Here is a 45,984-nt window from a genome sequence, read left to right as displayed (position 1 = left end):
CCCGCGCCGGCCAGCGCCCAGCCCAGCGCCGCCCGGCGGCCGCGGCTCGCGGGCACGGCGGGGGGCTCGCCGGCCAATGCGCGCAGGCGTTCGTGTCCCGCCTGGCCGGTGCTTTCCCAGACGCGTTCCAGCAGCGCGTATTCCTTGCGGTGCGCCGGGTCCGCCTCCAGCCAGGCGTCGAAGGCCTGGCGATCCGCGCCGTTCATGCGTCCCGACCGCGCGCGGGCAAACCACGCCGCCGCGGCGTCGCGCGGGTCGGAATATTGGCGGGGATCCAGAGGATGGTTCATGGGGGCGAGGGCCGGGTTCAGCCTGCGGCGTCGTTTTGCAGTGCATCGCGCAGGTGGCGCATGGCACGCATGATATAGCGTTCGACGGTATTGAGAGACAGCCCCAGCCGGGCGGCAACCTCGACTTGGGTCAGGCCGTCGAGCCGGTGCCAGATGTAGGCCTGGCGGCATTTCTCGGGCAGTTGCCGCAATGCGGCGTCGATCGAATGCGCCAGTTGGATCCCATCGAGTTCCAGGATGGCGTCGGCCGAGCGCGGGTGTTCGTATTCGGGCAGGTCGTGCAGCGGCACGCCGGCGCGTTGGCCGAGCTTGCGCAGGCCGCTCGCCAGGTTGTTGCGGCTGGATTGGTAGAGGTAGGCGCAGGGATCGGCCAGCGTGGCGCCTTGCCGCTTCAGCATGCCCAGCGCGGCATCCTGCAGCGCATCTTCCGCTTCCTGCGGATGCTCGCTGCGGCGCGTCCAGTCGCGGAACATCATCGCGTACTTGGCGAGCCAGCTACTGGGTTGAGGAGGGATCGGCACTGGCGGCAAGAGCTGTCGGACTGTCGAAAGAGGCTGCATCATAAATGATAACAACTCTCATTTCAAAGTTGACTGCATCAAGGCCGCCCGCGCGCCGCGCCGCGTGTCATGGCCGACCTCCCGTTCTCTCCGGGAAACTCGCCCCGAGGGCCAGGGACATGCCGGTCGTTCCGGCGGGCACACTGACCGGCATGGACAGGAGGATCTGGGCCATCCCCTTGCCCAGCGCATCGTTGCGCAGCGAGGCCATGCCGCCCCCGTCCAGGGCGTTTTCGCACACGAAGTTGAAGGCATGGATGCCCGGTAGTTCGTAGCGCGCAACCGGCCCCCGCACCAGGTGGGCGAGGTACTGCGCCACTCGATCCGGCGTCAATTGAGAGCGCAGCAGTTCCAGCCATTCGGGCTTGCGCGCGATGACGCCGATGTTGGAGGTGTTTCCCTTGTCGCCCGAGCGCGCCCAGGCCAGCCGAATCAGCGGCACGGTAACGGCGTTCGCGGGTTCCCGCCAGGTGCTGGGCGCAGCTTCGGCCATCGTGGCGTCCGGGGCCGGGCGGGGCGGCGGCGGGGGCGAATCCGCGTCCACCAGGTCCAAGGCGCGGCCATCCAGATAGACCTTTGGCCTGACTTGAGACTTGCCGAGCAGGAAGGAGTACTGGCGGATCAGTGGCGAAGCGCCGGCCCGTCCGCCTGCCCCGGTGGTTCCGGGGGCAAAGGAAGTGCCTGCCGACGCGATCTCGCGCGCCAGCAGTTCCAGCGCCGCCTTGTCGGTATGGCATGCGTTCGAGGCGCCCAGCGAACTACCTGCTGCGCGCTGGTCAGGTCGGGCCTGGGTGTTTCGGCCCTGCCGCGGATGGGGCTGGGCCTGACCGACATGGAGGGGCTGGTTTGTATTCCCCTCGTCGCGCCGTCGGTGTTCCGGTCCGTGGGGCTCGTCACGCGTATCGGCCGGTCGCTGTCGCCCGCCAGTCTGGCCTTCCTCGGGATGCTGGGTGGATGAGCGCTTCGGTTTGATCAAGTTCGCCATGGCGGCGGGCCGCGCGGACTCCCATTGCCCATCCTCAGAATTGATAGCCCGCCTGCGCCCAAACGCGCGGCTTGCGGTCTACGTCCGACGTCGGCTGCCCGGTGCCGGCCTTCCAGGCCGCATAGACGCTCAAGCTGAACGACGCGGAGACATAGCTCGCGCCGATGCCGTAGCCGGCCAGCGTGCGCTGGTTATCGGCCGCGCCGATCCACGGCGAATGATTGATGCGCACCTGGCCCCGGTCGTAAAAGCCCACTGCTTCCCAGCCGTACCCCAAGGGGTAACGCAATTCCACGTTGAGCAGATACCCGCTGTCGCCGCTGGCCTCGCCCTGCGGATAAGCGCGCACGCCGGCCGCGCCGCCCAGGAACATCTTTTCGGATGAATCCAGATTCCGGTCGGACCATTGGCCGTTGGCGTTCAGGAACAGCGTCAGGTTGGCCGGCAAGCGTTGCAGGCGCTGGAAGGCGCCCGCCCATTTGCCGAACGATCCTTCGCTGCGCGCGCTCAGTGCGTCGATCCCGGCGCTGACGGAATCCAGGTCCAGTCTGCCGGCGGTATAGGTCAGGCTGGCGTTATTGGCCCCGCCGCCGCCCAGGCCATCGATGAAATTGCCGGCGATGCCGACACTCAACTCGTGTACGCGCTTGTCGGATTCGATCGAGGCCGCGTCCATCCGGTCCTCCAGGCGCTTGTCGTCGTATTGCAGCGTGGCGTACCAGTTGCTGTCGCGGCTGCGGAGCAGGGGATGCAACAGGTACAGGCTGGCGACGGTCGCATCGCCGCCCGCGTCCAGGGGCGCGAATTCCTTGCCCAGCTTGTAATGCATCCGCGACAAGGCAACGCCGATGCGCGTGGCGGACTGGCCCACCGGAAGCTGGTAGCCGATGCGGCCATAGTTGAACTTGCTGCCGCCGGTCTGCGCGCGCAGGCTCAACTGGTCGCCGATACCGGCCGGGTTGTTCCAGTAGAGGCTGCTGCCCAGCAGGGTGGCCGCGGTGTAGCGGTTGCCGAAGTTGCTGAGGTCGACAGAGCCGGTCAATACCCGTCCCGGCGCCACGTCCACCAGAAAGTCGGACGTCCCCACGGTCGCGCCAGGGCGCAAGGTGGACGTCACCGCGACGCCGGGAAGGTCAGCCAGGCGCAAGAGCGCGCCTTCCAGTTCCTCGTTGTGTATCGGGTCCCCCGCCTGGATGCGCTGCGCGGGAGCAAGCGCGCTGCTGGCGACGCCCGCCGGATTGTTCAGGACGACCTCGCCGATCCGGCCTTCCAGCACGGCGATGGTGACTGTGCCGTCCTGGATCTCCTGCGGGGGCAGATAGGCGCGCGCAACGAGATAGCCATGGCTGCGGTAGTAGTCGGTGATGCGCCGGGTCAGCGCATCGAGTTCGCCCAGGCTCAAGGTCTTCCCGATCCCATCCTGGATGAGGGGAAGCAACTGCTGCTCGGTGAACGCCTGGTTGCCCGTCAAGCGGACGCGCTTGAGTTGGAAGCGCGAGCCATTGCCTGCCGGCATGCCCATGCGCTCTTCGATGGAGGTGGGCGGCGCTTCGGCGGAAGGCAGGCGTTTCGGCGGCTCGGCCTGCTGCAATAGTTGGCCCGCCGTGGGCGCCCGCTGGGCCAGGGAGGCCGTTGTGGCCAGGCAGAGGACCGCAAGCAGGAAAGAGGCTTCTTTACGCATACGCATTGACAGGCGGCTTGGAAATTTCCGATCGATGCGCATTTATTTGCAGTTATCCGTCAACAGGTAGACGGGCAGATTCATCTGGCACTCCGGGCGGTCGACGCGCAGCGCGGCGGTCGCGGTCGATGCGATCCTGGGCTTGTCGTCAGCGGCGGTGGCGGAGACGTTGGCGGCGACGTAACGGGGCAGCGAGGGCATGCGGGGGATGGGGGCGCCACCGGTGCCGCCGCCGCTTTCGGCGGGATCGATGGTCAGCGCGCCGTCGACAAAGGTCAGCGCATAGTTGCCATCCGTGCCGCTGACGGCATGGACATAGCGGCCAGCGTCAATGCCGACGCCGCCGCTCTCGGTCAGGCCCGCCAGCACGCTGGCGGTTTCGTTGTTCATCAGGCCCGTGACGGTGAAGCCCGCCACCCTCTGGGTCTGGCCGTTATAGGTCACCGTGCCGCTGCTGGCCGTGACCGTGGCGTTCGCCTTGTCGATGGTGCTGTTGGTGTTGTCGACGTAGCTGATGTCGTAGTTGCCGCCGCCGTTGCCGTCGCTCACCACGACGCCGCTCACGGTGACCACTTTTCCCATGCCGGCATTTTTGTCGGCGTAGGCAAAGCTGCCGCCCGACAGCGTGTCGCCGCCGTAGAGTGTGCCGCTGCTTATCGCCGCCGTGCCGTTGGCGCTGGTAGTGCCGTCGTAGGTCTTGGTAATGTCGCCGACAGTCACCGACAAGGGGGCCTTGTCGATGGTGAGCACACCATTGGCGGCGACGATGTCGTAGCCCCGCTGAGTCGAATAGAGGCCGGACAGGGTCAGGGCATAGCCGCCCGCGTTGGTGCCGCCGCCCGCCACGCTCCCCGTGCCCAGCAGCAGGCTGCCGTCATGCGCGCCGACGGTATAGCCGGCCGCGCTGCCTTGCGCCGAGCCGTTATAGACGGTGGAATCATTGTTGACGGTGGCATCCAGCCGCTTGAGAAAGGCCTTCAGCAGCGGCGTCGTCGCGCCATCGTAAATGCGCCAGACATTGGCGCCGCCGCCCGCGGTATCCAGGTTCCAGCCCGCGAAGGTATCGGCGTCGGTCAGCGCCGCGTAGGTGCGGGCGGAGCCGTAGGCATTGCCGCCGAAGGCGCCGCCCGCCATGCCGCCGTTGTTGATCGCGCCGCCGCCGGCGGCGGTGCTGGCGTAGTAGCTGTTGGCGACCGCGGTCGCCACGCCGGATCCAAGCAGGCCGCCTGCATTGCTGTTCCCCGTCACGCTGCCTGTGGCATAGGTGTTGCTGATCGAAGACATGTCGGCGACGCCGGCCAGTCCGCCGACCCCGTCGTTGCCGGTTACGCTGGCGGCGGAATAGGCGTTGTCGACGGTAATGCGCGCGCCGTATCCGATCAGACCGCCCGTCTGATCGTTCCCCGCCACGCTGCCGGTGACATAGGCATTGCTGATTGAAGAATCGCTGGCGTAGCCCGCCACGCCGCCGACATAGTCGTAGCCGCTCACGCTGGCATTCTGCAGGCCGACATTGCGGATCGTGCTGTCGGAAATCACGCCGAACAGGCCGGCGTTATTGCTATACCCGGCGTCGATGCGCAGGTCGTCGATAGTATGGCCCAGCCCATCGAGGCTGCCCCTGAACTCCGTGCCGGTTCCCCACGTGCCGACCGACGCGAAACTGCCGCCCAGCCATACATCCTTGCCGTTGGTGGCGCTGGCATCGATATCGTTGAGCAGGGTGTAGCTGGCGCGCTTGTCCAGCGCCATGAGCTGCAACTGGTGGGCATTGCGGATAGCGGTCGACCATTCCGAGGCCAGCATCGGCAACACGCCGTCCACCATCGCCCAGCCTGAACTGCCCGGCGCGGTGGCGAAGTCGAAGCCCGCCCAGTTGGCGGCGTCGCGCATCTGCGCGGTGGTCAGCCCGTTGACATTGGTTAGGGTTGCGCCGGTGGACACGCTGACGGCGGGCACGGAGGCGCCCACGGTGTCGACGTTCCAGACCAGGTTTTCGAACTGGCCCAGGACGCCCGAGCCGATCAGCGCGCCCATTTCCGCGGGCGTGGGGCTGGCATCGGAGCCGCCCACGGTGCCGGAGAAGTAGCTGTTGAGCACCTTGGCGGGGGACCCGGACTGGTAATCGGCTGTCCCCACCAGTCCCCCGACGATGCGGCCGCGCACGGCGCCGGTGGCGTAGCCGTATTCGAGCGTGCCGTAGCGCAGGGCGCCCACCAGTCCGCCGGCAAAGCCTCCCGATGCGGCCGCCGTAGCGGTGACGTCGGCGCTGGAATACACATGGCTGATGAGGCCGGAATAATAGGTATCGCCGACCAGGCCGCCGACGGCGTTGGTGCCCGTCACGCTGCCATCCACCCAGACGTTGCGAATGCTCAGCCCTCCGTCGCCGTGGCCGACCAGGGCGCCCACCGAGGTGCCGCCGTTGATGGATACGCGGGTCAGGCCGAGGTTGGCGATGGGGCCGCTGGCGTTGCCGAACAGACCGATCTTGTGTTGCGAAGGACGGTCGATGGTGAGCCTGTCGATGACATGGCCCAAGCCGTCGAAGCGGCCGGTGAAGCCGTCATACTGCAAATCCCGCTGGGCGATGGGGTTGAAGCCCGCGCCGCCGTTCCAGCCCGCCGTGGCGCTGGCGTCGATATCCGCGCCCAGCACGTAGTTGCCGCCCAGATCGCCCCACATGCCCTGCAAATCGGTGCCTGTCATGCTGCCTTCGGCGCCCAGGCTGGTGATGATGGTGTAGTGGACGGTGCCGCCGTCGCTCCCCAGTTTGGTGCTGAAGCTGCCGGTGCTGGCCAGGTTCACCGGCGCGCTGATGTTATAGAGCGCGATGTTGCCCGCGGCCACCGCGCCTTGCCCATATTCCAGCGCCAGGCCGGCGCTGCCGCTGGCGTTCATCTGCGCATTGATGTTGATGTTCCGCTGCGCGTTGAGCGTGAGCAGGTTCTCGGTCCAGCTCACCGTGTCCCTGACATTGATATCGCCATTCGTGCCGCTGGCGCCGGTGCCGCTCTGGATGGTGAAGTTGCCGTTGGCCAGCGCATTGCCGACCGCCGCGCCCGTCATGTCCCCGCCGCTGGCGGCGATGGTGAAGTCCACCGGATCGATCAGCCAGGTGCCATTGCCGCCGCTGCTAGCCTTGGTGGTGACCTTGGCGCTGTCGGCCACCTTGACGTGCGCGGCGCTGGTTTCGATGAAGCCGCCGTTGCCGCCATCGGGCGCGCTGGCGTCCAGCGTGCCGCTCACATTGACGGTGCCGCTGGCCATGTCGCCGATCAGGAGGATCCTGCCGTCGCGGTTCTCCAGTGTGCGCGCCTGGATGACGCCGGTATTGTTGACCACCGTGTCGATCAGGGCGTCCCTGGCCTTGGCGCTCATGAGCACCGCGCCGCCGTCGGCCTGGATCAGCCCCTTGTTGTCGGCCAGCGCCTTGAGCGCGCCCTGGTCGATCTGCATGCCGAGCAGCCTGTCGCCGGCGAAGTCCAGGGTGACCTGACTGCCCGCGCCCATGGCCACGGTGCCGAGCCGGGCGACGATGGCGCCTTCGTTGCGCACTTGCTCGCCCAGCAGCGCCACATAGTCGGCGCTGATCGCGCCCTGGTTGACGACGCTGCCGCCATTACCCGCGAACCGGCGCTTGCCGGCCATGAAATCGGCGTCGGAGATGCCAAGCGTGGAGGCGACCAGCCCGCCCACGTCGACCTGGGCGCCGCGCCCGAAGAGGACGCCGTTGGGATTGAGCACCCAGACCTGGCCGTTGGCGTTGAGCCGCCCGAGAATTTCCGTGCCATTGCTGCCGAGCACGCGATTGAGCGCGATGGAGCTGCCGTTGGGCTGGGCGAAGTTGACCGTGGCCTTGGCGCCGACGTTGAAATCCTGCCAGTTGATCGCCACGTTCTGCGATTGCTGATTGACCGTCAGCGTCGATCCGTTCCGGCCGATGCTGGCTTTGCCGCTGCTGACCGCGCCGCCGCTGGGCAGGGCGTTGCCGTCGAGGGCGAACGCCGGCGCCGAGATCAGGCTGACGACGAGCGCCGCGCTGGAACCGCGTCTGCCATGGCCGCGGGCGATTTCCGAAGCCACTGCCCAGGCCCGCAAGGCGTGGTTCCAGACAAGTCGGTAAATGTGATTCATGCGTCGTCGCTCGCCCCCACCCCGGAACTGCGACTGGCGCTTGAGGCCTGCGGGGAAGCCCCCGTCAGGCCCGGCGCGGCACGGTCAAAGATGGGTATGGTTGATTGGAATTTTTTGACACGGGAGAATGGCCGCGCAAGTATAGAAATCGCCGTGGATGAAGGGGCCGATTCATTTCTACCAAATGCTGTCAAAATCTACCAACATCCGGAAATTGCGCGGCATAATTCCGCAGGCCCAATCCCTCCCAGTGTCGGTTCCACTTTGCAAAATCGCCCCTTTCCTCGCGTCGCGGTCGTTGAAGACGATTCCGGATTGCTGGCCGACCTGGTGGAATTCCTTGAACTGCGCGGCTTCGCCGTAAGCGGTTTCGATAACGCCGAGGCATTTTTCTCGGTCTGGCCGTCCACGCATTTCGATCTGCTGCTGCTGGACGTGGCCTTGCCGGGCGCCAGCGGATTGGAGGCCGCGCAACGGGTGCGGGCGCGCGACGCGCGCAGCGCGCCCGGCATCGTGATGCTGACTGCGCTGGAGGCCAACGACGATCAGGTGCTGGGTTTCAATGCCGGGGCCGACGTGTATCTGTCCAAGCGCTGTTCGCTGGAAGTCATCGAGGCAGCCTGTCATGGGGTGCTGCGCCGCCTGGGGCGGCAGCCTGCCGGCAGTCCCGTCTCCCAGGCCCCGGAATCCTGGCGCCTGTGTGCCAGGGACTGGCGGCTGCACGCGCCCAATGGCATCGCGCTGGACCTGACGCATGCCGAAGTGCGGCTGCTGTGCGCGCTGTGCGAAACGCCGGGGCAGGCGGTCGCGCGCGAGGCTTTGCTCCTGCATCTGGATAAACAGGAAACGCTATTCAACCTGCGCAACCTGGACAATACGGCGAGCCGCCTGAGACGCAAAGTACAGGCCGCCTGCGGCCTGGAACTCCCGCTGCGGCCCAGCTACGGCAAGGGCTACACCTTTACCGCGCGTTGCGAGATGGAACCGTGAGCCGCGGGCGCAACCGGTTCGCTTCCACCGCCGCGCTGTGGCTCTTCCTGGTGTCCGCGCTTTGCCTGCTGGCGATGCCGGCAGGCGCATCGGCGCCGGCGCCATCGGGTGCCCCCCGAATTTCGCTGGAAGGCCGGCTGGAGCATTTCGTCGATAAGAGCAATGCGCTGCCGTTCGAGACGATCGCCCAATCCGATTTCGTCCGTTCGAATTTCGTCCGCCTGCCGGAGTTCCGCAGCCTGAGCTACGACACATACACGCATTGGTTCCATACCCAGTTGACTCAGGCCGACGGCGGACCGTCGCATCGCGTCCTGACCATCGGCTCGCCCGAGCTGGAAGAACTGGATGTCTGGCTGGAGCGCAAGGACGGCAGTTTCGAGGCTCATGTGATGGGCTACCATCGTTCCCGCGACCAGCGTCCGCTGGCGCGCCTGTTCGTGCTGCCACTCGAAACCTTTCCCGGTATGCACGTCTATTTCCGCGTGCGCACGAACAATGCCATCAATGTGTATGCCGAGCTTTTTCAAGCCGACGCTTTTACCAGCGACGAGACGCGCGGCAATTTTCTCCACGGCCTGTACTTTGGCATATTGCTGATTGCGATCGCGCTATATGCCATTCTCGGCGCGCGCCTGCGCGACGCGGTGATGGCGGCCTACGCGGGTTACGTGGCGTCGCAGCTCCTGTTCCATCTGGGCGCCACAGGCTACCTGCCGGTGCTGGCCGGCCACTCCGCCTGGCTCATGGACGCCTTGCCTCGCATCGGCTGGCTGGGAGGCGCGGTGTCCATCGTACTGATGTGGGACCGGCTGCTGGGCCTCAGGCTCACCCACCCGAACATCCACCGCCTGTACCTCTTCACGGTCGTTTTGAATTTGGCCTTGCTGGTCTTCGCGCTGCTGCCGTCCCTGGTGACGGGCGCGACGCTGCTGGTCGTGAAGCTGGCCAACTATCTCAACGTGCTGAACTTCGTCATCGCCATGTTCCTGCTGGTCCGGGCCTGGCGCCGCAGCCGGCGCGTGGAATGGATGATCTACCTGATCGCCTTCGTCATCCCCACGCTAGGCGCGCTGGTCAATACGACAGCCAATCAGGGCCTCCTGCCCTGGAACGCGGTGACGGCGAACTTCTACCAGGTCGCCGCGCTGGTGCATGTGCTGGTGATGAGCTATGGCCTGGCGCTGCGCTTGCGCCAGTTGCAGCACGACAAGGCGGCGGCGGAACAGGAGACCGCCATCGTGACCCGGCGCGCCGAGCAGCAGCGGCATTTCGTCGCCATGCTCTCGCACGAATTCGGCAATCCTCTGGCGGCGATCGACCGCGCCGCGCAAATGATCCAGTTGAGCGCGCCGGACATGCCGCCGAAAGACGCGCGGCGGCTGACGCTGATTCGCGGCAATGCCGCGACCCTGTCCGGGTTCGTCGACCGCTTCCTGATGTCGGAGGCGCTGGATAACGGGGCGTTGACGCTGGCGCGCGCGCCTTGCGGCATTCGGCGGATGCTGGAAGACACCGTCGGCCAGCAGGACCCCGCGGCCCGCGCGCGCATCCAGTTGGGGAAATGTCCCGACGGCACGTTCGCGATGGACGGCACCTTGGCCGGCGTGGCGATAGGCAATCTGCTGACCAACGCCTTGCGCTATTCTCCGCCCGAAAGCGCGGTGGAGGTCGAGGCCACGCGGGATGCCGCGGGATTGCGCATCCGCGTCGCCGATCATGGCCCGGGCCTGGACGCGGACGAGCTGGATCGACTGGGCACGCTGTACTTCCGGGGCACGACCGCCTTGGGAAAGAAAGGCAGCGGGCTGGGCTATCACTTCACCCGGCGCATCGTGGAAGCCCACGGCGGCACCTTGACCGCCCGCTCCAATGCCGGCGCAGGACTCGAAGTCGAGGTTTTCCTGCCCGGCTGAACGGCAAGAGGCCGCCCGATATGCGTCCGCCCTACATCGTGTAGCGCAAGGTCAGGATGGCGCTGCGCGGCGCGCCATAGATGTTGTAGAAGATGTCGTAGCCAGGGGTGCGCAGGTATTCCCGGTCGAAGAGGTTGTTGATCGACAGCGCGGCGTCCCACTGCTTGTTGATCTGATACCCCAGGCGGGCGGAGACGACCGCATAGCCCCCTTGGCGCATGGACGAGGTGTAGACATCGCTTTGCGCCTGCACGCCCATCCCGACGCGCCAGCCGTTCAGCGCGCCGTCGAAATCGTCCTGCTGGAACCGGTATTGCGTCCAGAGCTTGAAGAGATGCCTGGGCAGGATGTCGGCGGCGAAGCGCTGGCCCACGTTGGCCGGGTCGGAGTCGCGCAGGAATTTCGAGTGGGTGTACGTGTACCCGGCCGTGATGTCCCAGCCCGGCAGCGGACTGCCGCTGATTTCCGTTTCCCAGCCCTGGCTCTGCACCAGGCCGGCCGCGCGCGAGCACGAGCCGGTCGGCGTGCCGCCGCAACCGATGTGGTCCGGGTCGACGATGGCGCGGTTCTGGTCGCGGATGCGGAACACCGCCAGCGACGCATTGAGGCGGCCGTCGAAAAACTCGCCCTTGACGCCGGCCTCGGTCTGCCAGCCCTTGCGCGGCTTGAGCGTCTGGCCCGTGTAGTCCTGGTCGCTTTGCGGAACGAAGATATCCGTATAGCTGGCATAGACGGATACCTGCCGGCTCACATCCAGAACGATGCCGCCGAATGGCGTGAATTCATCATTGGTATTGGCTGCGCTGCGCTTCCAGGCGCCGACTTCCGGAGACACCGCGCGGCTTTTCTGCCGGTAGTCGGTCCAGCGGCCGCCCAGGATCAGGCTCAGCGGATCGGCCAGCTTGAAGCGGCCCGAGGCGTAGATGCCCGATTGCGTGGTGATGGAGTTGTTCCGATTGAGTACCGGCAGCGCGTACGCGTCGTTGAAATCGTGTTCGGTCAGCGGCGCGACACTCTCGATATAGCTGAAGCGGCTGCCCGTCGTCTGGTCCGAGCGCGCATAGTTGTAGCCGAGCGTGAGCGTGTGGTCCTGTCCAAGGAAGCGGACGGGTCCCGACACGTGGACGTCGCCCTGGTCCCATTCGAAGTCATTGGCGATGCGCCCCACCGACATGCCGGAGGCCAGGCCGGTGTCGATATCGATGCGGCTGCCGGTAAACGCGGAGTAGCCGCGATAGCGCGTGTCGCGATGCAGATAGGCGGCCTTGAACTCCCAGCCGTTGTCCCAGCGATGCGTCAGGTCGGCGCCGACGTCGTAGGTGCTCATCTGCGACATCTTGGACGGCCCGACGTAGGCGTCGCGGTCCGGCACGCTGCCGTCGGAGTACAGGGGAAGGCCGTTGAAGTTGCGGAAGCGCCGGTCGTTGTAGGTGGCGGTCAGGCCGATCGTGGTGCGCGGCGCGAGGTCGTATTCGAGCACGCCATAGAAGGTGCGCGGCTCGGACCGGCCCCAGTCATAGAACTTGTTCTCGTCTTCATAGGCGCCGACCAGGCGGCCGCGCAGCGTGCCCGATTCATTGAGCGGGCCGCCGCCGTCGGCTTCCAGCCGGTAATGATCCCAGGATCCGCCCGAGGCTGACGCGGAAAAGTGTCCTTCCGCGCGCGGGCGTTTGCGCACATAGTTGATCGCGCCGCCCGGCTCGCCGGTTCCGGTCAGCAGGCCGGTGGGGCCGCGCAGGACTTCGATGCGGTCGTAGATCGCAAGATCCATGTGGGCCAGGGTGTCCTGTTGGGGCAGGCCATCGTACTGCGCGCTGGTGGAGAAGCCGCGGGCGTTGAATTTCTCGGTGTTTTCGTAGTCGGAAGGCGTCAGGCCCGTCACGTAGCCCAGGGCGTCGGCGACCGTGGTCAGGCCCTGGTCGTCCATCTGCTGGCGCGTCATGACCGATACCGACTGCGGGATTTCGCGCAGGCTCTGCGCATCCTTGGTGATCGTGACCGCGCGCGCGGCGTAGGAGCCCGTCCCTTCGGTCGAGGCATTGCGCCAGGCATCGCCGTCCACGCGCACCGGTTCCAGCGTGACCGCGCTGGCGCGCGGTTCGGGCTCGATGACGTAACCGGCGGCGGTCCGGCTGGCGCGGTATCCGGTGCCGCGCAGCAGGATGCCGAAGCCCTCGGCCACGGAGTGGCTGCCTTGCAGGCCCTGCGTCGTCAGGCCTTGCAGGCTGCGCGTGTCCACCACGATGTCGGCGCCGGACAACTGCGCGTAACGGCTCAGCGCGGGGGCCAGCGGACCGGCGGGAATGTCGTACTGGGCCAGGGTTTGGCCGGCCCCGGCCTGGGCGCGGACGGCGTGCGGATGCAGGGCCGCGAGCGCGATGGCGACGGCCAGCGGCAGGTGGCGGACGAGGAAGGGCAGGCGGGCGGGAGCCGGCTGCGCGGCGGTGCGTGGCAAGGCCATGTCAGGAGTTCCTGTTCGTAGTGTCTTCTTGTTTGACGAACGAGAATCCCGAACTGGAACCTGCGCCGGAAAAAAACGCGCTCCCAAGGAGAAAGCCCGGCGCCGGCGTCAGCGGCCGGGGGCGACGTCCACCCGCAGGAAATACGGCGTGAAACGGCGCACTCGCAGGCTGGGCAGATTGGCGGCCAGCAGTTGCAGGGCGCGGTCGGTGTCATCGAGCGGCAGCACCGCCGAGATGCGGATCCCGGCGATCGCCTGGGCGTCGTACTGGACCAGGCCGCTGCGATGGCGCGCCAGCGTGTCGAGCACGTCGGCCAGCGGGCGGTCGTGGACGAACAGCCGGTGCTGCTTCCAGCCGTCCTCGATCTGGCTGGCGTCGACCGCCGCGATGGGATCGGTGCCATTCGGACGGATCCGCACCGCCTGGCCCGCCTCTACCACGATGGCTTCCCGCGATCCGCTGCGGCGCTGCGCGTCGGTCTGGACCGACACGCGCGACTCCAGCACGCTCAGGCGCGTCGCGCCTTCTTCGCGGCTGACGAGGAACTTCGTGCCCAGGGCGCGCATGCTGCCGTCGCGGGTTTCGACCAGGAAGGGCCGCGCGGCGTCCTTGGCGACCTCGACCAGGATTTCGCCCCGGACGAGTTCCAGGGCGCGGAGCCGGGCGTCGTAGCGCAGATTGACGGCGGTGCCGCTGTTGATGCTGATGCGCGTGCCGTCGTCCAGCACCTGCGTCTTCCATTGGCCCGCGCCGGTCCGCAGGTCGGCCATCAGCCAGGCGGGCGGATACGCCTGTAGCGCCACCCACGCGGGCGCCGCCAGGACGAAGCCCAGCAGCGCGGCGGCCGCGTACTTCTTGACGCGGCCGCGCGTGCTTCGCGCATTGAGCGCGGCGGCCAGCGCGGCGCGGCCCGGCTCGCCCGTTCCGTTGGCGCGGACCGCTTCGGCCTGGCCCAGCAGCCGCTCCATGCCGGCGGCGGCGGCCGCGTGCCGCGGATCGGCGGCCTTCCAGGCGTCGAAGGCGCGCCGCGCGGCCTGCCGTTCGGCGGCGTCGTCACAGGAAAGCTGGACGATCCATTGCGCCGCTTGCGCGGCAATCGGAGACGGGGAGGGCGCGGCCATGGCTCAGGCCAGCCGCTGGTGGCAGTGCAGCAGCACCTGGACCAGGTACTTCTGCACCATTTTGGTCGATACGCCCAATTGCCCGGCGACGTCGGCGTGGGTGCGGCCTTCGAGGTAATGCAGCAGGAAGGCCGTCCGGGCCTTGGCCGACACCCCTTCCAGCGCCTGGCAGATCTGCTCCAGCGCCTGCACCGCGATGAGCAACTGTTCAGGCGAGGGGTGCTGCGGCAGATCCAGGGACAGCCGCTCGAGTTCCGCCAGGTACGTCCGTTCGAGCACCTCGCGGCGGGCGCGGTCGATGAGCAGGCGCTTGGCGGTGGTGGTCAGGTAGGCGCGCGGCTCTTGCAGCGCCAGCGGCTGCCCCAGCAGCGCGTCGCGCGAGGCCAGCAGGCGCTCGAACGTGTCGTGCGCGAGGTCGGCGGCATGATGGGTGCAGCCCATGCGCCTGCGCAGCCAGCCAAAAAGCCAGGAATGATGGTCGCGGTACAGCAAGTGAAATTGCTGCTGTACGCCCGAATCAGTGCCCACCACGCCCTCCCGCGGCATTCAATCTAAATGAGAATGGTTTGCAAATTTAATACAAAAGCGTGGGGACGCGCAACGCGAACTTGCGCCGTGTGGCGCGGATGCGCCGGTTCGCCGGTGTTCCGCGGGCCGCGGAACACCGCCTGTTCCGCCCGCGAGGGCGAGGTTCACGAACTGCGCCGGCTCATGCCTGCGAGCCCGCCCCGGCCGCATGATTCAACGTTTTATTGAATCTTGAAACATATGGAATCATAGTGTCTTGCCGGGTACGCACGGCGTGTTTCACGGTGTAGTATTTATGCCCGACGTCAGACCGCGCCCGCGGTTTCCCCAAGCGTTTCCATGAAATTTCTGCACGTCTTACTTACCGCCTTGCCCCTGATCGGGACGGCTCTCAGTCCCAGCGCCATGGCCGGAGAGGTGCGTGTCGCCGTCGCCACTCTGCTTGCCGAGCCGCTGCGCGCCATCGCCGAGAGCTTCGAAAAAGACACGGGCAACAAGGTGGTCCTTACGGTCGGCAATACGAGCGAACTGCTGCGGCAGATCATCGGCGGCGCCAAGTACGATCTCTTGCTGCCCAACAACACTGTTGTATTGAAAGAACTGGAAGACCGCAATCTGGTCGTGGCGGGCACGCGCTATACCTATGCCACGAATTCGCTGGTGCTGTGGTCTCCGCAGGAGGGGTACGTCGATCCCCAGGGCCAGGTCCTGACCCGCAAGAAATTCGACCGGCTTTCAATCGTGAGCCCGGCGCTCGTGTATGGCCGGCCGGCAAAGCAGGTGCTGGACAACCTGGGCATCGCCAGCGAGGTCGCCGCCAAGCTCGTCGAGCGCCATGACATCGCCCAGTCCCGGCAGTTCGTGGCCGCCGGGGGGCCGGACCTGGGTATCGTGACGCTGTCGCAGGTATACGCCAACGGAAAGCTCGCCCGCGGATCGGCGTGGCTGATTCCGCAGTCGCTCTACGATCCGATCCGGCAGCAGGCCGTCATCCTCGACGACGGGCGGAACAACCCAACGGCGCGCTCGTTCCAGTTCTATCTGAAGGGCTCAAAAGCCGGTTCGATCCTGCTTGCCTATGGCTATAAGCACGAAGTGATCGCCGGATCCTTCTGAATGCCCGGCGGTGCGCCGGCCCGTGCCGCCGCGCCCCAGCCTGCGCGCTAGCTGGCGCCGCCCGGCTTGCCGATTCCGGCGCGGCCGCCGGCGCGACGCTCCTATTTCCTTCCTTCTCCAACAGGTCCATCGCCGTCGGCCGCTGCCTCGCCGCATCGACAAGATCAGTCTTTTCGATTGTTGATGAACCGTTTCATTATGTGCTAGAGTTGCCCAAAATTCTGGATGCGATCGCTAATCAAGCGGGAATCAAGCGGAAGTATGGGGAGACATAGTGCAGAAACGCATAAAAGATGAATCGGTTCAATTGGGCGGTGGCTGGCAGGAACGGGCCGGTCCAAGCCGACGAAGATTTTTCATGGCCATGGCGGGCATGGCTGCCATGGGCCTGTCCCGGCCCGGCCACGCGGCGGGCTATCCCTCGCGGCCGCTGACGCTGTATGTGCCTTTCGCCGCCGGCGGCATTGCCGACAGCAATGCCCGCCTGGTAGCCGAAAAGCTCGCCGGCCGGCTCGGGCAGCCCTTCGTCGTGGACAACCGTCCCGGCGCGGGCGGCAATATCGCGCTCGGCATCGCGACGCGCGCGGCGCCCGACGGCTACAGCCTGATGTTCGGCACCAACGGCACCCACGCGGCCAATCGCTATCTGTACAAGGATTTTCCCTATGACCCGGTGCGGGATTTCGTGCCCGTGCACGGCCTGTTCGCCGATTTCAACGTGCTGGTGACCGGCACGGCGGCTCCCTTCGCCACGTTCGACGAATTCCTGGCCCAGGCCCGCAAGCGGCCGGGCCAGTTGACGTATGCCTCGGCGGGCGTGGGCACCGCGCAGCACCTGGTGGCGGAGTTGCTGCAACAGGTCGCGGGCATACGGCTGCTGCACGTGCCGTACAAGGGCGCGGGCCTGGCGATGAACGATCTGATGGCCGGCACGGTGGATGTGATGTTCGATTACCCCATCACCAGCTTGCCCCTGATCGGCGCCGGGAAGCTGCGCCCGCTCGTTACGACCGGGCCGCAGCCATTGTCCAGCCTGCCGGGCGTGCCCACCATCGCGGCGGCCGGATACCCGGGGGCGCAGTCGTCGGTGTGGTCGGGGTTGTTCGCGCCGCGCGGCACGCCGGCCGAGGCGGTGACGGTGTTGTCCGAAGCCTGCGGCCGCGTGCTGGCGGACCCGGCCTTGCAGGCGCGCGCCAGCCAGAACGGCACCGAACTGCTGCGGGACCTGGACGCGCGGGCGTTTCCCGCCTTCGTCGTGGCCGAGGCCGGACGCTGGCAGGGCATTGTGCAATCCGCGCACGTCCAATTGTGACGTGGCGCCTAGGGACGACAGAAAATGAATCCACGCTGGAAAGTACGGCCCCCGGAATCGAACTGGGGAGACTTCGGCCCGGACGATGAACTGGGCAGCTTGAACCTGATCACGCCCGCGGCGGTGCTTCGGGGAGTGCGCGAGGTGCGGGAAGGGCGCAGCATTTGCCTGAGCCTGCCGCTGGACCTGCCCGGCGGCAATGTGCTGAACCCGCGGCGCCATCCGCCGGTGCTGGCGCCGACGCGGCGGGATGGCCGGCCGGTCTACAACCTGCCGGTGGACCCTGACGGCCATGCGCATACCGACGTCGTCTGCGACGACGCCGTGACCCTGCACACGCAGTACTCCACGCAATGGGACAGCTTCGCGCACGTGGGGCATCTGTTCGACGTGGAGGGCAACGGCTCGCCGGTGGCCGTGTATTACAACGGCTTTCGCGCCGGCGTCGACGTGGTCGGCCCGGAAGGCGGGGCGCCGACAGGCGCGCGCCGGCTGGGCATCCAGACCATGGCCGAAAAGGCCATCCAGTCGCGCGGCGTGCTGCTGAACCTGCATGCGCTGTGCGGCGATGCGCGCCAGTACGTGGGCTATGACCTGCTGATGCGCGCCGTGGATGCCGCCGGCGGCGACATCCAGGCCGGCGACATGCTGTGCCTGTACACGGGGTTCGCCGACAAGGTCCTGGCGATGGGCGGCCAGCCCGACATGGCGGTGCTGGATCGAAGCTGCGCCGTGCTGGACGGCCGCGACGAGCGCCTGCGGCGCTGGATCGTCGACAGCGGCATCGCCGCCCTTTGCGCCGACAACTACGCGGTCGAAGGCATACCGGGCCGGCCCGCCGCCGAGCCCTGCGCGCGCCTGCCCCTGCACCAGTTGTGCCTGTTCCAGTACGGGATTCCGCTGGGCGAACTGTGGTATCTGGCCGAGCTGGCGCGCGCGCTGGACGCGCAGGGGCGCTCGAAATTCCTCTTGACCGCGCCGCCCCTGCGCCTGCCTGGCGCGGTGGGGTCCCCCGTCACGCCCGTGGCCACGCTTTGAGCCGCGGCGATTTATCTATCGAGAACCCATCATGAATCCCCTGCAGAACTCCGAAGCCGCCGCGGCCAGCCTGGCGGGACGCCGCATCCTGGTGGTGGGCGCGGGACGCGCATCCGGCCCGCGCCAGCCCGCGGCCAACGGCAATGCCGCGTGCCTGGCGCTGGCGCGCGCCGGCGCCCGCGTGGCCTGCGCCGATCGCGATCCCGACGCCGCGCAGCGCACCGTGGACGATATCGCGGAGGCGGGCGGCCAGGCCCTGGCCTTGCAAGCCGATGCCGCGGACGTCGCGCAGATCGAGGGCATGGTCGAGCAGGCTGTCGCCGGGCTCGGCGGGCTGGACGGCCTGGTCTTGAACGTGGGCGTCAGCCACCGCACGCCGCTGGCCGGGCTGACCCCGGAAAACTGGGATGCGGTCATGAACGTCAACACCCGCGCGCATGTGTTCTGCGCCAAGTACGCCTTGCCCAGGATGGCGCGGGGGGGCTCCATCGTATTCGTGTCGTCCACCGCGTCGCGCCGCCCCGGCGGGCGCAACCCCGCCTACGAAACGTCGAAGGCGGCGCTGTCGGCCGTATGCCGGGCCGTGGCGCTGGAAGGCCAGCCCGCTGGCATCCGGGCCAACATCGTGATGCTGGGCCTGATCGACACCCCGATGGGCCGGGCCGCGACGCAGGCCAGGCCCGACCGGCTGACGCAGCCCATGCCGTTCGGGCGGCAGGGGACCGCCGAGGAAGTGGCGGCCGCGATCCGGTTCCTGCTGTCCGACGAAGCCAGCTACATCAATGCCGTTGAACTGCCGGTGGATGGCGGCATGTCCGCGGGCATTGTCTTGCGCAGGTAGGGGCGGCGCGCGCCGCGCCCGCATATAACAACACAAGGAGACAACGATGAACCCTCGCATTTCCGCGCGCCTGGCATTCCAGGGCATGAAGCGCGCGCTGGCATTGGCCATGGCCGCAACCGTCGTGGCCGCCGTGCCTGGCCTGGCGGCGGCCGCCTATCCGGACCGGCCCATCCGCTACGTGATTCCGTTTCCGCCGGGAGGCTCCACGGATACGACGGGCCGGATCCTGGCGGAAGCGATGTCGAAGATCCTCGGGCAGCCCGTGGTCGTGGAGAACCGTGGCGGCGCGGGGGGCAACATCGGCGCGGCGCACGTGGCGAGTTCAGCGCCAGACGGCTACACCCTGCTGCAGGGAACGATCGGCACGCATGGAATCAATCCGACGCTCTATGAGAATCCGGCCTTCGATGCGCGGAAGGATTTCGAGCCGATCGCGCGCATGACGGCGGGCACCAACGTGCTGGTGGTCAACCCCGCCGTGCCCGCGAAGACGGTGCAGGAACTGATCGATTGGGCGAAGGCGAATCCGGGCAAGCTGATGATGGGATCCTCCGGCGCGGGCAGCAGCATTCATATGTCCGGCGAACTCTTCCAGGTCCTGACGGGCACCCGGTTCACGCACGTGCCGTACCGCGGCGGCGGTCCGGCCATGAACGACCTGCTGGCAGGCCATATCCAGCTCATGTTCGACAACCTGAATGTCTCTTTGCCGCACATCCAGGCGGGCAAGCTGCGCGCGCTGGGCGTGACCAGCCGCAACCGCGCCGCGGTCCTGCCGGACGTGCCCACGCTGATGGAGGCCGGCGTGCCAGGCTATGAGGTCACCAGTTGGAGCGGCATCTTCGCGCCGGCCGGCACGCCCCGGCCGGTCGTGGAAAAGCTCAATGCCGTGATCAATCAGGCGCTGGGCAGCGAATCGGTGCGCGCGCGCTTTGACGAAGCGGGCATCCAGATCGATCTGATGGGCGTCGACCAGTTCAAGGCCTTCGTCGACAGCGAGATCGACCGTTGGGGCGACATCGTCAAGAAATCGGGTGCGAAGGCGCAATAAATGGCTTCCATGATGCGAGCGATCGTCCTGGGCGCGGACGGGCCTGTCCTGGCCGAAGCGCCGGTGCCCCGGCCAGGGCCGGCCGAGGTCCGGGTTCGGGTGCATGCCTGCGCCCTCAACCGCGCCGACCTGTACATGGCCGAAGGCCGCCGCCACGGCGAGGCCGGCGGGCCCGGCACGGTGCTGGGCCTGGAATGGGCGGGGGTGGTGGACGCAGTGGGATCCGAGGTGCCGGGCCACGTCCGTGCCGGACAGCGCGTCATGGGGTCTGGGCGCGGGGCGTTTGCCGACTATGCCGTGGCGGATTGGGGGCGCGTGCTGCCCATGCCGGACGGCATCGAGACCGCGCAGGCCGCGGCCCTGCCCATCGCCTTGCAGACCATGCATGACGCGCTGGCGACCCATGGCGGGCTGCGGGCGGGCATGTCCTTGCTGATCCATGGCGCATCGACAGCCGTGGGCTTGATGGGCCTGCAGATCGCGCGCTGCCTGAACGCCGGCTGGGTGGGCGGCAGTTCGACCAGCGCGGCCAAGCGCCAGCGCCTGCTAGAACTGGGCATGGACCTGGCGGTGGATCCTTCCGCCGCCGGCTGGTCGCGGCAGGTGCTGGCCGCGACGGCCGGCAAGGGGGCGGACGTGGTCGTGGACATGCTGTCGGGGCCGATGATCAACGAAACCCTGGCGGCCACCGCCATCGAAGGGCATATCGTGAACGTGGGCCGGCTGGCGGGGCGCACGGGCAGCTTCGACTTCGACCTGCATGCCCTGCGACGCGTGCGCTACAGCGGCGTAACGTTCCGCACCCGTACCCCCGAGGAAGTCAGGTGGATCACCGCGCGCATGCTGCACGACCTGCGCGAGCCGCTGAACGAGGGGAAGTTGCGCTTGCCGGTGGACCGCGGCTTTGCGCTGGAGCAATGCGCGCAGGCCCTGGCCTACATGCGGGCCAACGGCCATTTCGGCAAGATCATCCTGCGCGTCGTTTGACGGGGCCGCAGGACTGGCGTTCGATCAGCGAATAGGGAAAGACGTTGGTGCGGGGCTCGGGCTGCTCTTCGCCGCTGCGGGCCTGGATGCGTTCCAGCAGCATCGCGGATGCGCAGTCGGCCACGGATTCCACCGGGGTGCGCAGCACGGTCAGCGGCGGGGCGTAATCCTCGGCGAAGTCGGAGTCCCCGACGCCGACCACGGAGATGTCCTCGGGCACGCGCTTGCCCATCGTCGCGATGGCGCGCAACGTGCTGCTGAGGGTTTGGGTGCCCTGCGCGATGATGGCGGTGGGGGCATCGGGCCGGCCCAGCATTTCGGTGATGGCGTCGTAGGCCGAACTGGTGGGAGAGGGGCCCTGGATCAGCAGATCGGGAACGGGCAGTCGCGCGGCCTTGAAGGCGGCCTTGTAGCCTTCGATGCGCCTGCGCACCGGGCGGCTTCGGGCCTGCCACAGCACGAGCGCGATTCGGGTATGCCCAAGGGAAACCAGATGATCGACCGTGTCGGCGATGCCTTTGGCGTGGTCATACAGGACCGCGTCCGCCTTGACGTCCATATCCCGGTCGTAGATCACGATGGGCATGGTCAGGTTCCGCACCGCGTTCAGCACGTCGGCATCGCGTTCGTTGCCCGGCGCGATGATCACGCCGTCCATGCCGCGCAATTGAAACGTGTTCAGGATGCTGACTTCGCGCTTCGGATCGTTGAGCCCGTTCGCCAGCAGCAGCATGTAGCCCGCGTTGAAGAAACGGGCTTCAAGCGCCCGGAACGCGCGCGCATAGAGCGGATTGGTGACGTCGGAGAACATGCAGCCGATGGTCTTGCTGCTGCGCGAACGCAATGCCTGCGCCGCGTGGTTGGGGCGATAACGCAGCGCGGCGATGGCGCGTTCGACTTTGGCGCGGACTTCGGGCGTGACGTTGGCGGCGCCGTTGATGACGCGCGAGGCGCTGCCTACCGAGGTGCCAGCCAGGGCCGCGACGTCCCGGATGCTGATTTTTTTTGGCGGCATGTAGATCCCTTTTGCAGCGCCGAAGTATAACCCAGGCCCGTTTACGGGGACGCCTCGCCGGGACCCGCTCCCGGCGCCTTTTTGATGCTGTTGATGAAACGATTCATTTGAGAATATACTCCGGGTTCGTTGATCAAATAAAGAATGTGGTGAAACGATGCCAACGACTTGCGTCGGGTCACCTCACCGCCCTCAGACAAGGACAGCAATGACTACACATCGTGCCCACATCGGCGGCACCATCGGCGACCTGATCATCCAGGCGATCGCGCGCTATCCGGACCGCGTGGCGTTCATCGATGAGCAGTCGCAGCTCAGCTATCGCCAGCTTGGCCGGCGCATCGGCCAGGCCATGGCGGCGTTCTCGGCGCTGGGGCTCAAGCGCGGCGACGGCGTCGCCCAACTGTCGGGAAACCGCAGCGACGTGTTCGTGGTGATGGCGGCCGCCTATCTGATGGGGCTGCGCTCGGTCACGCTGCATGGCATGGGCGGACTGGACGACCACGCGTACATCGTCCGGGACGCCGAGGCATGTTTCTTCATCGCCGACAGCGGCTACCGGGAGCGGCTGGACGCGCTGCGCGAGCACTGCCCCGCCGTGCGCCATTGGTATTCGCACGACGGCGGCATGGCGGGCCAGGCCTCCTTCTGGGAGTACGCGCAGGAACTGGAGCCCGCGCCGCTGCGCGTGACGGCCGAGGCCGATGACGTGATCCGCCTTGCCTATACCGGCGGCACCACGGGCAAGCCGAAAGGCGTCATGCTGACCAACCGCTCGATGTGGATGCAGGCCGTGCTTCTGCTGGCGGCTCGCCAGTTGCCGGCGGAACTGCGCCTGCTGTGCCCCACGCCGATTTCGCATGGCGCCGGCGCGATGCTGGTTCCCACGCTCTGGCGCGGGGGAACCGTCATCCTGCAGCGGGGCTTCGACCCCGAGAAATACATCGCGGCGCTGCAGGAGCACCGGGCTTCATTCAGCTTCCTGGTGCCCACCATGGTCTACGCCATCCTGGATCATCCGCGCAGCAGGACGGCCGACTTTTCGTCGCTGCGCCTCCTGTCGTACGGCGCGTCGCCCATGGCCCCCGCGCGCATCGAGGAAGCCCTGCGCGTGTTCGGTCCGGTGCTGGTGCAGAGCTACGGCCAGACCGAAAGCCCCAGCAACATCCTGTTCCTGTCCCAGGAAGACCATGTCCGCACCGACGTCGACACGCTGGGCTCCGCGGGCATGCCCTATCCGGGCGTGACGGTGGAATTGCTGGACGACCAGGACCAGCCCGTGGAGGCGGGCGCGATAGGCGAACTGTGCGTGCGCAGTCCGCTGGTCATGGAGGGCTACTGGAAGCAGCCGGAACTGACGGCCGAGGTCCTGCGCAATGGCTGGCTGCACACGGGCGACATGGCTTATCGCGATCCGCATGGCTACTACTTCCTCGTCGATCGCAAGAAGGACATGATCATCTCGGGCGGCTTCAATGTCTATCCGAAGGAAATCGAAAACGTGTTGGCGGCGCACCCCGCCGTGGCCGCGGCGGCCGTGATCGGCGTGCCCGACGAGAAATGGGGCGAAGCGGTCAAGGCGGTGGTGGTGCTGCGCGCCGAGGGCTCCGCCACCGAAGAGGAACTGAAGGCGGCCGTGCGCAGCGCAAAGGGGCCCGTCAACACGCCCAAGTCGATCGACTTCGTGCAGGCGCTGCCGCTGACTACGCTGGGCAAGCACGACAAGAATCAATTGCGCGCCCGCTATTGGGGCGATCGCGCGCGCAGGATCAACTAATGCAAATGCACACCAGGGGAAGACAATGAGCAGGGACATCCAGGCCGCCGAGCGGTCGCTTGAAGGCCGCGTGGCCATCGTGACGGGCGCCGGTTCGCGCGCCGACGGCATAGGCAATGGCAGGGCCGCCGCGGTCCTGCTGGCGCGCGACGGCGCCCGAGTGGCGTTGATCGACGCGGTCGAGGAATGGGCTGACGTCACGCGGCGCATGATCGAGGACGAGGGCGGGGAGGCGCTGGTCCTGCCCTGCGACGTGAGCATCGACGCGCAGTGCGCCCAGGCCGCGCAGCAGGTCCGGCAGCGCTGGGGGCGCGTGGACATCCTGGTCAACAACGTGGGCGTGGGCGGTCCGGCCGGCAATGCGGTCGATCTGGATCTGCAGGAGTGGGACCGGGCCCTGCGCACGAATATCACGTCGATGATGCTGATGGCGCGCCATTGCATTCCGGCAATGCGCGAGCAGGGGCGCGGCGCCATCGTGAACGTGGCGTCGGTGGCGGGCCTGATGGGCGGGCATCCCAGCCTGCTGTATCCGACTTCGAAGGGAGCGGTGGTCAACATGACCCGCGCCATGGCGGCGCATCATGGGGAAGAGGGAATCCGCGTCAACTGCGTGGCGCCCGGCATGGTGCACACGCCCATGGTGTACGCGCGGGGCATGTCGGACGAAAAGCGCGAAATCCGCCGCAAGCGCTCGCTGCTGTGCACCGAGGGAAACGGCTGGGACGTCGGGCACGCCATCCGCTATCTCGCCAGCGACGAAGCGCGCTGGGTGACGGGCGCGATCCTGCCGGTGGACGCGGGCACCACCGCGGGACGCCATTCCTATCAATAAGTCCGCGCGGAATCGCGCAGGAGAAAAAAATGAAACACTGGAGCAAAACACTTCTGGCCGTGGCCGCGGCCGCCTTTCTGATCGCGCCGCAGGCCCGCGCGCAAGACTACCCCAGCCGCAGCCTCACGCTGGTCGTGCCGTTCGCGGCCGCCGGCATCTCCGACAACCAGTCGCGCCTGTTGGCGCGCAAGCTGGCCGATATCCTGGGCCAGCCGGTGGTGGTGGAGAACCGGCCGGGCGCCAGCGGCATGATCGGCGCCGAGGCGGTGGCGCACGCCAAGCCGGACGGCTACACGATGCTGTACGGAACCCACGGCACCCAGGCGGCCAACCTGGCGCTGTTCGACAATGTGCGCATCGACCCGCCCAAGGACCTGCGCGCGGTGCATTCGCTGTTTCGCCAGTCGACCGTGCTGGTGGCCAATGCCGCCACGCCGTACCGCAGCCTGGATGACCTGGTCCAGGCGGCCAGGCAACGGCCGGGTTCGGTGAACTATGCATCGGCCGGCTCCGGCACGCAGACCCATCTGGCGGCGGCCAAGCTGCAATCGGCGGCCGGCATTTCCATGACGCACGTGCCCTACAAGGGCGCGGGGCCGGCGCTGTCCGACGTGTTGGCGGGCAATGTGGAGATCATGTTCAGTTATCCCGAGTCGGTAAGCCAGCACGTCGCCGCGGGCAAGCTGCGCGCGCTGGCGGTGGCGGGCACGAGCCGCCTGGACGCCATGCCGACGGTGCCCACCATGGCCGAGGCCGGCTATCCGGACGCCGCGCTGGAAGGTTGGTCGGGGGTATTCGTGCCGGCGGGCACGCCGGATGCCGTGGTGGCCAGGCTGGCGGACGCGATCGGACAAGTCACCCGGGCGCAGGACGTCGTGGCCGCGATGGCGGCCATCAGCAGCTTCCCCATGGGCCTTTCCGACCGCGAATTCCAGCGCTTCGCGGAAGATGAGGTGCCGCGTTGGAAAGCCGTCGTGCGCCAATCGGGCGCGCGCCTGGAATGACCGGCCGATCCACATTCGAAAAAGGAAGGAATATGTTCAAGAGCGATATCGGCGGCGGCGATGCCGACCACATCAGCATCAGAGGCTATGACCTTGTCGAGGACCTGATCGACAAGCGCGACTTCATCGACGTTCTGTGCCTGACCGTGCTGGGCAGTTTTCCGGACGCCAACCAACGCCGCATGATCAATATGTTCCTGGTGACCGCGGCGGACCACGGCCTGACGCCCAGCGCCCTGGCGACGCGCCTGACCCTGCATGGCGCTCCCGAATCCATGCAGGGGGCGGTGGCGGCCGGGCTGCTGGGCGCGGGCAGCCGCTACCTGGGCGTGGTGGAATACGCGGCGCGGTTCCTGCAGCAGGCCGCCGCGGATTTCGACGGTTCGGACGAGGACGCCGAGGCGATGGCCGCGCACGCCGAGCGCGTGGTGGCGCGCGAGCGCGAGGCGCGCAGGCGCATCCCCGGCATAGGGCATCCCATCCATGTAGATGCCGACCCCCGCTCCAACAAAATACTGGCGGTGGCCACGGACTGCGGCTACTACGGCAGGCACTGCCGCTATGTGCTGGCCCTGGCCGGCGCCGCCAGCCGCGTGTTCGGCAAACCGGTGCCGCTGAACGCCACGGGCGCCAAGGCGGCCGTGTTGCTCGACATGCATCTCACCCCCGAATTCGGCAAGGGCATGACGCTGATCGGCCGGGTGGCGGGGCTGATCGCCCACGTCATCGAGGAACGCGAGCAGCCGATTTCCCAGGCGCTCTGGGACGTGGCCAGCGGGAAGCGGAACGCTGGCTGACGGGCGGCGGCCGTTAGCGCGGCCGCCTGATCGCCCGCCAATACTGCCGGACCGCGGACCCGGGCCGGTGCCGGATCCGGGCATGCCGGACCATCGGCGGCGCGGCTTCTTTGCGGATTCGCAAAGAATAGTCACAAAAATCTTGCCAAATATTACATTGAATCTAAACTAGGGTTTTCCCGTGGTGTGATGTTCTGTGAAGTGCGCGTGTGGTAGTAGCCCGATTGCATGGCGACGGCTGGAGATCGACACCTCTGACCCTGGAAACCCATGACAATCCTCCGCATCAATTTCCGCAATTTTTCCATTGGCGCCCGGCTGGCGTCGGGCTTTGGCGCCGTGCTCGTCCTGTTGCTGGTCCTGGCCGGCCTGGCGCAGTACGAGCTTGCGCACATCGGCGGCATCAACCAGGCGATCACCCAGCAAACCTGGACCAAGGCCAGCGCCATATCGATCATCGACGTCACGACGCGCGCCAATGCGCGCGCCAATCTGGAATTGATCGTCAATGCCGACCCGGCTGCCGCCGATAAGCTCTTTCTTCAGATCGACGCGAACCGCAAGGTGATCGACCAGGCGCTGGCGACGCTGCGGCCGCTGTTCACGGCGGCAGATGAGAGCGCGAGGCTGCGGACGCTGGAAGAGATGCGCGGCCGCTACGTCAAATCCTTCCAGTCCGTGGGCGCGCTGGTGAAAAGCGGCGACCGGGAGGCGGCGCGCCAGCGTCTGCTGAAGGAGACGCTGCCTTTTCTCGACAGCCTGCAGGGCCGCATCGTCGAGTTTTCCAGGCTGCTGTCCGCCGAAATGAACGAAGCCGGCATCGCCAGCGAGGAGGTCGCGCGCAAGGCCGAGCGGCTGAATCTGGCCCTGTCGAGTATCGCCCTGATCCTGGGCGCGCTCTTCGCCTGGCGGGTCACCCGGTCCATTACCGTGCCGCTCGCGCGGGCCGTCAAGGCGGCTGAAAGCGTGGCGGCCGGCGACCTGGGCCAGCGCATCGCAGCGGACTCCAAGGATGAAACCGGGCGCCTGCTGCATGCCCTGCACGATATGCAGGAAAAGCTGGCCAGCGCCGTGCGCGCCATCCGGCATGGATCGGAGACGATCTCCAGCGCCTCGGGCCAGATCGCCGCGGGCAACGCCGACCTGTCCAGCCGCACCGAAGAGCAGGCGGCGTCATTGGAAGAGACCGCCGCGTCGATGGAGGAACTTGCATCGACCGTGAAGCAGAACGCCGACAACGCCGCCCGGGCCGATCAGCTCGCGGCCAGCGCTTCCACCATTGCCCAACGCGGCGGTGCCGCCGTATCCGCCGTGGTCGGCACCATGGAAGACATCTCCGCCAGTTCGCGCAAGATATCCGAGATCGTGTCGGTCATCGACGCCATCGCGTTCCAGACCAACATCCTGGCGCTCAACGCGGCGGTCGAGGCGGCGCGCGCGGGCGAACAGGGCAAGGGTTTCGCGGTCGTCGCGGGCGAAGTGCGGTCGTTGGCGCAGCGCAGCGCGCAGGCCGCCAGGGAGGTCAAGGCCTTGATCGAGGACTCCGCCGGCAAGGTCGCCGATGGATCGCGCCAAGTGGAAGAGGCCGGCGCCACGATGCGGGAGGTGGTGGGTGCCGTGAAGCGCGTGACCGACATCATGGGCGAGATCGCGGCGGCTTCGCAGGAACAGGCCGGCGGCATCGACCAAGTGAACCGCGCCGTATCGCAGATGGACGAGGTGACGCAGCAGAACGCCGCCCTGGTCGAGGAAGCCGCCGCCGCGGCGGGCTCCCTGCAGGACCAGGCGCGCGAGCTGGTCCTCGCAGTGGGCGTTTTCCGGCTGGCGGAAGACGTTCAGCGCCGGGATCCGGGCGACGCCACGCTGCAAGGGCGGGGCAGGCTGATGCTGGCGTAAGGGGCGGGGGCCTACCAGAACAGCGCCGCCGTCATGGCCAGGCCGACCGCGATCACGCCGCGCCGTACCGCCGCCACCGGCAGGCGATGGGCCAGGCGGCCGCCCGCCCAGCCGCCCAGCGCGCCGGCGATCATCATGGGCATGGCGCGAGGCCAGTCTATGGCGCCGCCGGCCGCGTACACGCAGGCGGCCATCAGCGTGAGCACGGCCGAGGCCCAGTTCTTGGCCTGGTTCATGGCATGCAGATCGCGGTGCCCGGCCAGCGCGAACAGCGCCAGCAGCAGGATGCCCATGCCGCCGTTGAAATAGCCGCCGTACACGCTGGCGGCGAACAGCCCGGCCCGCAATCCGGCGGCCGACGCCGTGGCTTCGGGCGCAGCCCCGCGGGCCCGGCGCGCGATCCAGGCAGGCCCGCCCATGAACAGCAGGGTCGCCAGCAGCATCATCCAGGGCACGATGCCGCGCAGGGCCGCGTCGCCGGTACGTGTCAGCAGATAAGCGCCCAGCGCTCCCCCCGCGCAGGACAGAATAGCCAGTTCGCCCAGCGGCATCAGTCCCTGCCCGCCGGCGCGGCCGCGGCCCAGCGACAAGGCGCCCGCCAGATAGCCCGGCAGCAGCGCGACCGCTCCCGTGGCATTGGCCGAGACGGCCGGCACGCCGGCGAACATCAGCGCGGGCAGGGTCAGGAAACTGCCCCCGCCCGCGATCGTATTGAGCCCGCCGCCGACGAAGGCGGCGGCGCACAGCAACAGGGTTTCCATCATGCCGTTCCCGCGCCGTCCTCCTCAATCGACCTGCAGGCCGATGCGCTTGACGACGTCGCCCCACTTGGCCACGTCCTCGCGGATCAACTGGCGCAAGGCCTCGGGGGTGCCGGGATCCGGCTCGGCGCCCTGGGCCGACAGCGTTTCATGCGCCGCCGGATCCTTGAGCGCCAGGCCGACTTCCAGATTCAGCTTCTCGATGACGGCCGAAGGCGTGCCGGCCGGCGCGAACAGCGCGAACCACGATCCCGACTCGAAGCCGGGCACGCCCTGCTCGGCGATGGTGGGCACGTCGGGCAGGGCCTGGGAGCGGTGCGCGGACGTCACCGCGATCGCCCTGGCCTTGCCCGCCTTGATCTGCGGCAGCGCCGAACTGATGTTGTCGGCCAGCAGTTGGACCTGTCCGCCCGTCAGCGCCACCAGCGCCGGATTGCCGCCCTGGAAAGGCACGTGCATCATGTCCACGCCCGTCCTCATCTTGAACAGCTCCATGCCCAGGTGGCCGGGCGTGCCGTTGCCGGCCGAGCTGAAATTCAGCTTCCCGGGATTGCGCTTGGCGTATGCGATCAGCTCGGGGATGTCCTTGACCGGCACCGAGGGATGCACCATCACGACCTGCGGCACCCGCGCCACCAGCGATATGGCCTCGAAGTCCTTCAGCGGGTCGTAGTTCAGGTTGCGGTGCGTGGTCGCGGCGATGGCGTGCGAGGCGTTCGTGCCCATGACCAGCGTGTAGCCGTCGGGCGCGGCGCGCGCCGCCAGCCTCGCGCCCACGGTGCCTCCCGCGCCCGCGCGGTTCTCGATGACGAAGGCCTGTCCCAGCTTGCCCGACAACTGCTTGCCGAGCTGGCGGGCCAGCAGGTCGCTCGCCCCGCCCGCGGCAAAAGGCACGATGGTGGTGACCGCCCGCGACGGATAGTCCTGCGCCTGCGCGCCGCCGGCCATGCCGGCAGCCAGCGCCACGGACGCGGCCAGGTGGTGCAATACTCGAGTCGTCTTCATTTGTCTCTCTCCATTATTGTTGCCGCCGGATCGGCCGGGGGCCGGGACGGCCCTTCCGGCGGCGGTCCGGCGCGGGGAATTGCCCCTGGCCCGCGGTTCGCGGCTAGCGCGCCGCCACGATGGACACATCCAGCTCCGGCAGCCCGGCGACGCGCCCGAGCAGGCGGTCGCCGACCCGCACCGCGCCCACGCCCGCCGGCGTGCCGGTGTAGATCAGGTCGCCCGGCATCAGGCGGTATTGGCGCGAGAGCTGCACGATGATCTCCGGCACGTTCCAGATCATCTTTTCCAGTTCGGACTGCTGCGCGATCCGGCCGTTTAGCTCCAGCGTCAACGGCCCGCTCAGCACGTGTCCGCCGGTTTCCACCGGCAGGATCGTGCCGCAGGGCGCGGAGGCGTCGAAGGATTTGCCGACTTCCCACGGACGCCCTTCGCGGAAGGCCTCGCGCTGGCGGTCGCGCCGCGTCATGTCCAGGCCCACGGCGTAGCCGAGCACGGCGGACAGCGCCTGGGCGGGATCGGGATCGGGCGTGCGCCCGATGGCGATGACCAGTTCGAGTTCGAACTGGAAGTCCTCGGTCAGGACGGGATAGGGAACCTTGCCGTCCGTGACGATCGCGTCGGCGGGCTTCTGGAAAAAGAAGGGTGGGTCGCGCTCGTCGCCTTCCTTCATTTCGCGGATGTGCTCGATGTAGTTGCGGCCGACGCAGTATATGCGCCGCACCGTGAAGGGCTGGCCGCGTCCGGCCACGGGCACGGTAACGGGCGAGACGACGGGCAGGGGCAGCGCAACGGCGTCCCTGGCTGTGGCGGGGTGGTTCATGAAGCTCCTTTCGGCTTGCCCCGCGCCATGGCGGCGCGGGCGATGCACGAATGTTGCGCGAAAGGAGGGCGGGGCCGTTAGACGGCGGACTGTCCTAAAACCGGACAAACTTGCGCAGTCGCCGCCGCATGCTCAGCACGGCCCGTGCTGGCGCAACTGGCGGCGGAAGGCGGTGGGGCTGGCCTGCTCGAGCAGCCGGAACCGGCGCCCGAAATACGCCTCGTCGGAAAACCCGCAGCGAAATGCGATCTCCTTGACCGACAGGCTGGTGTGCAGCAGCAGTTCGCGCGCCAGCGACATGCGCCGGGCCGTGAGGTATTCCACGAAGGTCTGGCCCGTCTCGCGCTTCAGCAGGTGGGCCAGGTAGGTGGGCGAGAGGTGGATGGCGGCCGCCGCGTCGGTCAGCGACACGGGCTGGTCCAGGCGGTCTTTCAGAAAGGCGCGCAGCCGCGCCAGAGCCGGGTTGCGGGCCTGGCCCGAGGCGGGCATCGCCGCCAGCGCCGCCAGCGCCTCGCCGTACTCGCGCCACACCAGGCCGATCAGTTGCAGCAGGTAGGCGCGGATCAGGATGGCCGAGCCGCTGGCCCGGCGCGCGTCCTCGGCGGCGATTTCGCGGCACAGGCTTTCGACCTGCGCCAGCGTCGCTCCGTCGAGCCGGAAGTCCAGTTGCTCCTGGAAGCGGAAGGGCGCTAGCTCCGGCGCGCGCTCGATGGGCAGATCCTGGAGATCGAGCGCATCCACGTCCAGGGACGGCAGCAGATAGCCGAGGCTGGCGTTGAGAATGTAGTAGCGGCTGCCCGGCACGGTCGGGATGAAGTGCGTCTTGTAGGGCAGGATGAAGCACACGGTGCCTGGGGTCACCGCGCGCCGCGCGTCGCCGATGGCGTGCTGCGTTTCGCCGGCCAGTTGCACGTGGATCTGCAGGTATTCGTGGCGGTGCGCCGCGGGGTTGGGCAGGGCGGTGCGTTCGTCGCGGATGCCGAAGTCGCCGTGCAGCGAACGCTCGGACATCTTGTAATTGCTCAGCGGCAGATCGCGCGCGTGGCGCGCGGATGGGGCGGGGGCGGTGGACGGTGCCATGCAGGGATCCGAAGACGGAACGACAGGCCAGCCGCCATTCTGCGCGACGCGCGCGGCGCGGGCAAGTCCGCGCGGCGCGTCGCGGGAGGGCGCGAGCCGCGCTAGAAGCGCGGATTCTTGCCGAAGGGCACTTCGTCCTCCGTCGGCTTTTCGAACGCGGCGGTATCGCCGTTCAGGTCGGCGACGTGGATCTGCGCGAGGCGCGTCGCCTCTTCGATCGCGATCTGCGCCGAAGGGAAACGCTCATCCACGGCGATCCGCTCTTCGGCCGCGCCGGCCGGGGGAACGAGCGTGTAGCCGATGCGCCAAGCGCCGTTCTCATGGACCGGATGCTCGATCTGGAAATCCCACTTTGCCTGTTCCATGGTGCCTCCTGTCGACAATACATGCTACCGCGGTCGATGTGGCCCCTAAAAACCGCGCGCCCTCAGGCTTCGATGGTCATGATGTCGCCCGCGTGGCGCGCATATTCCAGCGCATAGGCCATTTCGCTGCGGGTCTGGGCATGCAGGAAGAGCCAGGGCTGTCCGCGCGCGACTTCATCGCCCAGCCGCGCATGCAGCGACACGCCGGCGGCGGGCCGTTCCGGCGCGCCGGCCAGCTTGGCGAGCCGCGATAGCTTGCGGTTGTCGATGTGGGTCACGCGGCCGGCATGCCGCGTGTAGAGGGGTTCGACGTGCGCGGCCTTCGGCGGCTCGCGCAGCCCGCCCTGGGCCGCGCAGATGCGCTGGAATTTCTCCCAGGCCCGGCCGCTTTCCAGCGTTTTCAGAGCCAGTTCGACGCCCAGCCCCGGCGCTGCCGCGCCGCCCACTTCCAGCACGGCGCCGGCCACCAGCGCGGCGCGTTCGCGCAGGTCTTGCGGCTGGTCGGCGTCGTTGCGCAGGACGGCCAGCACGTCGAGGGCTTCCAGCGCCGGGCCGATGCCCCGGCCGACCGGCTGGCTGCCGTCGGTGAACAGGCAGCGCAAGGTCAGGCCGAAGCGGGAGGCGGTCTCGGTGAGATGGCCGGCGAGGCGCTCGGCGGCCTCGTGGCTGCGGATCTTGGCGGTGGGGCCCACCGGGATGTCGATCACCACGTGCGTGGCGCCCGCGGCGATCTTCTTGGACAGCACCGAGGCGATCAACTGGCCTTCGGTGTCGATGTCGAGTTCGCGCTCCACGCGCACGAAAATGTCGTCGGCCGGGCTCAGGCGCATGGCGCCGCCCCAGGCGACGCAGCCGCCTTCGGTCTCGACGACTTTCTGCAGTTGTTCCATGCCCAGTTCCACCGGGGCCAGCATCTCCATGGTGTCGGCGGTGCCGGCCGGCGAGGTGATCGCGCGCGACGAGGTCTTGGGCATGACCAGGCCGTTGGCCGCGGCGATGGCGACCGCGAGCGGGGTGGTGCGGTTGCCGGGAAGCCCGCCCACGCAGTGCTTGTCCACGACGACGGGGGCGTTCCAGCGCAGGCGGTCGCCGACGTCGACCATGGCGCGCGTCAGGAAGATGGTTTCGTCGAGGCTCAGCGGCAGCGTGGCCGTGGCGGTCAGGAAGGCCGACAGGTGCACGTCCGTATAGCGGCCGTGCACCACGTCCCGCACGATCGCCGCAAGATCCTCCTCGCCCAGGCGGCGGCCGTAGATGCGCTGGCGCACCCCGGCCAGGGATTCGAGCACCGGCGGGTGCCTGACGTTCACGCTGTCGCCGTCGTGTATGCCCAGCGCGTCCCAGGCTTCTTCCGATAGCGCCACTTCGTCGGGCGCGAGCAGATCGCTGTCGATCTGGTAGAGCTGGGCCTGGACTTCGTGGCCGTCCGAAACGATAAGGACCTGAGAACGGGAGGACAGGCCTTCGGAACGGCAGACGTGGCAGTCGGCGCGCATCAGCGCGATGGGCTGATGCTGCGCGTGCAGGCGCATGCGCGTGGCGCGCAGGGCGGGCGGCTTGAGTTCCGGAATGCTGCTCAAAGCTCGTGCTCCTGGCCTTGCAGCGGCACGGTGGCATGCCAGTTGAGTTCGCGCCCGATGCGTTCGCGCAGGGCCTCGGATGCCTCCGGCTCGCCATGGACGATGAAGACCCGCCGGGGCGCGTCCTGAAAGCCCGAAAGCCAGCGCATGAGTTCGTCGCTGTCGGCGTGAGCCGACAGCATGGGCAGTTCGGTGACTTCGGCGTTGATCGGCGTCCACTGTCCGTAGATCTTGGTTTCGGTGGCGCCGTCGAGCAGCTTGCGCCCGCGCGTGCCGGCGGCCTGGAAGCCCGAGAACAGCAGTGTATTGCGGTGGTCGGTGCCGAAGGCGGCGATGTGGTGCAGCACCCGGCCGCCGGTCGCCATGCCGCTGGCCGAGATGATGACCTTGGGGTAGCGGTTGGCCGACAGCGCCTTGGATTCCTCGACGTCGCGCACGTAGATCACGGCGGAGCAGGCGGCCTCGCAATCGCGCGAAGAGAGCTTGTGTTCGTCGGCGTGCCGATGCAGCAGTTCGGTGGCGCTGGTCGCCATGGGGCTGTCGAGATAGACGGGGACGTTCTGCAGCCGGCCCGCCTGGCGCAGCTTCCAGAGCGCGTAGATCAAGGTCTGCGCCCGGCCCACGGCAAAGGCGGGAATGACGACGGTGCCGCCGCGCTGCACGGTGCGGTCGATGACCGCGCCCAGGGCTTCGACGGGATCGGCGGGGTCGTGGCGCCGGTTGCCGTAGGTGGATTCGATGACGATGTAATCGGCTTGCCGGACGGCTTCGGGGTCGTGCAGCACCGGGTCGTTGTAGCGGCCCAGATCGCCGGAGAAGACCACGCGCATGCCCGCGATATCGATCTGCGCGGTGGTCGCGCCCAGGATGTGGCCGGCGCGGCGCAGCGTCAGCTTCGCGCCGCCGGGCAAGGCGGTTTCCTGGTGCAGCGCGACGTCGGAAAAGCGCGCCATCGCGCGTTCGGCGTCGACGACGCGATAGAGCGGCAGCGCCGGCTTGTGTTTGGAGTAGCCCTTGCGGTTGGCGAAGTCCGCGTCTTTTTCCTGAAGGCTGGCGCTGTCCAGCAGGATCAGCTCGGCGACATCGCGGGTGGCGGGCGTGGCGTGGATCTTGCCCTTGAATCCGTCGATGACCAGCCGCGGCAGATAGCCGCAATGATCGAGATGGGCGTGGGTGAGCACCACCGCGTCGATGTCGGCCGGCGACAGGGGGAGGCGCTGCCAATTGAGTTCACGCAGGTTCTTCAGGCCCTGGAACAGGCCGCAGTCGATCAGCAGGCGCGTGTCTCCGTGGGTCAGGAGGTGTTTGGATCCGGTAACGGTGCTGGCGCCGCCAAGGCAGGTCAGTGAGAGCATGGTTTCCTTGTGGAGCGTCAAGATTGAGAAACGAGCAGGTCGGCGGGGTCGCCCTGGCCGTCGACGGCGCGAAGCCGGGCCGGGTCCAGCACCTCCTCGCGGCGCCAGCCCGCCACGGCGGTGGCGGCAGCGACCGCGTGCGCCCAGGTGCAGCGGTTGGCAAACAGCATGCCGGGCACGTCCAGGGTGCCGCCCCGGCTGATATAGCCCAGCGCCCGGGTACGGGCCGGGCCGTCGTCCAGCCGGCGCAGGACGCCCAGCATGGGTTCGGGGCGCGTGTGGCAAAGCAGCACGCGCGGCAGGCCCGGCGGGAAGAGCGCGTGCACGGCGTCGTCGGGCAGGACGAACGCGGATTCGAGTTCGTCGCGCGGGATGCGCAGGCGCCCGGGTTCCAGCACCGCGGTCACGCAGCATTCGTGGCCGAGGCGGGCCAGATGCGCGCGCGCCTTCAGGGCCTCTTCGAGTTGATAGGCGCCGATGGCGACGAATTGCAGCGCGCTGGCCGACGGGGCTCCCGCGATGTGCGCCGCGCCGCGTTCGACGAGCGCCTGGGCGGCGTCCGCGTCGAAGCGTTGCGCGCCGTCGCGCTTGGAAACGACCACGCAGGCCACCTGCGCGCGCTGCGCATAGACGGCGCGCAGCGCGGCCGCGGCGCTATTGCCGTCCACCGGGAAGAGCACGCGGGACGTATCGGACATCTCGCCCAGCAAGGCCTCGCCGATGGTGGGATCCTGGTGCGATTGTTCGTTCTTGGCGTTCTCCCAGGTGTGGGAGGTGACCACCAGGGGCACCGACAGCCAGCCCGGCGATTGCCCGAGTTCCTTCTGGCGGCGCGCGAAGATGATCTCCTGGCGCAACAGGCCCAGCATCTTCACCGCGAAGGCCTCATAGCTGACGATGAGATTCAGGCCGGCCTTGTTCGCAAGCGCGGCGGCGGCCACGGCCTCTTCGTTCAGGGCCGTGATGACGGAGCCGTGCAGCGCCTCGGGAACGCCGGCTTCCGGATGGTTGACGCGATGCTCGAGCAGGGCCAGCGTGCCGCCCATTTTGTTGCTGGCCAGTTCGTCCGGATTGCCGATGCGCACGCGCAGCCGGGGATTGGCCCGCACCAGTTCCACGAACCAGCGGTCCAGCGCGGCCATGGCGCTGCCCTGGCTGCCGGGGGCTTCCCAGGCGGGCGTGGGCAGCGCGGGCGCGTCCGGATGCCGGTGCGCCATGGGATGTCCGCTTTCGCGGGGCCGCCCCTGGGCGCCGTGGTTGGCGAGCGTGGCGATGGCCGCGTCCAGTTCCGGCGCGGGCACGAAGAGCCTGCGCGCGCTGCCGTTGAAGGCATCGCGGGCTTCGCGGTCGGTGCCCGGATTGCCGCCCAAAGGCAGGTTGTGCGCGGCATTGGTGCCGGCGCCGGGAAAGCCGAAGCCTTTTTCGGTCTCGGCGATGACGTAGGGCAGCCGGGCGGGATACTGGAAGTCCGCCGCCGCCAGGCTCGCGGCCAGCCTTTCTTCGGCCTCGAGGATGGCCCAGGCGATGGCCGAGGGGTCGCGGCCGTCGACGACGAGCGGGTCGAAGCCATTGTGCCGCAGGTCCTCGGCCAGCCAGTGCGCGCCGCCTTCCTGGACGATCTGGGTGCGCTGTTCGATGCGCCGGCCATTGAGAATCATGACGGGAACGGCCTGGCCGCAATCCTCGGCCCGCCACCAGCGCGTGGCCCAGTCGGACCCGCGCTGTTCTTCGAAGGCGCCGTCGCTCAGGAACGCCACCAGGCCTTCGCCGGGCAGGGGCATGTGCACGTACTGCAGGCCGGCGAAGCCCAGATAGCCGCCTTCGGAGACGGCGCCCGCCGTGTTGGGGCCCGCGTGGCTGCCCAGCGGAACGGCGGGCTGCCCCCGGGCGTCGATGGCGTAAGAGTAGAAGTCCGAGATCAGGCGTCCCAGCCCGGCCTCGCTGCGGTCGTAGCGGCCGAGCTGGGCCGCGGAGACGTCCCCGGTCAGGGCGTTGACGGCTTCGATGGCGGCCACGCAGTGGCCCTGGCCCATCAGCCAGCCGCGGGTCTTGCCCGTCAGCGCATTGGCCAGCAGGTAGGCGACGAAGGCGGGAACCATGTTCAGCGACCCGCCCGTATGGCCCTCCGGATTGGGCTTGAAGTCCTCGGCCGACAGCGGCGCGCCGGTCAGGTCGATGCGGCGGGCGTAGGTCATGTGCGCCACCACGTTCATGGCCGCGCAACTCAGGCGGTCGGCCGCCGCCAGCATGGCGTAGGCGGTGTCGGCGCTGGAAATGCGGCCGCCGGCCGCCAGGCGGTGCACCAGCGCGTCCACGCGGGTAACCGTGTCGGCACGGTGCTGGATGGGGCCGTGGCCGGATTGCCAATGCTCGCGGAGCGTCATCGCGGGGTTCCTTTGAGGTCGGAGGAGCAATCGCGCAGGCCGCGCAAGAGCGCATCGGCCAGCAGCGGCGCGAGTTCGATGCGATTGCTGGGATGGGGCACCGTGTCCGTGGACACGACGCGTTCAAAGCAGGCGGATACCTGGGCCCAGGCATCGTCGGCGAACAGGGCATGCACGACCACGCATTGCGGCGGCTTCATGCCCATGCCGGCGAGCTTTTCGGCCGCGGCCACCAGCGTGCGGCCGGAAGAGGCGATGTCGTCGACCAGCACCGGCGTGCGGTCTTGCCACCGGGCCAGGTCGGGCACGTCGATGTCGACCTGGCGGTCGCCGCGGCGGATCTTGCGCAGCACGGCATGCGGCGCCCCGATGCGCGCGGCGATGGATCCGGCCCATTGCTCGCTTTCTTCGTCCGGGCCGATGATCAGCGGCGCCGGCACATTGGCGGCTATCCAGCCGGCCAGAAGCGGCGCGGCATGCAGCGTGGCCGTGGGAATCGAGTAGAGCGCCGATAGCGCCGGATGGCGGTGCAAATGCGGATCGACGGTCAGCAGACGGTCGAAGGTCGAGGAAACCAGGCGGGCAAACGACAGCGAACTCACGCTTTCGCCCGCCTGGAAGCGCCGGTCCTGGCGCATGTAGGCAAGATACGGCGCCACCAGGTTGACTTCGGTGGCGCCGAGGTCGCGCGCCGCGTCGGCCGCGAAGACCAGGCCGAGAAAACCGGGGTCGGGCCGGGCCAGGGTGCAAACGATGTCCACGGCGCGTCCTTGCGGGTCGCCATGCTGGCGGACATAGCTTTCGCCGTCCGGGAAGCGGCGGGTCTCCACCGAACCGGGTTCGCCCTTGCACAAGGCGGCAAGCCGCGTCGCGAATCCTTCATTGCCGGGCAGCGGGAGGATCAGTCTTTGCATGAATGCCGGGTCCGTCCTGTTCGGGAGTGGGAGGCCGAAGAGGCCGCTGGCGGCCCCGCGCGGCACTGAGGGGCCGCGGCATTCCGATTATGGCGCAAGGGACCGGGCTTGGCTGGATTTCGCTCGGATCAAACCTTGAAGTAACGCAAACGTTTTGCGTTCAGGCGCGATCCACGCCTTGGGGGCGAGGGCCTCCTGTCCGGACGGCAATTGCCGCGCCTCGTCGAGCGCCTAGCCCGTACCGCCGCGGGAGCGGCCGCCGGCCGCCGTTACGAAGACGAAGAACGGAACTGCCAGGAGCTGGGTCATTACGCAGAAAGCGATAACGGCGTTCACTGACTGTTCGTAGATCAACCCGACCGCGGCGCTGCCCAGGAACCAGAAGATGCCATAGGCGCCCGTAAAAAGGCCAAAGGCCCCCGCGCGCCGGTTCGGAGGAACCATCGGGCTCAGGGCGGCGGGAATGATGGATTCATGCACGCCCATGCCCATTCCCCAGATTGCCGCCCCGGCCAGCGCCGCTTCAAAGTTGCCCAGGAAGACGAGGGGAGCGAAAAGGGAACTCAATATCGTCAACGCGATCAGGACGGCGAATCCGTAGCGGTCGAAGAGCCGGCCGAACAAAAGCGAAGAGGCGCCGCTCACGGCCATGGCGACGGCGTAGAAGACCGGAATCCAGGAGAGGGGAACGGTGCCGCTGCGAGTGAAGTGATAGGCCAGTAGCGGATAGTCCACAAACCCCGACGCGATCAGGCAGGCCCCCGCCAGGTAGGGCCAGTACCCGGGGGCATAGCGGCCGGCATGGGAGGGGAGGCCGTCGGGGTCTTCCAGTTCTTCCGGGCGGGGATACAGGCGGCGAGCCAAGCCCAGGAAGGCCAGGTTGAGCGCCGCGGGAATCGCCAGCACGGCGAACGCATGCCGGTAATCCGCCTGGTGCGCCAGTACCCCCGCCATCGCCAGCGGACCCAGCATCGCGCCCAACTGGTCGCAGGCTTCGTGGACGCCAAAGGTCCAGCCATAGCCGCCCATGTGGCGCGCCGCGCGCGAGAGCATCGCATCGCGCGGGGGACTGCGGATTGCCCTGCCGGTGCGCTCCAGGACGATGAGGACGGCGGCTTCCTGCCAACTGCCGGCCAGCGCCAGCGCCGGGACTGAAGCCATCTGGATGACGTAGCCCGCGATCGCGATCGGCCAGAACTTCCCCGAGAAGTCCGCAAACCTGCCGGAGAAGAACCGCAGGCCGTAACCGGCGCATTCTCCGAGCCCGGAAATGGCGCCGATCGCGAAAGCGCTTGCCTGCATCGAACCCAGGAACGGCCCCAGAATGCTGCGGGATCCTTCGTGCGTCATGTCCGAAAAGAAACTCAGCAGCCCGATGAGCAGCACGAAGCGCACGGCCCTGCCACGCTGCGTCGCGGCGGGCGGGCGCGTCTTCGATGAGGGAAACATAGGGCTTTCGCGCTCCGCCGCGGGCTAGGGGCCGATGTCGATCAGGTGATGGGTTTCGTTGATGCGCCACAGCGAGCATCCGTTCGCGTCGAGGTGGAGTTCGTTGACGCAGCACGGGTCCTGCCGGATGCGCCAGTACTGCGACAGCGGCAGGCCCAGCGCATGCAGCAGGATCACGCGATTGATGCTGTCGTGTCCGACCAGGACGACCTGGCCGTCGGGGTGCTCGTCGAGCATTTTCCGCAGGATGGCCGTGGAGCGCACCAGCACCATGGCGAGGGTTTCGCCCGAGGGAATCGCCGTCATGTCCGGATGCTCGAACCAGCGCTTGAATGCCTGGGGCCAACGCTTTTCCACCTCCTGGTGGGTAAGCCGTTGCCATTGCCCGTAGTCGGTGTCGATCAGATCGGGAAGCGTCTGCACGGCGCCGCCGGCCGCTTTCGCGATGGCCTGCGCCGTGTGCTGGCAACGCGACAGGGGACTGGCGTAGATCGCCGACGGCGTCCAGCTACGCGCGACCCGCGCGCCCAGGGCCGCGGCCTGCCGCTGCCCCAGATCGGACAAAGGCAGTTCGGCCCGGCCGCGGAATCGCTCCGGGGCGATCCAATCGACGTGGCCGTGGCGTGTCAGGATGATATGAGTCATGGCTCGCGTGCTCCATAGGAGAAAGGGGTTCAAAAAGCGGCTTTCGGCGCGTGTCGCAAGGCGCCCGTCAACGAGGCGCGCCGCGCGGCCGGAGTTTTATCCAGAGCAGGAGGTTGGCCAGGATGCATGCCCAGACGGCGCCCGTCAGCAGGCCCCACGCGCCGATGAGCCATTCGTTGCCTTCATACGGAAGCGCCGACAGCATTCCCCAAATGGGCATCAGCAACAGGTTGGCGGCTGTCCAACGAAGCAGGCGCTTCAGCGCCTCGACGCGGACCGCCTGGCGTTCCGGCTCGGTTTGCGCGTTGCGCGCCCGCAGCGCGAGGGGGCGTCGTGTTTTTGGCATGTTCATTGGCTGTCCCGTCTCAGTCCGCTGAGCCTGTGCGTCCGTATTCGACCGGCGTCTTCACGAAAAAGACGTCGATGCCCTCGCTGCGGATGGCGTCGAGCACCCTTGCGCAGGTGGCTTCGTCCACGGCCGCCATGACGCCGACAGGCTGGTCGGCGAGTTCGAAGAAATGCGCGGAGTGGAAGCGGCCGTCATGGCCGAAGCTCTCGCCGGCGCCGAACAGCGTGCCGCCCAGGGCGCCATGCTCCTTCGCGAGTTTGAGCAGCCATTCGGCCAGGGATTCCTTGCCGTGGCGCCGATCCTGCTGGGTGTAGAACGTCAGTTGGTATCCTTTCATGGCGCGTATTCCTGGGATGAAGGTCAGTTCGTGGATCGCATCGCGGAAATCGTGGCGATGCCAAGCAGGGTCATGGCGAGCGAGCCGCCCACGTGCGTGGCGATCGCCGCCGCCAGCCACCCGAGGCGCCCTTGCTGCAGCAAGGAGGCCAGTTCTCCGGAAAAGGTGGAAAAGGTCGTCAATCCGCCGCAGAAGCCCGTGACGATGAACAGCCGCCATTGCGGCGAGAGCCCCGGGTGGCCGCCGAAGTAGCTGATCGCCAGGCCGATGATGTAGCCGCCCAGGAGATTGGCGATCAGGGTGCCGGGAGGAATGGATGGGAGCAGCGCATTGAACGCGTTTCCCAGCCACCACCGCAGCAGGGCGCCCAGGGCCGCTCCTGTCGAAATCGCGATGAATGTGGCAACCATCGGGTTCCTCTCAGCCGGCCTGGCGGTTGGGAATCAGCGGGATCTCGCACTTGAGCAGCACCGCGCGGACTTTATGCAGTTCGGCCGCGTGGTCGTGGAGAAACTTGCGCAGGGCGGACTCGCTGTCGATCAGCTCGACGCATTGCGGGTGTCTCATGCTGGTGACTTCGGGGTGATGGTGGGTGAGCTTTTCTCCCTTCAGGTATCCCGATTGGATGGGGTGGAGCACGGCTTGCTGGATGCCGGAGCGCCGGGCGGCGTTGATCAGGTGATGGGCCAGCGCGGGCGCGCTCAGGCGATGCCAGAAGCGTGTCGCCGAGGCGCGGGCCGAAATCGGAAAGTACAGGCGCAATGCGGTCGTGTCGGTGGTCATTCTGTGTGGGGTCCTAGGCTTGTTTCCCGGGGTTGGCGGCCATCGATTCCTGGCGTAGCTGCTTGCGATAGGCGCCCAGTTCCGATATCCGCATGCCTTCCGGCACGACGCGATGCTTGGAGTGGCCGACGCGCTGAGCGTGATAGATCCCGCTATGGCCGGAGAACAGATAGGCCGCGATGCAGGCGATGGCGGCGAACGGCGCGATCTCCGGGCCGAACAGTTCGATCGCCATGACGATGGTGGCGATGGGCGTGTTGGCGGCACCCGCGAAGACGGCGACGAATCCCAGGCCCGCGAGCATCGAGAACGGCAGGTGCAATAGCGGGGCCAGCGCATTGCCGAACGTCGCGCCGATGTAGAAGAGCGGGGTCACTTCGCCGCCCTTGAACCCGGTTCCGAGCGATGCCACCGTGAACAACAGCTTGCCCGCGAAATCCCACGGCGCGACCGGCTGCTGGAAGGCCTGCACGATCGAGGGAATGCCCAGGCCGATGTAGCGGTAGCCATCCAGGGCCCAGACGGCCGTGGCGATGACGGCGCCGCCGATGAACGGCCGCAGCGGCGCATACGGGACGCGCCGCTTCATGAATGCGCCGACGGCATGCGCGCTGTTGGCGAAGACCATGCCGATCAAGCCGAAAAGAATGCCGGCGGCGACCACGCTCAGCACGCTTACCAGGCCCAGCGGCGCGACTTCCAGCACCGCGTAGTGGGTGTGGTGTATGCCCAGAAGGACGCCGATCCGGTCCGCGGCGATGGCGGCGACGACGCAGGGAAAGAGGGCGTCGTAGCGCATGCGGCCGATGGCCAGGACCTCCAGCCCGAAGAGGGCGCCGGCTAGCGGCGTGCCGAATACCGAGGAGAAGCCGGCGGCGATCCCCGCCATGAGAACGATCCGGCGGTCTTCCGGACGCATTCTCAGGATATGGGTCAACTGGTCGGCCAGCGCGCCGCCCATTTGCACCGCGGTTCCTTCGCGCCCGACGGAGGCGCCGAACAGGTGCGAGATCACCGTGCCGCCCAGGACCATGGGAACCATGCGCAGCGGTATGACTTTCTTCGGGTCGTGGATTTCGTCGATGATCAGGTTATTGCCCGCTTCGACCGGCCGGCCCATGCGCAGGTAGCACCAGCCGACGATAAAACCGGCGATGGGCAGCAGCCAGATCAGGGCGGGGTTCGCTTCGCGGGTGGACGTGGCCCAATCGAGCGCATGCAGGAACAGCGCGGACGCGGCGCCGGCCAGGCATGCGACGATGAAGGAAAGGACCAGCCATTTGCCGATGTAGGGCAGGAGGTCCAGTTGTTCTAGGCGTGTGTTGCGCGGCATGGAGTTCAGGGTCTGAGGGAAAAATCCCCTGATCCGCGCAGCCATAGGACGCAAAAAATGCCTACAGCCCCGGCGGGAACCAGGGATCTGTAGGCATCATCAGCCGCGGTGAGAAGATTGCGGCGGTTAGCGGAGGAATGCCATCTCCGACGAACGCGCAAATCTTAGCAGCCGGGATCGGAGGGCGCAAGCAGGCGCGCGCGGCGCATTGGGGTAGCCACGGGGCGATTTGGCCGATACACTGGACGCGGAGATGGCATTCCTCCGCTAACCGCCCGGCGCTCCGGGCTGATGATGCCTACGTGAATCTCGGCAGTCGAGGCGCGTAGGCTTTTTTGCGTCCTTTACCGCCGCCAATCGACCTTGCGGAGGGAAGGGATGGCGAGCCCAACCACCATTTCCGGTTTTAACGGCAAAGATCCGAAGGATGCCGTGCCGGCCGGCCCGTTGCCGGGGACCGTCCCGGAACTGAGCGTGTTGTTCACCGAGACGCCGCCAAGCATGGCGTTGACGGAAGCGGCACCGCCTCAACCCGATTATTTTGTCGACCTCAATCTCGACCAGGCGGTCGAGGCGATCCTGGCGGGCCGCGCCGAATACGGACTCGTCGGCCTGTTCCGCGAGCCGCTGGCGTCGCTCGATGCCGTCGCCTACCGCCACGAGGTGTTTCGCGATCTGGCGGACCACAAGGTCCAGGCGGCGGTGAGACTGTTCGCCGATGGCATGCGCGCCATGCGCAAGCAGCTCGGCCAGGCGAGGGCGCTGCATTACGCGTTGCAGCAGAAGCGCTGGCACCTGGAAGCGATGCAGACCTACTGCGCGGCGGTATCGGCACTGTCCCGGTCCTTGCTGGTTTCCGCCGTCCAGTCGCGCGCGCTGGGCGCATTCGGCAAGTTCCTCAATGGCTATGTGGAGTCTCCGGCCTTCGGCGCGATGGACGCCGGCGTAACCGCGCTGCTGGCGGAACTCGATTCGATCGGCTACAGCGTGATCGTGGACGGCGGGACGCTGCGCGTGCTCCGCTACGCGCAGGAGGACGACTACAGCCGGGTCATCGAGGCAACCTTCGAGAAGTTCCGCCAGGGCGAGGCGCGGGACCATCGCGTCGAGTTCCGCGAGTCCGCCGACATGAACCACATCGAAGCCAAGGTGCTGGAATTCGTTGCGCTGCTGAACCCCGGCCCTTTCCAGCGCATGGACGAGCTCTACGCGGCCCATCAGCGCTATCTGGACGCGACCGTCGCGACGTTCGACCGGGAGATCCAGTTCTACCTGGCCTACCTGGAGCACGTCGAGCAGTTCGCCCGGATCGACCGCCATTTCTGCTTTCCGGAGGTGAGCGATGCCGACAAGCGCATCCACGCGCGCGAGAGTTTCGACATCGCGCTGGGCCAGAAGCTGATGGCGGCGGGGCGGCGGGTGGTCTGCAACGATTTCGAACTGGAAGCCGGCCAGAGGATGATCGTCGTCTCCGGCCCCAACCAGGGCGGCAAGACGACATTCGCCAGGATGTTCGGCCAGTTGTTCCACCTGGCGGCATTGGGGTGCCCGGTTCCGGGGACCGGCGCGCGGCTGCTCTTGAGCGACCGGATCTTCACGCATTTCGAACGCCAGGAAGACATCGACAACCTGCGCGGCAAGCTCAAGGACGACCTGGTCAGGATCCACCAGATCCTGAGGAAGGCCAGTTCGCGCAGCGTGCTGGTCATGAACGAGATATTCACGTCCACCTCGCTGGCGGACGCGCTTTTCCTCAGCGAAAAGATCATGAAGGAAGCCGACCGCCTGGATGTGGTCGGCGTGTGGGTCACGTTCATCGACGAACTTGCGTCGTACAGCGGCAAGGTCGTGAGCATGGTCAGTTCCGTGGATCCGCTGCGGGCCGGCACGCGCACCTTCAAGGTCGTCAGGGCGCCCGCCAGCGGGCGTTCGTACGCCATGTCCTTGGCGGAAAAGTACGGCCTTACCGCCGACAGGATCAGGGAGCGGCTGCAATCATGAAAGTCTTTCTTATGTACCCGGATCGGGATTTCGACATGAACGCGGCGCCGCCGCTCAATGGCCGCGATTTGATGGATGACCTCGAACTGCACACCTTGGTGCAGGCCATGGCGGGCGATGACGAATTCCTGACGACCGTCGCGCGCGCGGCGCTCCTGGGCGCCGTGCGGTCCAACAAGGAGACGATCGAGCACCGGCAGGCAGTGCTGCGCGACGCGCTGGCCCATGCCGACGTCGTCAAGCAGTTGTACCAGCTTTCCATCGATGCCCTCGAATCGAAGAAGAAGAGCTACTGGGGCATCGGGCTGCATTACCCCCTGGCCATCCTGCACGGCTCGATGGAGGTGATAGAACTCCTCATCCCCATGCTGCGCCAATTGCGCGACACGGCACAGCGGGTGGAATCCGGATTCTCGTCCGAAGGGTGGAAACGGCTGTTCGCGATGCTGCGCGACGAACTGGACGAAGGCTATATCGA

The 45,984-nt window shown here is 67.5% G+C and carries 41 protein-coding genes and 2 riboswitches (1 of these 43 running past the window's edge); of the genes, 16 read left to right on the top strand and 25 right to left on the bottom strand.

Features of this window, described 5'->3' with window-relative positions; genetic code table 11:
* From AVE30378_RS20145 to AVE30378_RS33130, 3 genes are all read right to left on the bottom strand, one after another.
* Positions 1-290: FecR/PupR family sigma factor regulator (locus AVE30378_RS20145; RefSeq protein ID WP_129242635.1), on the bottom strand; the 290-nt coding region annotated here is incomplete at its 3' end.
* A gap of 17 nt (positions 291-307) precedes the next feature.
* On the bottom strand, positions 308-811 hold the full coding sequence (locus AVE30378_RS20140) for an RNA polymerase sigma factor (protein ID WP_165360253.1): 504 nt from the start codon (positions 809-811) through the stop codon (positions 308-310).
* A gap of 106 nt (positions 812-917) precedes the next feature.
* Positions 918-1,343, bottom strand: a complete 426-nt coding sequence (locus AVE30378_RS33130) for an AtuA-related protein (protein ID WP_425265786.1) — start codon at positions 1,341-1,343, stop codon at positions 918-920.
* A 237-nt stretch (positions 1,344-1,580) separates the two neighbouring features.
* On the opposite strand from AVE30378_RS33130, the gene AVE30378_RS33125 reads away from it, so the two are divergent.
* A complete protein-coding gene (locus AVE30378_RS33125; RefSeq protein ID WP_129242632.1) occupies positions 1,581-1,808 on the top strand; it encodes a LysR substrate-binding domain-containing protein in 228 nt (75 codons plus the stop codon).
* Positions 1,809-1,869: 61 nt separating this feature from the next.
* Here the strand turns inward: AVE30378_RS33125 and AVE30378_RS20125 are convergent, their stop codons facing one another.
* Positions 1,870-3,522: a ShlB/FhaC/HecB family hemolysin secretion/activation protein gene (locus AVE30378_RS20125; RefSeq protein WP_165360251.1), complete on the bottom strand. Its 1,653-nt coding sequence runs from the start codon at positions 3,520-3,522 to the stop codon at positions 1,870-1,872.
* 36 nt (positions 3,523-3,558) lie between these two features.
* On the bottom strand, positions 3,559-7,653 hold the full coding sequence (locus tag AVE30378_RS20120) for a two-partner secretion domain-containing protein (protein ID WP_129242630.1): 4,095 nt from the start codon (positions 7,651-7,653) through the stop codon (positions 3,559-3,561).
* On the opposite strand from AVE30378_RS20120, the gene AVE30378_RS32605 reads away from it, so the two are divergent.
* On the top strand, positions 7,576-8,643 hold the full coding sequence (locus AVE30378_RS32605; protein WP_129242629.1) for a response regulator: 1,068 nt from the start codon (positions 7,576-7,578) through the stop codon (positions 8,641-8,643). The genes AVE30378_RS20120 and AVE30378_RS32605 overlap by 78 nt on opposite strands.
* Positions 8,640-10,559, top strand: coding sequence for a sensor histidine kinase (locus tag AVE30378_RS20110; RefSeq protein ID WP_129242628.1), 1,920 nt, complete (start codon positions 8,640-8,642; stop codon positions 10,557-10,559). The genes AVE30378_RS32605 and AVE30378_RS20110 overlap by 4 nt, the downstream gene beginning before the upstream one ends.
* 31 nt (positions 10,560-10,590) lie before the next feature.
* On the opposite strand, the gene AVE30378_RS20105 is transcribed toward AVE30378_RS20110, so the two are convergent.
* The 3 genes from AVE30378_RS20105 to AVE30378_RS20095 all read right to left on the bottom strand — a co-directional run bounded on the left by AVE30378_RS20105 (position 10,591) and on the right by AVE30378_RS20095 (position 14,688).
* A complete protein-coding gene (locus AVE30378_RS20105) occupies positions 10,591-13,020 on the bottom strand; it encodes a TonB-dependent siderophore receptor (protein WP_129242627.1) in 2,430 nt (809 codons plus the stop codon).
* A gap of 108 nt (positions 13,021-13,128) precedes the next feature.
* The gene (locus AVE30378_RS20100; protein ID WP_129242626.1) at positions 13,129-14,142 is read right to left on the bottom strand and encodes a FecR family protein; all 1,014 of its coding nucleotides are present in this window, start codon (positions 14,140-14,142) and stop codon (positions 13,129-13,131) included.
* A 3-nt stretch (positions 14,143-14,145) separates the two neighbouring features.
* On the bottom strand, positions 14,146-14,688 hold the full coding sequence (locus AVE30378_RS20095; RefSeq protein ID WP_129242625.1) for a sigma-70 family RNA polymerase sigma factor: 543 nt from the start codon (positions 14,686-14,688) through the stop codon (positions 14,146-14,148).
* A gap of 321 nt (positions 14,689-15,009) precedes the next feature.
* On the opposite strand from AVE30378_RS20095, the gene modA reads away from it, so the two are divergent.
* From modA to AVE30378_RS20065, 6 genes are all read left to right on the top strand, one after another.
* Positions 15,010-15,786 (top strand): molybdate ABC transporter substrate-binding protein, encoded by a 777-nt coding sequence (modA, locus tag AVE30378_RS20090; protein WP_129242624.1) that lies wholly within the window; start codon positions 15,010-15,012, stop codon positions 15,784-15,786.
* Positions 15,787-16,150: 364 nt separating this feature from the next.
* On the top strand, positions 16,151-17,098 hold the full coding sequence (locus tag AVE30378_RS20085; protein ID WP_165360249.1) for a Bug family tripartite tricarboxylate transporter substrate binding protein: 948 nt from the start codon (positions 16,151-16,153) through the stop codon (positions 17,096-17,098).
* Positions 17,099-17,122: 24 nt separating this feature from the next.
* A complete protein-coding gene (locus AVE30378_RS20080) occupies positions 17,123-18,136 on the top strand; it encodes a cyclase family protein (RefSeq protein ID WP_129242622.1) in 1,014 nt (337 codons plus the stop codon).
* Between the two features lie 31 nt (positions 18,137-18,167).
* A complete protein-coding gene (locus AVE30378_RS20075; RefSeq protein WP_129242621.1) occupies positions 18,168-18,977 on the top strand; it encodes an SDR family NAD(P)-dependent oxidoreductase in 810 nt (269 codons plus the stop codon).
* Between the two features lie 46 nt (positions 18,978-19,023).
* Positions 19,024-20,031 carry a Bug family tripartite tricarboxylate transporter substrate binding protein gene (locus tag AVE30378_RS20070; RefSeq protein WP_244235108.1) on the top strand — a complete coding sequence of 336 codons (1,008 nt, stop codon included), beginning with the start codon at positions 19,024-19,026 and terminating at the stop codon, positions 20,029-20,031.
* Positions 20,032-21,018, top strand: a complete 987-nt coding sequence (locus AVE30378_RS20065; RefSeq protein WP_208742414.1) for a quinone oxidoreductase family protein — start codon at positions 20,032-20,034, stop codon at positions 21,016-21,018.
* Here the strand turns inward: AVE30378_RS20065 and AVE30378_RS20060 are convergent.
* A complete protein-coding gene (locus AVE30378_RS20060) occupies positions 20,999-22,033 on the bottom strand; it encodes a LacI family DNA-binding transcriptional regulator (RefSeq protein WP_129242620.1) in 1,035 nt (344 codons plus the stop codon). The genes AVE30378_RS20065 and AVE30378_RS20060 overlap by 20 nt on opposite strands.
* Before the next feature lie 208 nt (positions 22,034-22,241).
* Between AVE30378_RS20060 and AVE30378_RS20055 the strand changes: the two genes are divergently transcribed.
* The 5 genes from AVE30378_RS20055 (at position 22,242) to AVE30378_RS20035 (ending at position 28,342) form a co-directional block, all read left to right on the top strand.
* The gene (locus tag AVE30378_RS20055) at positions 22,242-23,810 is read left to right on the top strand and encodes an AMP-binding protein (RefSeq protein ID WP_129242619.1); all 1,569 of its coding nucleotides are present in this window, start codon (positions 22,242-22,244) and stop codon (positions 23,808-23,810) included.
* Positions 23,811-23,835: 25 nt separating this feature from the next.
* Positions 23,836-24,645, top strand: coding sequence for an SDR family NAD(P)-dependent oxidoreductase (locus tag AVE30378_RS20050; RefSeq protein ID WP_129242618.1), 810 nt, complete (start codon positions 23,836-23,838; stop codon positions 24,643-24,645).
* A gap of 29 nt (positions 24,646-24,674) precedes the next feature.
* Complete coding sequence (locus AVE30378_RS20045) at positions 24,675-25,649, top strand: Bug family tripartite tricarboxylate transporter substrate binding protein (protein WP_129242617.1); 975 nt, start codon at positions 24,675-24,677, stop codon at positions 25,647-25,649.
* Between the two features lie 32 nt (positions 25,650-25,681).
* Positions 25,682-26,446 carry a citryl-CoA lyase gene (locus AVE30378_RS20040; RefSeq protein ID WP_129242616.1) on the top strand — a complete coding sequence of 255 codons (765 nt, stop codon included), beginning with the start codon at positions 25,682-25,684 and terminating at the stop codon, positions 26,444-26,446.
* A gap of 270 nt (positions 26,447-26,716) precedes the next feature.
* On the top strand, positions 26,717-28,342 hold the full coding sequence (locus tag AVE30378_RS20035) for a methyl-accepting chemotaxis protein (protein WP_129242615.1): 1,626 nt from the start codon (positions 26,717-26,719) through the stop codon (positions 28,340-28,342).
* Between the two features lie 11 nt (positions 28,343-28,353).
* On the opposite strand, the gene AVE30378_RS20030 is transcribed toward AVE30378_RS20035, so the two are convergent.
* The 16 genes from AVE30378_RS20030 to AVE30378_RS19955 form a co-directional block, all read right to left on the bottom strand.
* Entirely contained in the window at positions 28,354-29,106 is a 753-nt protein-coding gene (locus AVE30378_RS20030) for a sulfite exporter TauE/SafE family protein (RefSeq protein WP_129242614.1), read from the bottom strand.
* A 21-nt stretch (positions 29,107-29,127) separates the two neighbouring features.
* Positions 29,128-30,108, bottom strand: coding sequence for a Bug family tripartite tricarboxylate transporter substrate binding protein (locus tag AVE30378_RS20025; RefSeq protein WP_129242613.1), 981 nt, complete (start codon positions 30,106-30,108; stop codon positions 29,128-29,130).
* 103 nt (positions 30,109-30,211) lie between these two features.
* Positions 30,212-30,931, bottom strand: coding sequence for a fumarylacetoacetate hydrolase family protein (locus tag AVE30378_RS20020; protein WP_208742413.1), 720 nt, complete (start codon positions 30,929-30,931; stop codon positions 30,212-30,214).
* A gap of 132 nt (positions 30,932-31,063) precedes the next feature.
* Positions 31,064-32,011: a helix-turn-helix transcriptional regulator gene (locus AVE30378_RS20015; RefSeq protein ID WP_129242612.1), complete on the bottom strand. Its 948-nt coding sequence runs from the start codon at positions 32,009-32,011 to the stop codon at positions 31,064-31,066.
* A 101-nt stretch (positions 32,012-32,112) separates the two neighbouring features.
* The gene (locus AVE30378_RS20010; protein WP_129242611.1) at positions 32,113-32,376 is read right to left on the bottom strand and encodes a hypothetical protein; all 264 of its coding nucleotides are present in this window, start codon (positions 32,374-32,376) and stop codon (positions 32,113-32,115) included.
* Between the two features lie 62 nt (positions 32,377-32,438).
* The gene (locus tag AVE30378_RS20005; RefSeq protein ID WP_244235107.1) at positions 32,439-33,956 is read right to left on the bottom strand and encodes a thymidine phosphorylase family protein; all 1,518 of its coding nucleotides are present in this window, start codon (positions 33,954-33,956) and stop codon (positions 32,439-32,441) included.
* Positions 33,953-35,311 (bottom strand): MBL fold metallo-hydrolase RNA specificity domain-containing protein, encoded by a 1,359-nt coding sequence (locus AVE30378_RS20000; protein ID WP_129242610.1) that lies wholly within the window; start codon positions 35,309-35,311, stop codon positions 33,953-33,955. Before AVE30378_RS20000 ends, AVE30378_RS20005 begins: the two co-directional genes overlap by 4 nt.
* A gap of 17 nt (positions 35,312-35,328) precedes the next feature.
* The gene (locus AVE30378_RS19995; RefSeq protein ID WP_129242609.1) at positions 35,329-37,695 is read right to left on the bottom strand and encodes a phosphoketolase family protein; all 2,367 of its coding nucleotides are present in this window, start codon (positions 37,693-37,695) and stop codon (positions 35,329-35,331) included.
* Complete coding sequence (locus AVE30378_RS19990; RefSeq protein ID WP_129242608.1) at positions 37,692-38,609, bottom strand: ribose-phosphate pyrophosphokinase; 918 nt, start codon at positions 38,607-38,609, stop codon at positions 37,692-37,694. The genes AVE30378_RS19995 and AVE30378_RS19990 overlap by 4 nt, the downstream gene beginning before the upstream one ends.
* A 231-nt stretch (positions 38,610-38,840) precedes the next feature.
* Positions 38,841-40,058, bottom strand: a complete 1,218-nt coding sequence (locus tag AVE30378_RS19985) for an MFS transporter (RefSeq protein ID WP_129242607.1) — start codon at positions 40,056-40,058, stop codon at positions 38,841-38,843.
* Between the two features lie 24 nt (positions 40,059-40,082).
* Positions 40,083-40,703, bottom strand: coding sequence for a histidine phosphatase family protein (locus AVE30378_RS19980; protein WP_129242606.1), 621 nt, complete (start codon positions 40,701-40,703; stop codon positions 40,083-40,085).
* 67 nt (positions 40,704-40,770) lie between these two features.
* A complete protein-coding gene (locus tag AVE30378_RS19975; RefSeq protein WP_129242605.1) occupies positions 40,771-41,049 on the bottom strand; it encodes a hypothetical protein in 279 nt (92 codons plus the stop codon).
* Between the two features lie 19 nt (positions 41,050-41,068).
* Positions 41,069-41,389 (bottom strand): DUF190 domain-containing protein, encoded by a 321-nt coding sequence (locus tag AVE30378_RS19970; protein WP_129242604.1) that lies wholly within the window; start codon positions 41,387-41,389, stop codon positions 41,069-41,071.
* Positions 41,390-41,412: 23 nt separating this feature from the next.
* On the bottom strand, positions 41,413-41,799 hold the full coding sequence (crcB, locus tag AVE30378_RS19965; protein WP_129242603.1) for a fluoride efflux transporter CrcB: 387 nt from the start codon (positions 41,797-41,799) through the stop codon (positions 41,413-41,415).
* A 10-nt stretch (positions 41,800-41,809) separates the two neighbouring features.
* The gene (locus AVE30378_RS19960) at positions 41,810-42,172 is read right to left on the bottom strand and encodes a DUF190 domain-containing protein (RefSeq protein ID WP_129242602.1); all 363 of its coding nucleotides are present in this window, start codon (positions 42,170-42,172) and stop codon (positions 41,810-41,812) included.
* A 13-nt stretch (positions 42,173-42,185) separates the two neighbouring features.
* Positions 42,186-43,505, bottom strand: a complete 1,320-nt coding sequence (locus tag AVE30378_RS19955; RefSeq protein ID WP_129242601.1) for a voltage-gated chloride channel family protein — start codon at positions 43,503-43,505, stop codon at positions 42,186-42,188.
* Positions 43,506-43,588: 83 nt separating this feature from the next.
* A riboswitch (Fluoride riboswitch) is annotated at positions 43,589-43,662 on the bottom strand.
* Between the two features lie 83 nt (positions 43,663-43,745).
* Positions 43,746-43,813, top strand: a riboswitch (Fluoride riboswitch).
* 70 nt (positions 43,814-43,883) lie between these two features.
* On the opposite strand from AVE30378_RS19955, the gene AVE30378_RS19950 reads away from it, so the two are divergent.
* Together AVE30378_RS19950 and AVE30378_RS19945 are read left to right on the top strand one after the other, a co-directional pair.
* A complete protein-coding gene (locus AVE30378_RS19950) occupies positions 43,884-45,506 on the top strand; it encodes a MutS-related protein (RefSeq protein ID WP_129242600.1) in 1,623 nt (540 codons plus the stop codon).
* Positions 45,503-45,984, top strand: the 5' end (the start) of a protein-coding gene (locus tag AVE30378_RS19945) for a MutS-related protein (protein WP_129242599.1). Its footprint extends 1,093 nt past the window's final position; only the first 482 of its 1,575 coding nucleotides appear in the window; its start codon is at positions 45,503-45,505; its stop codon lies beyond the right edge, outside the window. The genes AVE30378_RS19950 and AVE30378_RS19945 overlap by 4 nt, the downstream gene beginning before the upstream one ends.

The organism is Achromobacter veterisilvae (assembly GCF_900496975.1).
GTDB lineage: Bacteria > Pseudomonadota > Gammaproteobacteria > Burkholderiales > Burkholderiaceae_B > Achromobacter > Achromobacter veterisilvae.
The sequence above is the reverse complement of the archived record's forward strand: the minus strand, read 5'-3'. Positions and strand labels throughout refer to the sequence as shown.

Excerpts from the sequence above, each read along its gene's own strand:
- AVE30378_RS33130 (WP_425265786.1), bottom strand. The coding sequence starts at position 1,343 with ATGGCCGAAGCTGCGCCCAGCACCTGGCGGGAACCCGCGAACGCCGTT.
- AVE30378_RS33125 (WP_129242632.1), top strand. The coding sequence starts at position 1,581 with ATGGCATGCGTTCGAGGCGCCCAGCGAACTACCTGCTGCGCGCTGGTC.
- AVE30378_RS20125 (WP_165360251.1), bottom strand. The coding sequence starts at position 3,522 with ATGCGTATGCGTAAAGAAGCCTCTTTCCTGCTTGCGGTCCTCTGCCTG.
- AVE30378_RS32605 (WP_129242629.1), top strand. The coding sequence starts at position 7,576 with ATGGCCGCGGGCGATTTCCGAAGCCACTGCCCAGGCCCGCAAGGCGTG.
- AVE30378_RS20120 (WP_129242630.1), bottom strand. The coding sequence starts at position 7,653 with ATGAATCACATTTACCGACTTGTCTGGAACCACGCCTTGCGGGCCTGG.
- AVE30378_RS20105 (WP_129242627.1), bottom strand. The coding sequence starts at position 13,020 with ATGGCCTTGCCACGCACCGCCGCGCAGCCGGCTCCCGCCCGCCTGCCC.
- AVE30378_RS20100 (WP_129242626.1), bottom strand. The coding sequence starts at position 14,142 with ATGGCCGCGCCCTCCCCGTCTCCGATTGCCGCGCAAGCGGCGCAATGG.
- AVE30378_RS20095 (WP_129242625.1), bottom strand. The coding sequence starts at position 14,688 with ATGCCGCGGGAGGGCGTGGTGGGCACTGATTCGGGCGTACAGCAGCAA.
- modA (WP_129242624.1), top strand. The coding sequence starts at position 15,010 with ATGAAATTTCTGCACGTCTTACTTACCGCCTTGCCCCTGATCGGGACG.
- AVE30378_RS20085 (WP_165360249.1), top strand. The coding sequence starts at position 16,151 with ATGGCGGGCATGGCTGCCATGGGCCTGTCCCGGCCCGGCCACGCGGCG.
- AVE30378_RS20080 (WP_129242622.1), top strand. The coding sequence starts at position 17,123 with ATGAATCCACGCTGGAAAGTACGGCCCCCGGAATCGAACTGGGGAGAC.
- AVE30378_RS20075 (WP_129242621.1), top strand. The coding sequence starts at position 18,168 with ATGAATCCCCTGCAGAACTCCGAAGCCGCCGCGGCCAGCCTGGCGGGA.
- AVE30378_RS20070 (WP_244235108.1), top strand. The coding sequence starts at position 19,024 with ATGAACCCTCGCATTTCCGCGCGCCTGGCATTCCAGGGCATGAAGCGC.
- AVE30378_RS20065 (WP_208742414.1), top strand. The coding sequence starts at position 20,032 with ATGGCTTCCATGATGCGAGCGATCGTCCTGGGCGCGGACGGGCCTGTC.
- AVE30378_RS20060 (WP_129242620.1), bottom strand. The coding sequence starts at position 22,033 with ATGCCGCCAAAAAAAATCAGCATCCGGGACGTCGCGGCCCTGGCTGGC.
- AVE30378_RS20055 (WP_129242619.1), top strand. The coding sequence starts at position 22,242 with ATGACTACACATCGTGCCCACATCGGCGGCACCATCGGCGACCTGATC.
- AVE30378_RS20050 (WP_129242618.1), top strand. The coding sequence starts at position 23,836 with ATGAGCAGGGACATCCAGGCCGCCGAGCGGTCGCTTGAAGGCCGCGTG.
- AVE30378_RS20045 (WP_129242617.1), top strand. The coding sequence starts at position 24,675 with ATGAAACACTGGAGCAAAACACTTCTGGCCGTGGCCGCGGCCGCCTTT.
- AVE30378_RS20040 (WP_129242616.1), top strand. The coding sequence starts at position 25,682 with ATGTTCAAGAGCGATATCGGCGGCGGCGATGCCGACCACATCAGCATC.
- AVE30378_RS20035 (WP_129242615.1), top strand. The coding sequence starts at position 26,717 with ATGACAATCCTCCGCATCAATTTCCGCAATTTTTCCATTGGCGCCCGG.
- AVE30378_RS20030 (WP_129242614.1), bottom strand. The coding sequence starts at position 29,106 with ATGATGGAAACCCTGTTGCTGTGCGCCGCCGCCTTCGTCGGCGGCGGG.
- AVE30378_RS20025 (WP_129242613.1), bottom strand. The coding sequence starts at position 30,108 with ATGAAGACGACTCGAGTATTGCACCACCTGGCCGCGTCCGTGGCGCTG.
- AVE30378_RS20020 (WP_208742413.1), bottom strand. The coding sequence starts at position 30,931 with ATGAACCACCCCGCCACAGCCAGGGACGCCGTTGCGCTGCCCCTGCCC.
- AVE30378_RS20015 (WP_129242612.1), bottom strand. The coding sequence starts at position 32,011 with ATGGCACCGTCCACCGCCCCCGCCCCATCCGCGCGCCACGCGCGCGAT.
- AVE30378_RS20010 (WP_129242611.1), bottom strand. The coding sequence starts at position 32,376 with ATGGAACAGGCAAAGTGGGATTTCCAGATCGAGCATCCGGTCCATGAG.
- AVE30378_RS20000 (WP_129242610.1), bottom strand. The coding sequence starts at position 35,311 with ATGCTCTCACTGACCTGCCTTGGCGGCGCCAGCACCGTTACCGGATCC.
- AVE30378_RS19995 (WP_129242609.1), bottom strand. The coding sequence starts at position 37,695 with ATGACGCTCCGCGAGCATTGGCAATCCGGCCACGGCCCCATCCAGCAC.
- AVE30378_RS19990 (WP_129242608.1), bottom strand. The coding sequence starts at position 38,609 with ATGCAAAGACTGATCCTCCCGCTGCCCGGCAATGAAGGATTCGCGACG.
- AVE30378_RS19985 (WP_129242607.1), bottom strand. The coding sequence starts at position 40,058 with ATGTTTCCCTCATCGAAGACGCGCCCGCCCGCCGCGACGCAGCGTGGC.
- AVE30378_RS19980 (WP_129242606.1), bottom strand. The coding sequence starts at position 40,703 with ATGACTCATATCATCCTGACACGCCACGGCCACGTCGATTGGATCGCC.
- AVE30378_RS19975 (WP_129242605.1), bottom strand. The coding sequence starts at position 41,049 with ATGCCAAAAACACGACGCCCCCTCGCGCTGCGGGCGCGCAACGCGCAA.
- AVE30378_RS19970 (WP_129242604.1), bottom strand. The coding sequence starts at position 41,389 with ATGAAAGGATACCAACTGACGTTCTACACCCAGCAGGATCGGCGCCAC.
- crcB (WP_129242603.1), bottom strand. The coding sequence starts at position 41,799 with ATGGTTGCCACATTCATCGCGATTTCGACAGGAGCGGCCCTGGGCGCC.
- AVE30378_RS19960 (WP_129242602.1), bottom strand. The coding sequence starts at position 42,172 with ATGACCACCGACACGACCGCATTGCGCCTGTACTTTCCGATTTCGGCC.
- AVE30378_RS19955 (WP_129242601.1), bottom strand. The coding sequence starts at position 43,505 with ATGCCGCGCAACACACGCCTAGAACAACTGGACCTCCTGCCCTACATC.
- AVE30378_RS19950 (WP_129242600.1), top strand. The coding sequence starts at position 43,884 with ATGGCGAGCCCAACCACCATTTCCGGTTTTAACGGCAAAGATCCGAAG.